The 56,517-nt window shown below is 66.8% G+C and carries 54 protein-coding genes and 1 tRNA gene (2 of these 55 only partly in view); 28 read left to right on the top strand and 27 right to left on the bottom strand.

The genetic code is table 11. From position 1 onward, the window contains the following. The 6 genes from MF609_RS13610 to MF609_RS13585 all read right to left on the bottom strand — a co-directional run. Positions 1–747: the beginning of a methyl-accepting chemotaxis protein gene (locus MF609_RS13610; protein WP_242416828.1), read on the bottom strand. 1,095 nt of this gene lie to the left of the window's left edge; the window shows 747 of its 1,842 coding nt (coding positions 1–747); it begins with the start codon at positions 745–747; its stop codon lies off the left edge, out of view. A gap of 481 nt (positions 748–1,228) precedes the next feature. Continuing rightward, positions 1,229–2,605, bottom strand: coding sequence for a porin (locus tag MF609_RS13605; protein ID WP_242416827.1), 1,377 nt, complete (start codon positions 2,603–2,605; stop codon positions 1,229–1,231). A gap of 66 nt (positions 2,606–2,671) precedes the next feature. After that, positions 2,672–4,084 (bottom strand): dihydrolipoyl dehydrogenase, encoded by a 1,413-nt coding sequence (gene lpdA, locus MF609_RS13600; RefSeq protein WP_242416826.1) that lies wholly within the window; start codon positions 4,082–4,084, stop codon positions 2,672–2,674. Between the two features lie 68 nt (positions 4,085–4,152). Then, on the bottom strand, positions 4,153–4,545 hold the full coding sequence (locus MF609_RS13595) for an acyl-CoA thioesterase (protein WP_242416825.1): 393 nt from the start codon (positions 4,543–4,545) through the stop codon (positions 4,153–4,155). Further along, positions 4,535–4,753, bottom strand: a complete 219-nt coding sequence (locus tag MF609_RS13590) for a hypothetical protein (RefSeq protein ID WP_242416824.1) — start codon at positions 4,751–4,753, stop codon at positions 4,535–4,537. Before MF609_RS13590 ends, MF609_RS13595 begins: the two co-directional genes overlap by 11 nt. Further along, positions 4,754–6,109, bottom strand: coding sequence for a pyruvate dehydrogenase complex dihydrolipoamide acetyltransferase (locus MF609_RS13585; RefSeq protein ID WP_242416823.1), 1,356 nt, complete (start codon positions 6,107–6,109; stop codon positions 4,754–4,756). A 129-nt stretch (positions 6,110–6,238) separates the two neighbouring features. Here MF609_RS13585 and MF609_RS13580 point away from each other — a divergent pair, with 129 nt between their 5' ends. Further along, complete coding sequence (locus tag MF609_RS13580; RefSeq protein WP_242416822.1) at positions 6,239–6,694, top strand: universal stress protein; 456 nt, start codon at positions 6,239–6,241, stop codon at positions 6,692–6,694. 405 nt (positions 6,695–7,099) lie between these two features. Then, entirely contained in the window at positions 7,100–8,389 is a 1,290-nt protein-coding gene (locus MF609_RS13575; protein WP_242416821.1) for a M20/M25/M40 family metallo-hydrolase, read from the top strand. 3 nt (positions 8,390–8,392) lie between these two features. Here the strand turns inward: MF609_RS13575 and MF609_RS13570 are convergent, their stop codons facing one another. From MF609_RS13570 to MF609_RS13555, 4 genes are all read right to left on the bottom strand, one after another. Continuing rightward, positions 8,393–9,472, bottom strand: a complete 1,080-nt coding sequence (locus tag MF609_RS13570) for an RcnB family protein (protein ID WP_242416820.1) — start codon at positions 9,470–9,472, stop codon at positions 8,393–8,395. A gap of 124 nt (positions 9,473–9,596) precedes the next feature. Then, positions 9,597–10,079, bottom strand: coding sequence for a GAF domain-containing protein (locus MF609_RS13565; RefSeq protein WP_242416819.1), 483 nt, complete (start codon positions 10,077–10,079; stop codon positions 9,597–9,599). 56 nt (positions 10,080–10,135) lie between these two features. Then, a complete protein-coding gene (gene arfB, locus MF609_RS13560) occupies positions 10,136–10,561 on the bottom strand; it encodes an alternative ribosome rescue aminoacyl-tRNA hydrolase ArfB (protein WP_242416818.1) in 426 nt (141 codons plus the stop codon). Next, positions 10,562–11,215 (bottom strand): RluA family pseudouridine synthase, encoded by a 654-nt coding sequence (locus tag MF609_RS13555; RefSeq protein ID WP_242416817.1) that lies wholly within the window; start codon positions 11,213–11,215, stop codon positions 10,562–10,564. A gap of 75 nt (positions 11,216–11,290) precedes the next feature. Here MF609_RS13555 and MF609_RS13550 point away from each other — a divergent pair, with 75 nt between their 5' ends. Next, entirely contained in the window at positions 11,291–12,073 is a 783-nt protein-coding gene (locus MF609_RS13550; RefSeq protein WP_242416816.1) for a M15 family metallopeptidase, read from the top strand. A 348-nt stretch (positions 12,074–12,421) separates the two neighbouring features. Here MF609_RS13550 and MF609_RS13545 read toward each other — a convergent pair whose 3' ends face one another. Beyond that, the gene (locus tag MF609_RS13545; RefSeq protein WP_242416815.1) at positions 12,422–13,408 is read right to left on the bottom strand and encodes a glycoside hydrolase family 43 protein; all 987 of its coding nucleotides are present in this window, start codon (positions 13,406–13,408) and stop codon (positions 12,422–12,424) included. 217 nt (positions 13,409–13,625) lie between these two features. Between MF609_RS13545 and MF609_RS13540 the strand changes: the two genes are divergently transcribed. Further along, positions 13,626–14,345 (top strand): Crp/Fnr family transcriptional regulator, encoded by a 720-nt coding sequence (locus MF609_RS13540; RefSeq protein WP_242416814.1) that lies wholly within the window; start codon positions 13,626–13,628, stop codon positions 14,343–14,345. Between the two features lie 31 nt (positions 14,346–14,376). On the opposite strand, the gene wrbA is transcribed toward MF609_RS13540, so the two are convergent. Together wrbA and MF609_RS13530 are read right to left on the bottom strand one after the other, a co-directional pair. Continuing rightward, on the bottom strand, positions 14,377–14,979 hold the full coding sequence (wrbA, locus tag MF609_RS13535; protein WP_242416813.1) for an NAD(P)H:quinone oxidoreductase: 603 nt from the start codon (positions 14,977–14,979) through the stop codon (positions 14,377–14,379). 20 nt (positions 14,980–14,999) lie between these two features. After that, on the bottom strand, positions 15,000–15,698 hold the full coding sequence (locus tag MF609_RS13530) for a pirin family protein (protein WP_242416812.1): 699 nt from the start codon (positions 15,696–15,698) through the stop codon (positions 15,000–15,002). Between the two features lie 93 nt (positions 15,699–15,791). Here MF609_RS13530 and MF609_RS13525 point away from each other — a divergent pair, with 93 nt between their 5' ends. Together MF609_RS13525 and ctrA are read left to right on the top strand one after the other, a co-directional pair. Further along, positions 15,792–16,694, top strand: coding sequence for a LysR family transcriptional regulator (locus tag MF609_RS13525; RefSeq protein ID WP_242416811.1), 903 nt, complete (start codon positions 15,792–15,794; stop codon positions 16,692–16,694). Between the two features lie 192 nt (positions 16,695–16,886). Next, positions 16,887–17,588 (top strand): response regulator transcription factor CtrA, encoded by a 702-nt coding sequence (gene ctrA, locus MF609_RS13520; protein WP_055792254.1) that lies wholly within the window; start codon positions 16,887–16,889, stop codon positions 17,586–17,588. Between the two features lie 206 nt (positions 17,589–17,794). On the opposite strand, the gene MF609_RS13515 is transcribed toward ctrA, so the two are convergent. The 4 genes from MF609_RS13515 to MF609_RS13500 form a co-directional block, all read right to left on the bottom strand. Next, positions 17,795–18,463, bottom strand: a complete 669-nt coding sequence (locus tag MF609_RS13515; RefSeq protein WP_242416810.1) for a L,D-transpeptidase family protein — start codon at positions 18,461–18,463, stop codon at positions 17,795–17,797. A gap of 106 nt (positions 18,464–18,569) precedes the next feature. Then, positions 18,570–20,240 (bottom strand): amidohydrolase, encoded by a 1,671-nt coding sequence (locus tag MF609_RS13510; protein WP_242416858.1) that lies wholly within the window; start codon positions 20,238–20,240, stop codon positions 18,570–18,572. Further along, entirely contained in the window at positions 20,240–21,106 is an 867-nt protein-coding gene (locus MF609_RS13505; protein WP_242416809.1) for an NAD(P)-dependent oxidoreductase, read from the bottom strand. The genes MF609_RS13510 and MF609_RS13505 overlap by 1 nt, the downstream gene beginning before the upstream one ends. A gap of 180 nt (positions 21,107–21,286) precedes the next feature. After that, positions 21,287–22,270, bottom strand: coding sequence for an SDR family oxidoreductase (locus MF609_RS13500; protein ID WP_242416808.1), 984 nt, complete (start codon positions 22,268–22,270; stop codon positions 21,287–21,289). Between the two features lie 92 nt (positions 22,271–22,362). On the opposite strand from MF609_RS13500, the gene MF609_RS13495 reads away from it, so the two are divergent. The 4 genes from MF609_RS13495 to MF609_RS13480 all read left to right on the top strand — a co-directional run bounded on the left by MF609_RS13495 (position 22,363) and on the right by MF609_RS13480 (position 25,266). Continuing rightward, on the top strand, positions 22,363–23,604 hold the full coding sequence (locus MF609_RS13495; RefSeq protein WP_242416807.1) for a threonine ammonia-lyase: 1,242 nt from the start codon (positions 22,363–22,365) through the stop codon (positions 23,602–23,604). Beyond that, positions 23,601–24,002 (top strand): GFA family protein, encoded by a 402-nt coding sequence (locus tag MF609_RS13490; protein WP_242416806.1) that lies wholly within the window; start codon positions 23,601–23,603, stop codon positions 24,000–24,002. The genes MF609_RS13495 and MF609_RS13490 overlap by 4 nt, the downstream gene beginning before the upstream one ends. A 104-nt stretch (positions 24,003–24,106) precedes the next feature. Then, positions 24,107–24,865, top strand: coding sequence for an arginyltransferase (locus tag MF609_RS13485; protein WP_242416805.1), 759 nt, complete (start codon positions 24,107–24,109; stop codon positions 24,863–24,865). Continuing rightward, positions 24,862–25,266 carry a hypothetical protein gene (locus MF609_RS13480; RefSeq protein WP_242416804.1) on the top strand — a complete coding sequence of 135 codons (405 nt, stop codon included), beginning with the start codon at positions 24,862–24,864 and terminating at the stop codon, positions 25,264–25,266. The genes MF609_RS13485 and MF609_RS13480 overlap by 4 nt, the downstream gene beginning before the upstream one ends. 232 nt (positions 25,267–25,498) lie before the next feature. On the opposite strand, the gene ykgO is transcribed toward MF609_RS13480, so the two are convergent. After that, positions 25,499–25,624: a type B 50S ribosomal protein L36 gene (ykgO, locus tag MF609_RS13475; protein WP_055755695.1), complete on the bottom strand. Its 126-nt coding sequence runs from the start codon at positions 25,622–25,624 to the stop codon at positions 25,499–25,501. Positions 25,625–25,813: 189 nt separating this feature from the next. Between ykgO and MF609_RS13470 the strand changes: the two genes are divergently transcribed. The 6 genes from MF609_RS13470 to MF609_RS13445 all read left to right on the top strand — a co-directional run bounded on the left by MF609_RS13470 (position 25,814) and on the right by MF609_RS13445 (position 30,694). Continuing rightward, a complete protein-coding gene (locus tag MF609_RS13470) occupies positions 25,814–26,428 on the top strand; it encodes a DUF4136 domain-containing protein (RefSeq protein ID WP_242416803.1) in 615 nt (204 codons plus the stop codon). After that, positions 26,425–27,537 (top strand): M14 family metallopeptidase, encoded by a 1,113-nt coding sequence (locus MF609_RS13465; RefSeq protein WP_242416802.1) that lies wholly within the window; start codon positions 26,425–26,427, stop codon positions 27,535–27,537. The genes MF609_RS13470 and MF609_RS13465 overlap by 4 nt, the downstream gene beginning before the upstream one ends. Next, positions 27,534–27,989, top strand: coding sequence for a GNAT family N-acetyltransferase (locus MF609_RS13460; RefSeq protein ID WP_242416801.1), 456 nt, complete (start codon positions 27,534–27,536; stop codon positions 27,987–27,989). The genes MF609_RS13465 and MF609_RS13460 overlap by 4 nt, the downstream gene beginning before the upstream one ends. Positions 27,990–28,024: 35 nt before the next feature. After that, a complete protein-coding gene (gene gpmA, locus MF609_RS13455; protein ID WP_242416800.1) occupies positions 28,025–28,711 on the top strand; it encodes a 2,3-diphosphoglycerate-dependent phosphoglycerate mutase in 687 nt (228 codons plus the stop codon). Between the two features lie 442 nt (positions 28,712–29,153). Then, positions 29,154–29,639, top strand: coding sequence for a 5-(carboxyamino)imidazole ribonucleotide mutase (gene purE, locus MF609_RS13450; RefSeq protein WP_242416799.1), 486 nt, complete (start codon positions 29,154–29,156; stop codon positions 29,637–29,639). Beyond that, the gene (locus MF609_RS13445; RefSeq protein WP_242416798.1) at positions 29,636–30,694 is read left to right on the top strand and encodes a 5-(carboxyamino)imidazole ribonucleotide synthase; all 1,059 of its coding nucleotides are present in this window, start codon (positions 29,636–29,638) and stop codon (positions 30,692–30,694) included. Before purE ends, MF609_RS13445 begins: the two co-directional genes overlap by 4 nt. Positions 30,695–30,826: 132 nt before the next feature. On the opposite strand, the gene MF609_RS13440 is transcribed toward MF609_RS13445, so the two are convergent. Then, entirely contained in the window at positions 30,827–32,884 is a 2,058-nt protein-coding gene (locus MF609_RS13440; protein WP_242416797.1) for a S9 family peptidase, read from the bottom strand. Positions 32,885–32,967: 83 nt separating this feature from the next. Between MF609_RS13440 and MF609_RS13435 the strand changes: the two genes are divergently transcribed. From MF609_RS13435 to MF609_RS13425, 3 genes are all read left to right on the top strand, one after another. Further along, complete coding sequence (locus MF609_RS13435) at positions 32,968–34,764, top strand: aminopeptidase P family protein (RefSeq protein ID WP_242416796.1); 1,797 nt, start codon at positions 32,968–32,970, stop codon at positions 34,762–34,764. Between the two features lie 132 nt (positions 34,765–34,896). After that, positions 34,897–36,231, top strand: a complete 1,335-nt coding sequence (locus tag MF609_RS13430) for an MFS transporter (protein WP_242416795.1) — start codon at positions 34,897–34,899, stop codon at positions 36,229–36,231. Then, complete coding sequence (locus MF609_RS13425) at positions 36,228–37,385, top strand: glycoside hydrolase family 68 protein (RefSeq protein ID WP_242416794.1); 1,158 nt, start codon at positions 36,228–36,230, stop codon at positions 37,383–37,385. The genes MF609_RS13430 and MF609_RS13425 overlap by 4 nt, the downstream gene beginning before the upstream one ends. Here the strand turns inward: MF609_RS13425 and putA are convergent. Beyond that, a complete protein-coding gene (gene putA, locus MF609_RS13420; protein WP_242416793.1) occupies positions 37,375–40,473 on the bottom strand; it encodes a bifunctional proline dehydrogenase/L-glutamate gamma-semialdehyde dehydrogenase PutA in 3,099 nt (1,032 codons plus the stop codon). The two genes, MF609_RS13425 and putA, sit on opposite strands and share 11 nt — an antisense overlap. 234 nt (positions 40,474–40,707) lie before the next feature. Between putA and MF609_RS13415 the strand changes: the two genes are divergently transcribed. Then, positions 40,708–41,160 (top strand): Lrp/AsnC ligand binding domain-containing protein, encoded by a 453-nt coding sequence (locus MF609_RS13415; RefSeq protein WP_242416792.1) that lies wholly within the window; start codon positions 40,708–40,710, stop codon positions 41,158–41,160. Positions 41,161–41,166: 6 nt separating this feature from the next. On the opposite strand, the gene MF609_RS13410 is transcribed toward MF609_RS13415, so the two are convergent. Both MF609_RS13410 and MF609_RS13405 read right to left on the bottom strand, forming a co-directional pair. Next, positions 41,167–42,186 (bottom strand): DUF6976 family protein, encoded by a 1,020-nt coding sequence (locus MF609_RS13410; protein WP_242416791.1) that lies wholly within the window; start codon positions 42,184–42,186, stop codon positions 41,167–41,169. Continuing rightward, positions 42,183–42,428 (bottom strand): hypothetical protein, encoded by a 246-nt coding sequence (locus MF609_RS13405; RefSeq protein ID WP_242416790.1) that lies wholly within the window; start codon positions 42,426–42,428, stop codon positions 42,183–42,185. The genes MF609_RS13410 and MF609_RS13405 overlap by 4 nt, the downstream gene beginning before the upstream one ends. A gap of 360 nt (positions 42,429–42,788) precedes the next feature. On the opposite strand from MF609_RS13405, the gene MF609_RS13400 reads away from it, so the two are divergent. Continuing rightward, a complete protein-coding gene (locus MF609_RS13400; protein WP_242416789.1) occupies positions 42,789–43,322 on the top strand; it encodes an alpha/beta hydrolase in 534 nt (177 codons plus the stop codon). A gap of 168 nt (positions 43,323–43,490) precedes the next feature. Here the strand turns inward: MF609_RS13400 and MF609_RS13395 are convergent, their stop codons facing one another. Further along, complete coding sequence (locus MF609_RS13395; protein ID WP_066694480.1) at positions 43,491–43,946, bottom strand: Lrp/AsnC family transcriptional regulator; 456 nt, start codon at positions 43,944–43,946, stop codon at positions 43,491–43,493. Between the two features lie 122 nt (positions 43,947–44,068). Here MF609_RS13395 and alr point away from each other — a divergent pair, with 122 nt between their 5' ends. After that, complete coding sequence (gene alr / locus MF609_RS13390; protein WP_242416788.1) at positions 44,069–45,181, top strand: alanine racemase; 1,113 nt, start codon at positions 44,069–44,071, stop codon at positions 45,179–45,181. Then, on the top strand, positions 45,169–46,422 hold the full coding sequence (locus MF609_RS13385) for a D-amino acid dehydrogenase (RefSeq protein ID WP_242416787.1): 1,254 nt from the start codon (positions 45,169–45,171) through the stop codon (positions 46,420–46,422). Before alr ends, MF609_RS13385 begins: the two co-directional genes overlap by 13 nt. Before the next feature lie 107 nt (positions 46,423–46,529). Here the strand turns inward: MF609_RS13385 and MF609_RS13380 are convergent, their stop codons facing one another. Further along, positions 46,530–48,500, bottom strand: a complete 1,971-nt coding sequence (locus MF609_RS13380) for an EAL domain-containing protein (protein WP_242416786.1) — start codon at positions 48,498–48,500, stop codon at positions 46,530–46,532. A 93-nt stretch (positions 48,501–48,593) separates the two neighbouring features. Here MF609_RS13380 and moaA point away from each other — a divergent pair, with 93 nt between their 5' ends. From moaA to MF609_RS13360, 4 genes are all read left to right on the top strand, one after another. After that, positions 48,594–49,592: a GTP 3',8-cyclase MoaA gene (gene moaA, locus MF609_RS13375; protein WP_242416785.1), complete on the top strand. Its 999-nt coding sequence runs from the start codon at positions 48,594–48,596 to the stop codon at positions 49,590–49,592. After that, complete coding sequence (locus tag MF609_RS13370) at positions 49,589–50,359, top strand: NAD kinase (protein ID WP_242416784.1); 771 nt, start codon at positions 49,589–49,591, stop codon at positions 50,357–50,359. Before moaA ends, MF609_RS13370 begins: the two co-directional genes overlap by 4 nt. 68 nt (positions 50,360–50,427) lie before the next feature. Continuing rightward, positions 50,428–50,502: transfer RNA gene (locus MF609_RS13365), tRNA-Asn, on the top strand. A gap of 210 nt (positions 50,503–50,712) precedes the next feature. Continuing rightward, complete coding sequence (locus MF609_RS13360) at positions 50,713–51,345, top strand: CC0125/CC1285 family lipoprotein (protein ID WP_242416783.1); 633 nt, start codon at positions 50,713–50,715, stop codon at positions 51,343–51,345. A gap of 318 nt (positions 51,346–51,663) precedes the next feature. On the opposite strand, the gene secA is transcribed toward MF609_RS13360, so the two are convergent. From secA to MF609_RS13345, 3 genes are all read right to left on the bottom strand, one after another. Continuing rightward, a complete protein-coding gene (gene secA, locus MF609_RS13355) occupies positions 51,664–54,411 on the bottom strand; it encodes a preprotein translocase subunit SecA (RefSeq protein WP_242416782.1) in 2,748 nt (915 codons plus the stop codon). Between the two features lie 89 nt (positions 54,412–54,500). Further along, complete coding sequence (locus tag MF609_RS13350) at positions 54,501–54,755, bottom strand: hypothetical protein (RefSeq protein WP_242416781.1); 255 nt, start codon at positions 54,753–54,755, stop codon at positions 54,501–54,503. Positions 54,756–54,850: 95 nt separating this feature from the next. Beyond that, positions 54,851–55,627 (bottom strand): energy transducer TonB, encoded by a 777-nt coding sequence (locus MF609_RS13345; RefSeq protein WP_242416780.1) that lies wholly within the window; start codon positions 55,625–55,627, stop codon positions 54,851–54,853. A 68-nt stretch (positions 55,628–55,695) separates the two neighbouring features. Here MF609_RS13345 and argJ point away from each other — a divergent pair, with 68 nt between their 5' ends. Further along, positions 55,696–56,517 carry the 5' portion of a bifunctional glutamate N-acetyltransferase/amino-acid acetyltransferase ArgJ gene (gene argJ, locus MF609_RS13340; RefSeq protein ID WP_242416779.1) on the top strand. 405 nt of this gene lie beyond the right edge of the window, so the window shows 822 of its 1,227 coding nt (coding positions 1–822); it begins with the start codon at positions 55,696–55,698; its stop codon lies beyond the right edge, outside the window.

The raw sequence follows: 56,517 nt of genomic DNA, 5'->3' as shown, positions 1-56,517 counted from the left end.
CGTCTCGACCGCGCGTGCGATATCGCCGATCTCGTCGCGCTGGTTCAGGTGCGGGACTTCGACGACGCCCTGCTCCGACGCCAGCCCCCGGATCGTACCGGCCAGCCGCCGGATCGGTGCCACCACCTTTTGCGAGATGATGAAGATCGAGGAGAACAGCACGATCAGCGCCACGACCATCAGTCCGACCATCATGTTGCGGTTGGTCGCGGCGGTGTCGGCGGCGGCGCTGCCCGTCTCGTCGGCAATCTTCAGCTGCAGGTCGACCAGCTTGCCGATGGTTTCCGACACCGGGTCGATGCCCTGATACAGCTCGTTCACGACAAAGGCGTCAAGCGCGGGCCGGTCGCCGCGCTCCAGGATCGCCTGAAGCCGCGCGACATGCCCGTCTGCGACCTGCATCCGCCTTTCGGCCTCGGCAACCAGCGCTGCTTCGTCGCCGGTGATGTGGGTGGCGCGATACACCTTCCAATGCCGTTGCAGCGTCTGCCAGCCGTTACGGACCTTGTCCGCCGATTGTGCGAAGCTGGCATTGCCGTTGCGGGCCTTGTGCGACGCATCGACGATATCGACCGCATATTTGTCGGCCACGACCTTCAAATCCCGCATCGGCGTGACCCGGTCGGTCAGGATCGTGTCGAGTGCCGCCTTGCTGCTTTGCATACTCGCGAACGACAAGGTCGCGAGCAGGACGATGGCAAGGGCCAGCGCCGCCAGGCAGGCGTATAGTTTTGCGCGAATGCTCATGGTTGGACTCCCTGCGCATCGTATACGGCGGAGTCGGTTAATATTGTTTTATTCAGAATAGCCGGCTCAAGTCTTCGCGAGACCTTACTCCTGATTATTGTCGTACCGTTTACATAGTAAACTCTACCCATCGGCTGGATATCGATTACATTACTGTATATTCAGTCGTTTGCACGGAAGATGTATCAATTGATACATGGATATTCTGTCGTCCAACCACCGCCAGCTTAACAGTAATATCGTTCAGAATCATATCGATGGCCGCAATACTGCGAACCCGGCCGGGCCATGGCACTGCGACGGGCCGTGTAACCGCCGCGCAGGGCGGTGCGACGCCGCCCCTTTCCTACATCCACGTCCGCTGCCAGGATGCCGGGCGAGTGGAATCCGCTTCCGTTACGAAGCCGACAGGACATGTCGACGCAAACGGCGCGCAAGTGTGAACTTAGTGAACTTTGGCCGCCCGCTGCTGGGCAAGCCCCTAATAATTAAGCTGTAATTGAGTGCGGATCACATCGCCCTCGGCACGGCCCAGCCGGCGCTCATCCGCCTCGGCCCGCTCCATCCGGGCATAGGCCAGCGTCAGTTCCAGCGCCGGCACCGGCTGGAACTCGATGCCCAGCTCGATCTCGTCGGTTTCCAGCCGGGGGGCATTGACCGCCGCCTTCCACCCGCCGCGATAGGTCTGCCACCGGGCATAGGGCATGAACGGCCCCACAGGCGACTGCCGCACCCGCGCCATCGCCTGTACGTAACCGCCGTGGAGCGGCTTCGTCGTGATCGCCCGCAACGTCCGGTCATATTCCGGCCCCCGCCCCCAGTTCCATTCCGCCTGGAACCCCAGCGGCGCGGGATACAGGATCGCATGCAGCCCGACGCGTTCGTCGGCGAAGGCGGTCGCGCTGACACCCCCGGTGCGGACCTCGGGCTGGACGCGGTTGGTATAGGCGCTGCCTCCGACCTCCAGCACCCGCCCGCCGCCGATCTCGAACGGCCACGTCGCCAGCGCGACCGCCATCACCGCATCGTTCGCCTCCTCGCGATTGATCCCCTGCCCGTTGTAGATCCCGACCCCGAACGCGCCGTAATTGCCGAACAGCTTCTGCCCGTCCTCGGTCAACCGGTCCCAGATGTCCTCGACATGGGTCGGCGTATAATAGGCGACGACGCCGATATCGCGCTCGCTCGGCACCCCGCTGTTGATCGCGTCGCTGCGGTCGAGTGGCACGCGGTTCGACGACGACTGCATATTCTCCCAGCCGAACGGCACCTTCGACTGGCCGAAGCGCAGGCGGAACCGCTTGTCGGCGTCGAGGAACGCATCGAAATAGGCGTCACGCAGTTGCAGGAACCCTTCGCGCCGCTCGCCGACCGACTGGCTGCTCACCGAAGTCGCGAAATCGGGCTGGAGGTAGAAGGACACCCGGTCGCCCAGATCGCCCTGCAGCACCAGCCGGATGCGGCGAAAGGTGAAGCCGGTATCGTCGCCGATCCCGCTGTCATGCACCGACCGCAGCCGCGCCGCCTCAGCGGGCGCGGTCCGGTCGCCGGAGATGATCTCGCTCACCCGCAACTGGGTATAGCCACGCAGGCGGATGCGATCGTACCATTTCTCGCGTTTCGCCGGCGGCGCGGCGGCCGCGACCGGTATCGGCGCTACGGGTGCGGACGTTGCGGCAACCTGCGGCGGCTGCGTTGTGCGGGAAGTCGCGCGGGTCATCGCCTGCGCCGCCTTCATCTCGGCGATGACTGCTTTCAGCTCGTCGATCTGCCGTTGCAGCTCCTGCACAGTCTGCCCGGCGGCAGGCGGTGCGACCAGAAACGACGTGGCGAGGATCGCCGGAAAGAGCTGCTTCATGGACCCGCGCCATGCCGTTCGGGCACGGCGCGGGTCAAGCGATGTTTGTGACGGTTCGGTTACCGCTCAGATATGAATCGCACGGCCATAGGCGGCCAGCACCGATTCATGCATCGATTCCGAAATGGTCGGGTGCGCGAACACCGTCTGGGTCAGTTCGGTTTCGGTCGTCTCCAGCTGGCGGGCGACGACATAGCCCTGGATCATCTCGGTCACTTCCGCGCCGACCATGTGCGCGCCCAGCAGTTCGCCGGTCTTGGCATCGAACACGGTCTTCACGAAGCCCTCGGCCTCGCCCAGCGCGATCGCCTTGCCGTTGCCGATGAACGGGAACTTGCCGACCTTGACGCTGTAGCCCGCTTCCTTGGCCTTCGCCTCGGTAAAGCCGACGCTGGCGACCTGCGGCCGGGCATAGGTGCAGCCCGGAATATTGTTCTTGTCCATCGCGTGCGGATGGACGTCCTTGTTGCCCAGCGCCTTGGCGATGGCTTCGGCGGCGATCACGCCCTCATGGCTCGCCTTGTGCGCCAGCCACGGCGCGCCGGTCACGTCGCCGATCGCCCAGATACCCTCGACATTGGTCTTGCCGTAACCGTCGGTCTTGATGTGCCCGCGCTCGGCCTCGATCTTCAGCGCTTCCATGCCGATATTCTCGGTATTGGGCACGATGCCGATCGCGACGATCGCATGGCTGAACTCGACCTGCTCGACCTTGCCGTCCGGCCCCTTGATCGCGGCCTTCACGCCGCCGGCGGTCGCTTCCAGCTTCTCGAGACCCGACTTGGTCTTGATCGTCATGCCCTGCTTGGTCAGCGCCTTGTGCATGAACTCGCTGACTTCGGCGTCCTCGACCGGCATGATCCGGTCGAGCATCTCGACGATGGTCACGTCGGCGCCCATGTCGTTGTAGAAGCTGGCGAACTCGACACCGATCGCACCCGATCCGATGACCAGCAGCTTGGTCGGCATTTCGGGCGGCACCATCGCATGGCGATAGGTCCAGATCTTGGCGCCATCGGCCTTGGCGAACGGCAGGTCGCGCGCGCGGGCACCCGTCGCGATAATGATGTGCTTCGCTTCCAGCTCGGTCGTCTTATCGCCCTGCTTGACCGACAGCTTGCCCTTGGCCGTGATCGTGCCGACGCCCTCGTGCACCGTCACCTTGTTCTTCTTCATCAGGCCCTTGACGCCGGCGTTCAGCTGGCCCGCGACCTTGCGGCTGCGATCGACGACCTTCGCCAGGTCGAATGCCGGCTTCTCCGCCGACAGGCCATACTGCGCGGCGTGCATCATGTAGTGATAGATTTCGGCAGACCGCAGCAGCGCCTTGGTCGGGATGCAGCCCCAGTTGAGGCAGATGCCGCCCAGCCGCTCGCGCTCGACGATCGCGACCTTCAGGCCGAGTTGGCTGGCCCGGATCGCCGCGACATAGCCGCCGGGGCCGGAACCGAGCACGATGAGGTCATAAGATTCAGCCATCACTTTACCTTTTCGCTCGTTGCTGCCCGGTCGAGCAGCCGAAATAATTGCGGCACGATCGCCGTGCGTCAGCCCGCGATCACCCGCGGCTTGCGGTGTTCGTCGATCGCCACGAAGACGAACTGCGCCTCGGTCACGCGGCAGGTGGCCTCGCCGAAGCGGTCGCGACGCCAGGTTTCGACCTTGATCGTCATCGACGTCCGCCCGACCTTGATGAGATCGGCATAGACCGACAGCTCGTCACCGACCGCGACCGGCGCGTGGAACTGCATCGCATCGACCGCGATGGTTACCGCCCGCCCCTTGGCATGGCGCGCGGCGAGCAGTCCGGCGGCCATGTCCATCTGCGACATGATCCAGCCGCCGAAGATGTCGCCATAGGGATTGGTGTCGGCGGGCATCGCCGTCACGCGCAGTGCGGGCTGGTCGCTTGGCGGCAGCGTGGAATTCTCAACGATCATGCGACACCCTCTTCGCCCGCTCCTCGGCCATGGCGCGCTGCACCTGCCGGACGCCCAGCACCAGCACGACGACCATCGACACCCATGTCACGGTCCAGATGTCGTGCCGCCCGAGCGGATACGACCATGCCGACAACGACCCGATCGCCCATGCCGCCGCGATCCCCGCGACGACATGCACGATCTCGGTCAGCAGCCGGGCGCGCATTTACGCGATCAGGCCGAGCGGCGACTCCACCAGCGCCTTGAACAGCTTCAGCATTTCCGCGCCATCGGCACCGTCGATCGCGCGGTGGTCGAAGCTGCCGGTCGCCGTCATCACCGTCGCCACGCCCAGCGCGTCGTCGACGATATACGGGCGCTTCTCGCCGGCACCGACCGCCAGGATCATGCCCTGCGGCGGATTGATGACCGCCTCGAACTGCTTGATGCCGAACATGCCCATGTTGCTAAGCGACGCCGTACCGCCCTGATATTCCTCGGGCTTCAGCTTGTTCTCCTTGGCGCGACCGGCCAGGTCCTTCATCTCGCTGCTGATCTTCGCCACGCCCTTGTTGGCGGCATCGCGGATGATCGGGGTGATGAGGCCGGTCGGCGTCGACACCGCCACCGATACGTCGGCGCGACTATACTGCACCATTTCGTTGCCGAGGAAGGTGACGTTGCACTTCGGGCTGTTTTCGAGGGCAACGCCCAGCGCCTTGATGAGCAGGTCGTTGACCGACAGCTTCACGCCACGCGCGTCGAGCGACTTGTTGAGGTCGCCGCGCAGCTTCAGCAGCGCATCCAGGCGGATATCGACCGTCAGGTAGATGTGCGGAACCTGCTGCTTCGATTCGGTCAGGCGACGCGCGATCGTCTTGCGGATGTTCGACAGCTTTTCGACCGTGTGCGGGATCGAATCGTCGAACCACACGGCAGCAGCCTTGGGGGCTTCGGCGGCCGGGGCGGATGCTGCAGCGTGCGGAGCGGGTGCGGCGGCTTCCGACTTCGGTGCGCTGGCCTGACCCGGCTTGGCATTCTCGACGTCCGCCTTGACGATGCGGCCGTTCGGCCCGCTGCCGGTGACGCCCGACAGGTCGAGGCCCTTGTCGGCGGCGATGCGGCGCGCCAGCGGGCTGGCCTTCACACGGCCCCCGTCGCTATGGGCAGCGCCGGCGCCGGCCGGGCGACCGTGATCCGACGTTCCGGCGGGCGCAGGCGCGGCTTCGCTGCCGGTCTTGTTCGGATCGGTCGCGTCGGGCTTGCCCTTGAACTGGTCGTCGGCAGGCTCGGGCGTCTCGGACTTCTTGGGTGCGGCATCGACAGCCGATGCATCCTCACCCTCTTCGAGCAGGATGGCGATGACCGCACCGACCTTCACATTGTCGGTGCCTTCCGCGACCAGCACCTTGCCGATCACGCCTTCGTCGACGGCTTCGAATTCCATCGTCGCCTTGTCGGTTTCGATTTCCGCCATGATATCGCCGGACTTGACGGTATCACCTTCTTTCACCAGCCATTTGGCCAGCGTCCCCTCTTCCATCGTGGGGGACAGGGCGGGCATCTTGATCTCGATCGGCATGGGGCAGAATGGTCCTCTCAGGCTCGTCGCGCCTCTTCGCTGTCGGACGGCTCCCGGTCAAGCCCCGGCACGACCTTGCGCAACCAACAACAACCGGCGCATGAACCGTAGCGTCAGGGGAAGGATGCAATGCGGACATATCTGGTCGTGGTCGACGAAAGCCCGGAAAGCGCCGTCGCGCTCCGCTTTGCCGCGCGTCGTGCGGTAAAGACCAATGGCGGCGTCGAGGTGCTGGCACTGGTCGAGCCGCAGGAATTCGCCCCCTGGGGTGGCGTGCAGGCGACCATCGAGGAAGAGGCGAAGGAACGCGCCGAGGCACTGGTGCAGGCCGCTGCCGGCACGCTGATCGCCGAATCGGGCCTGCAACCGCATCTGACCGTGCGGATCGGCGACGGGCCGCGAATCGTGCGCGAGATGATCGCCGCCAATCCCGCGATCGCCGCACTGGTGCTGGGCGCCGCCGCGACCGGATCGCCGGGACCGCTGGTCACGCACTTCGCCGGGACCGATGCCGGCGCCCTCCCCGTGCCGCTGATGGTAATCCCCGGCAGCCTCGATCAGGCGGGAATCGATCGCCTCAGCTGATTCGCGCGGTCAGCTATCGTTCAGCCGGCCGCTTGCATGAGAAAATCGTAGAAGTACCGGGCGGGGGAGAGCAGCGATTCGCGCTCGATCCCCCGCGGGCTGCTGCTGTTCGCCGGGTGTCCGGCACATCCTCTCTTATAATTCAGCGCAGCGCTGGTGGAGGTGCGTTAGCGCGGTCCGGACACAAAAAAAAGGGCCGGCGAACCGACCCTGTAAAGTTTTAGGAGAGGATGCCTGAAAGGCACAGTCGTTGTGCATCGCAACCGATCCGTTAGCAATTGCAAAAAACGAAACCAAACATTCGATTGCTGCATCTTCACCCATAGGGACGATAGGTTTTAGCGTGCGATGGGTATCCGCGGAAACCGGTTGAGCGCGGGGGCCGAACGCGGCATCCTCCCTGAAATGCGCTCGATCTTGCTTCTGCCCGCCCTGTTGCTCGCCACCACCGCCGGCGCGCGCGACACCCCCCGCCCCGACCGGCTGCGCGCCGATGTTGCGACCTTGGTCGGGTTCGGCACGCGCCATACCGCTTCCGATCCCGACCATCCGACGCGCGGGATCGGTGCGGCACGGCGCTGGTTCGCGAATGAACTGACCCGAATCGGTACGGGCTGCGGCAATTGCATCACCGTCGCCAATATCGCGCGGTCCTTTACCGGCCCGCGTGCGCCGACCGGCGTCAACGTCGTCGACGTGCTGGGTTTCCAGCAGGGCCGCGATCCCAAGCGGGTGGTGATCGTGATGGGCCATATCGACAGCCGCGTCAGCGACGTGATGGACGCACGGAGCGATGCGCCCGGCGCCAATGACGACGCCTCAGGCGTCGCGCTGGTCCTCGAAACCGCGCGCATCCTGTCGAAGGAGAAGTTCGACGCGACGATCGTCTATGCGGCGCTGTCGGGCGAAGAACAGGGGCTGTGGGGCGCGCAATTGCTCGCCGACACCGCGAAGGACCGCGGCTGGATCGTCACCGCCGTCCTCAACAACGACATCGTCGGCAACACCATCGGCCAGGACGGTCGCAAGGTCGCCGACCGGGTCCGCGTCTTTTCGGAAGGTATCCGGGCCTCCGAATCGCTGGAGCAGCAGATTGCCCGCCGCGCCGCCGGCGGCGAGGACGACGGACCGTCGCGCGCGCTGGCCAAGACGGTCGACGCGGTCGCGACCGGCATCCCCGGCGGGCTCGACGTCTTTCTCGACCGGCGGCCCGACCGATTCGGGCGTGGCGGCGACCACGAACCGTTCCTCAAGCTCGGCTATCCCGCGATCCGCTTTTCGGTCGGCGTCGAGAATTACGATGCGCAGCATCAGGACCTGCGTAGCGAGGGCAAGCGGGTCTATGGCGACACGATCGACCGGATGGACTTCCCCTATCTGGCGAAGGTGACCGCGATCAACGCGGCGACCATCGCCCGCCTCGCCGCCGCCCCCGCCGCGCCGGCTAGCGCATCGATCGAAGGGGCGCTGGCGACCGACACGACCGTCCGCTGGCAACCCGTGACCAATGCGGCCGGCTATCGCATCCGCTGGCGGCGCAACGATGCGCAGGACTGGACGAACAGCCGCGACGTAACGGGGGCCGAGGCGGTGTTGAACGGTGTCATCGTCGACGATTATTTCGTCGCCGTGTCCGCCCTGTCGACCTCGGGCGCGGAAAGCGTGCCGACCTTCGCCGGACGCGCCCCGCGCTAAGCCCTAGCGTCGCAGCAGTTTCGAGGGATGCACCCGCCGCAGCACGGGGCGGTTGGTTCGATAGGTCACGACTTCCTCGGTCGTCGTGGTCGTCGTGACAGGTGCATTCTGGATCGTGACCGTCGTCACCGTGCGCGGCGGGTAATAATAGCCATTGGCGATATAGCCGCCCGGCCCTTCGGTCGTGGTCGTCGTCGTATAGCTGCGCGCGACCGGCTGTGCGCCGACATGCCGCTCGACATAGCCGCCGGGCGGATAGGGGCGGATCGGCTGCACCTCCTCGCGCATCGGGCCGAATACGACGCCGGGTGCATCGTCATAATAGCCATCGTCCGGCGCGACCGGCACGTCCTCGCCCGGCAACGGATAGTCGGCGCCATAGCCCTGCCGGATAGGTGGCGGCGGCGGCGGGGCACGGCGATCCTCGGCGCGATCGATAGCCGTCCCGGCCAGGGCACCGACCCCCGCACCCAATATCGTGCCGCCCAGCCGGTTGCCGCGACCGGCGATCACATTGCCCGCTACGGCACCCGCGGCACCACCGATCACAGCGCCACCGACCCCGTCGTCGCGCCGCGCGACCGGCGGCGGAGGAGGCGGCGGCAGGCGATCGTCTTCGGCCAGATAGCGGTCATAAGCGCGGTCGTCGCGGACATAGCGGCCGTCGTCGCGCGCATCCCAATCGATACCCTGCCGATAATCGAACACCCGGCCATCACGATCGGCGAGCACCGCATCGTCGTAATAGCGATACCAGCCATAGCCCGGCTGCGGCCGCGTCAGCCCATAGGCTGGCCAGTCCTGCACGAAGAAGCTGGGCGCGACCCAATAACGAGGCAGCATCCAGCCACGCACCGGCGCCCGGTACGCCGCCCAGCCACCCGGCGCATAATGACCGCCATACCAGCGCCCGCGCACCTTTCCGCCCCAGCGCGGTCCCGGCAGGTTGACGCGCGGCTGCCCGGGATAGATTGCCGGGCCACGGGGACGCGCCTCGGGCGACTGGCCGATGCGCGGCTGCGCATGGGCGACGCCGGTGGAGGCAAGGATCGCCGCTACAGCGGCAAGGGTCGGCGTTCGCATGATCGGGTCGGCTCCCTGACGCGCGGTTCACTCCGCGCCCTTATGGTTGCCAAAACCTTATCACGTACCGCGGTTCCCGACGAATCACGCGATTCCCGGTCCCGCCGTCCCGCACCGGGGCAGGTCAGGCGATCCGGGGAGCCAGTCGCGCGACCAGCGCCTCGCAACCGGTCTGGTCCTCGGCATCGAACCGGCCGGGCAGCGGGCTGTCGAGATCTAGCACGCCGATCAGCCGGTCGCCGACGACGATCGGCACCACCAGTTCGCTGCGGCTGTCCGCGTCGCAGGCGATATGGCCAGGGAACGCATGGACATCGGCGACGAGCTGCGTCGTCCGCGTTTCCGCCGCCGTCCCGCACACCCCGCGCCCCATCGCGATGCGGATGCACGCCGCCTTGCCCTGAAACGGCCCCAGCACCAACTCGTCCTCGACCAGCCGATAGAAGCCTGCCCAGTTCAAGTCGGGCAGATACTGCATCAGCAGCGCCGAGGCATTGGCCATGTTCGCGACGGCATCACGCTCGTCGGCGGTCAGTGCGTCGAGCGCGGACAGGAGATCGCGATAAAGGTCGCCCTTGGCGCCGGCAGCAATGTCGAACTGGTACATGGGGCGCTATGTAGCGCCCGAGCCGCGTCGCACAATCCTTCCCCGCACAGAGCGCGCTAGTCCATCCGGACCTTGCCCCGCCCCGCCTTCACCTGCGATCGGCCCTTCTTCGCATCGACCCGACGCACCTGCGACGCCTTGGTCGGCTTGGTCGCGCGGCGTTTCTTCGGCACGATCGTCGCCTCGCGGATCAGCTCGAACAGCCGCTCGCGCACCTCGCGCCGGTTCATCTCCTGCGACCGCGACGCATCGGCGCGCAGCGTCAGCACCCCCTCCTTGGTCAGCCGCGACCCCGCCAGCACTGCCAGCCGTTGCTTCACCGCCTCCGGCAGTCCCGGCGACGCCACCACGTCGAACCGCAGCAGCACCGCGCTGTCGGTCGTGTTGACATGCTGCCCGCCCGGCCCCGACGCGCGGGTGAAGCTTTCGACCAGTTCGCCGCTGTCGATTGAAATCGACCGGGTGATCGGGATGCGTGGCACCTACGCTTCTTCGAACCCCGCCGCGACGAAGCTGCGCGGCCATGGCGCGGTAACGTCGATCGCCGGCTTGTTGTCGCGCGGCACCATCAGCCCGATGGCGTGCAGCAACATGCCGTGCCGCCCGCCCCGGCCATAGACCGGATCGCCCGCCACCGGACAGCCCAGTCCCTCGGCCATATGCACGCGGATCTGATGGGTGCGCCCGGTTTCCGGGAACAACGCGACCAGCGCCCGGTCGCCGACGGTGCGCAGCACGCGCCAGTTGGTCCGCGCCGGCTTGCCCTTCGCATCGCCGACCATCCGCCAACCGGTTTCGGCGGTACTGACCTTCGCCAGCGCCAGATCGATCTCGCCCGATTCCCCGGCGGGAATGCCGTCGAGGATCGCCAGATAACGTTTCGTCACCCGCCCCTGTTCGAACGCCTGCTGGAACCGGGCATGTGCCTTGGGATTGCGCGCGAGCAGCAGGCACCCGCTGGTATCGCGGTCCAGCCGATGGACCGGGGTCGGTTCGCGTTGGAAGGTGAAGCGCAGTTCGTCCGCGCGGCCGACGATGCTCGGCGATCCGTCCCGGGGCGGATCGACCGGCAGGCCGGCAGGTTTGTCGAGGACGATCGCCTCACCGTCGATGAACAGGACCAGGTCGTCAAGCATTGCGCTTCCTTGCCATCGTTGGTGACGCCATGCCAGTGCGCTTGGCGGCCCCTGCCCGTCCAGCCGGAGACTTTCGTGCGCCGAACCACCCTCGCCCGCCTGTTGCCGCCGCTGTGCATCCTGTCCGCCTGTGCGCCGACCACCGCCCCCGCACCGCCGGTCGCGGTCCCGACTCCCGCTCCCACGCCCGTCGTCGCACCGCCGCGCATCACCGCCCTGCCGCCCGCCGGACCGACCGGCCCGGTCGAACTATGCGGACGCGGCACGGTGCAGCGGACCGCCGATGGCCGGCTGTTCAATCATTTCCCCTATCCCGACATGCCGGCGACCGCGCTGGTCGATGCGCCCGCTGCGCTCGGGCAATCGTGCAAGGTTCACCCGGCGATGGCCGCCGATCTCACCCGCCTGCTCGCCGCCGCCGATGGCGATCCCGCGATCGCCGGCACGTTGCGCGCGGTATCGTGCCACCGGTCCGTCGCGTTGCAGCGGGCGACCTTTTGCGACGGGATCGGCGCGAACGGATCGGGCAGCTTCGCCGAACGCGCCTGGGCCTCCGCCCCGCCGGGGCATAGCGAGCATTCGACCGGCTATGTCATCGATTTCGGGACCAGCACCTCACCGCTCTGCAACGCCGAAGCCTGTTTCGCCGCCACCCCCGCCGGCCGCTGGCTACGCGCCAATGCTGCCCGCTTCGGCTTCGAAATGTCGTTCCCGCCGGGCAACCGGCAACAGGTGAAGTGGGAACCATGGCACTGGCGCTGGGTCGGCACGGCGGCGACCGAAGCCGGGGCCGCACCGGCACGGTCTATCTTCCTGCAGGCACGGACCCGGTTTCCGGCGGAGCCGAAAGTCGATTGACCGGGCAATCGCACCCTTCATCCCAACGCCGCAACCACCATCCCAGCGCCACAAACGTCATCCCAGCGAAGGCTGGGATCTCCCTGTTGCTATAGCTCGAACCTCGCCGCAGGAGGCCCAGACCTTCCCTAAAGCCAACAAAAAGAAGAAATTGGTTCGCGCGGAGGCGCGGAGACGCGAAGGGGTTGCGCTTGCGGCACGGATACCCGCGCAGGCGGCCTTATCTATCGCTATGGCGGACCAGACGTCTTCCGATCCCGCGCGTCCTATCCGAACGCAACCCCTCCGCGTCTCCGCGCGAACCACTGTCTTCCTCACCTCACCGCGCCTTCGCGTGAATAAAGCGCTCTATCTGGCAGCCGTCACCCCCGCCCCGGTCTGCACCACCGGCTGCATCGTGCCGTCCGCATTATAGTGCAGCCGCTCGACCGTCACCGCCCGCCGCCCGATCGCGCCGTTCAGGTCGCCGATCGCCAGCGTGGCATTGTGCAGGAACAGATACCAGTCGCCCTTATACTGCACGATCCCCGGATGGATGGTGAAGCTGTACTTGCCCGACCCCGTCAGTTCCCCGCGATAGGTCCACGGCCCCCGGATCGACGGCGCGGTGGCATAGGATACCCGCTCGTCGCGATGCTTCGACCGGTCGAGCGAGGCATAGGTCAGGTAATAGGTGCCGTTCCGTTCGTGCAGCCACGGCCCCTCCTCGAAATGCGGCGGGGTGATCTCGGTGATCGGGCCGTCGATCTCGATCATGTTGGGCTTCAGCTTCGCGATATAGCATTGGCGATTGCCCCAGGCGATCCATGTCGTCCCGTCGCGGTCGGTCCACACGGTCGGGTCGATATCCTCCCAGCTATGCGTCCCCTTGGGCGTCATCTGGTTGGTGATGAGCGCCGATCCCTTCGCATCGACGAACGGCCCCGTAGGTTTGTCGGCCACCGCAACCGCGATCGCCTTCCCCGGATGGGTGTCGTCATGCTCGACAGCGGCGTAGAACCAGTATCTGCCCTTCTTGAAGATCGCCTGGGACGCCCACGCATCGGCCTTCGCCCATTTGAAATCGGCGACTTTCATGATCGGGCCATGGTCGGTCCAATGGCGCATGTCGGTGGTCGAATAGACCAGCCATTCGCGCATGTTGAACATCTCGTCGCGCTGCGCCTGGTCGTGCCCGACATACAGGTACAGCCGGTCGCCGACGACCAGCGGCGCGGGGTCGGCGGTGAACTTGTCGCGGATGATCGGGTTGCTACCCGGCACCGGCGCGGTTCGATCCTGCGCGCCCGCCACGCCTGCGATCAACAACGCGCCCCACAACGCAATTCCGCGCATCCGCCCCCTCCATCATCGTTCGTTACGACGATGATAGCCGATAGCGCTAACAATCCAACCATCGGTAACGACAGGGGATGGCGTGCGCTCGACCCGTCCCGTCCCGTCCGACGACCGCTTCACGGACGCCCTGGAACGAAGTCGCATCACCAACCTTAGTTAGTATGGTACGCCATGGACAAAACCCACCGGCGGCCGATCTCGACAGGAGGAACTCATGTCGAACCCGCTTACGACCAAGTTAACCAGCTTCGCCGCCTTGTCGGACGAAGAGAGGGTCGCCCTGGATCAGGTTTGCCAGGACACCTTCACCGTGAAAAGTCGTGACCTGATCCGCATCGGCGACCGTCCCGAACAGGCGTTCCTGATCCTCGATGGCTGGGCCTGCCGATACAAGGATCTGCCGGACGGGAAGCGACAAATCCTTGCCTATCTCCTTCCCGGCGACCTGTGCGACCCCCATGTCTTCATCTTCGAACAGATGGACCATTCGATCCGCGCCGTTGGCGAAGCCCGGGTCGCGGCGATCCCTAAACAGGTTATCCTCGACCTGGCCGACCGCTATCCGGCGCTGGCGCGCGGCTTCTGGTGGTCGGCACTGGTCGACGAAGCCGTGTCGCGCGAATGGCTGGTCAATGTCGCCCAGCGCGATTCCTATACGCGCATGGCGCATCTGTTCTGCGAAATCTGGCTGCGCATGTGCCAGGTGGAGCGGACCAGCGGCGGAACGTTCGCGCTACCTCTGACCCAGGAACAATTGGGCGACACGCTGGGCATCACGCCGGTCCATGTCAACCGGGTGTTGCAACGGCTGCGTGCCGAAGGGCTGGTCACCACCTGTCACCGGCAGATGACGATCCACGACATCGACGCGCTGAAGGCTGCCGCTGAATTCGATTCACGCTACCTGCACCTCGAACGGCGGGCGCCGGCATAGCGGGGCGACCCTCCGGCCGCCCCGCATCAACTCAGCCGAATACCTTCGCGGCCAGTTCGGCGATCCGCTTGCCCTGATGCCGCGCGCCGCCCAGTTCGATCTCGGTCGGCTGACGGCTGCCGTCACCCCCGGCGATGGTCGATGCGCCATAAGGCGTGCTGCCATTCACCTCGTCCAGCCCCGTATGACCTTCATAGGCATAATCGAGGCCGACGATGGTCATGCCATGGTGCATCAGGTTGGTGATGATCGAGAACAGCGTCGTTTCCTGCCCGCCATGCTGCGTCGCGGTCGAGGTGAAGGCGCCGCCGATCTTGTTGACCAGCCCGCCCTTGGCCCACACGCCGCCGGTCGTGTCCCAGAACGCCGCCATCTGGCTCGACATCCGGCCATAGCGCGTGCCGGTGCCGACGATGATCGCGTCATAGTTCGTCAGTTCGTTGGGGTCGGTCAGTTCGGCATGATGGTCCGCGACGACGAAGCCCGCCGACTTGGCGACCTCTTCCGGCGCGGTTTCGCGCACGCGGCGGACGTCGACCTCGGCACCGGCGGAACGCGCACCCTCGGCGACCGCATCGGCCATTTTCGCGATATGGCCGTAGGACGAATAATAGAGGACCAGAACCTTCGACATGTTGCGCTACTCCGTTGCGGTTATTCGGAATCGACCAGGACGATCTCGGCGTCCTCGGTCGCGGTGATGGTGACGGTCTGCCCACCCGACAGCGCGGCCCCGTCGCGCGCCTGAAAGGCGACACCGTCGATGGTGATCGCGCCGGTCGCAGCGACCAGATAGGCGTGACGCCCGTCTCCCACGCTATGTTCCACGCTTTCGCCGGCCTTCAGCGTCGCCCCCAGCACGCGGGCTTCCGCCCGGATGCGCAGCGCGTCGCCGTCTTCGTCATACCCGCTGGCCAGCGTGACGAACCGGCCCGAACGTTCGCCCTTGGGAAACGGCTTGGCACCCCAGGACGGCGCGCCGCCCTTCTGCCGCGGCTCGATCCAGATCTGGAAGATACGGGTCGTCTCCGGCTCCAGATTATATTCGGCGTGGCGGACGCCGGTGCCGGCGCTCATCACCTGCACGTCGCCCGCCGCGGTGCGGCCCTTGTTGCCCATCGAATCCTGATGGGTGATCGCGCCGGAACGGACATAGGTGATGATTTCCATGTCCTTGTGCGGGTGCGGCGGAAAACCGCTGTTCGCGGCGATCTCGTCGTCGTTCCACACCCGGATCGCGCCCCATCCCATCCGCTTCGGATCATAATAGTTCGCGAAGCTGAAATGGTGGCGGGCGTTCAGCCATCCATGGTCGGCATGGCCCAGGCTGGTGAAGTCACGTTTGTCGATCATCGTCGATCTCCTTGCTTGACCCCCAAGATAGGCCACGCGATCATGACGTAAATGGAAACGTCGGAAACCGATCGTTTCGCGAACGGAGGGGTAATGCGACTTCCCGATTTCGAAGCCTGGGCGATGTTCGCCTGTGTCGTCGAACACCGATCGTTCAGTGCGGCCGCCCAGTCGATCGGCGTGTCCAAGGCGACCGTGTCGAAGGCGGTGGCCCGGCTGGAGGTGTCGCTCGGCACCACCTTGTTCCACCGCACCTCGCGGCGGCTGACGCTGACCGATGCCGGGCAGTCGCTGGCCGAACGCGCCGGGCGCATCCTCGCCGAGGCGCAGGCGGCGGAGGAACAGGCGCGCGATGCCGCCGCCGCGCCCACGGGCCTCGTCCGGGTCGCGGCACCGATGTCGTTCGGGCTGGCCCATGTCGCACCCGCCATCGCCGACTTTCTGGTGACGCATCCGGGCGTGGAAATCGACCTGACCCTGTCCGATGCCAAGGTCGATATCGTCGCGGAGGGAATCGACATCGCGTTGCGCATCGCCGAACTGCCCGACAGCTCCCTGCGCGCCCGCCGCCTTGCGCCCGTCGCGATCCGCATCGTCGGCGCCCCGGCCTATTGGGACCGACGCGGTCGCCCCGGCCATCCGGCCGATCTCGGCGACCATGACTGTTTCGGCTATGCCAACCTGCCCGGCGCGCTGTGGCATTTCCGGCGCGGCGAAGAGGAGGTGGCGGTCCGCCCCAGCGGCTCGCTGACGATCAACAATGGCGAAGCGATGCTGCCCGCGCTTTATGCCGGCCTGGGCGTCGCGCGCCTGCCCGATTTCCTGGTCGATGCGGCGATCGCCGACGGCCGATTGGAGCCGGTGCTGGCCGACTGGACCAGCGGCGGCGTCGCGCTGCACCTGCTGACCCCGCCGGGCACCTTGCGGCCGGCACGGGTCGAGGTGCTGATCGAATTCCTGTCCGATCGTTTCCGCCGAAGCTGCAACCAGCGTTAATTTTACTAAACCTTTCGCCTGCGCGGCCGTTTACCATTCCAGAACCCTTCATTCCGCTTAACCAACGGAATTTACGAAGAGTTTTCGATTAGGAAGAAATTAACCTTTTGCCTTCATAGGTCTTTACGTTAATGTTTCCGCTGCGCGCCGGTCAGGGACGATAGCGCGCCGCGAAACGGGGGAATTGAGCCGATGCGCGTGCTGCTGATCGAGGACGAGCCGACGACCGCCAAGGCGATCGAGCTCATGCTGACGACCGAAGGTTTCAACATCTACACGACCGATCTGGGCGAAGAGGGCCTCGATCTGGGCAAGCTGTACGATTACGACATCATCCTGCTCGACCTGAACCTGCCCGACATGCACGGGTACGACGTTCTCAAGAAGCTGCGCGTCGCGCGGGTGCAGACCCCGGTGCTGATCCTGTCGGGCATCGACGAGATGGATTCGAAGGTCCGCTCGTTCGGCTTCGGCGCCGACGATTACGTGACCAAGCCGTTCCACCGCGAGGAATTGATCGCGCGCATCCACGCCGTCGTCCGCCGGTCGAAGGGGCATTCGCAGTCGGTCATCCGCACCGGCAAGCTGTCGGTGAACCTCGATGCGAAGACGGTCGATGTCGATGGCGCGCGGGTCCACCTGACCGGCAAGGAATATGCGATGCTGGAGCTGCTCTCGCTCCGCAAGGGCACGACCCTGACCAAGGAAATGTTCCTCAACCATCTCTATGGCGGGATGGACGAGCCGGAACTCAAGATCATCGACGTCTTCATCTGCAAGCTGCGCAAGAAGCTCAGCATGGCGTGCGAAGGCGACAATTATATCGAAACCGTGTGGGGCCGTGGCTACGTCCTGCGCGAACCGGACGAAATGGTCGAGGCCGCGGTCGCGTAGGGCGGCGGGCGGCGTCCTGTCGTAAACTCCGTTCGGTTCGAGCAGCTTCGAGCGAAGTCGAGAAGCGTCCGTCGAGAACGCCCAGTTTAGGGCACGCCTTCTCGACTGTGGTTCTCCACAAGCTCGAAGCAAACGGGCCTGCACGAGACCGCAATCCAACCGCCAACAATACCTCCGCGCAGGCGGGAATAGTGCGGCCGGAAAAATCAGGCAGTAATCGCCCCGCCCATCCCCAGCCTTTTGCCATTGGTGATAATCACGCGGTCGCCGAGCTTCGCCACGCCGAACAGCTTCCTGGCGAAGGCGGTCGGCACGCCGATGCAGCCATGGGTCGCCGCCCCCTCCTGCACGTCGCTGCCATGGATCGAGATGCCGTCATTGGTCAGCCGCAACATATATGGCATCGGCGCGCCATAGAGGTTGCTGACATGATCGGCATCCTTCTCGGTGATCTTCAGCGCGCCCAGCGGTGTCGGCTTCCAGTCCGCGCCATAGAGCACCACCGCCGCGCCGATCTCGTAACCGTCGCGGAACACCGACAGCACCTGCGCATCCAGGTCGATGGTGACGACCAGCTTACCGTCGGCCGGCGCACCATCCTCGTCCCAGACCCAGCGGCCATGGGTGAACGGGCCGTCGATATCCAGCACGCGGCGAACGACCATCGCTTCCGGCGCAGGCGTGGAAACGGCGACGGGCGTCGCGATCGGGACAGGTACCGGCGTCGGCTGGATCGCCGCTACCCTCACCGCCGGCTTCGCCGCGACGGGTGCCGGCCGCTCGGCGCTGAGCAGCATGGCTGCTCCGCCCGCCGTGACACCCACCACGCCGACCAGCATCGCTACACCCAATCCGGTCCGCAACGAAACGCGCATCGCTCCTCCTGTCGGCCGGGAATGTAGGGCAAGCAACGCCGCAACGCACCCCGCCAATCCAGACCGTACCGCGATGGCACGTTAATCCTCCCCGTATCGGACCGATCTACCGCCCGCTCTCACCCTTCGGCACATCCTTCAGCGGCCACGCCTTATAGCCGCCGACCCACGTCTCGATCACCCGCGTCGCGCGCAGTTCGGCGGGGGTCGCCACCGCCGGATCGCGGTCGACCACGATGAAGTCCGCCTTCTGCCCCGGCAGCAGCGAGCCGAATTTCTGTTCGGCAAAGCCGGCAAAGGCCGCGTCCTGGGTGAATGCCTTCCACGCCTGTTCGCGAGTCACCTTCTCCTCGGGCCGCCAGCCGCCCGGCGGCTGCCCGTTCGGGTCCTCCCGCGTAAAGGCCGCGGCCCATCCGACGAACGGGTTCGGGCTTTCGACCGGATAGTCGGACCCGAACGCCAGTCGCCCTCCATCGCGCAATACGGTCGCCCAGGCATAGGCCCCGGTCAGGCGCGCCGGCCCCAGCCGCGCCTCGGCCATGGTCCGGTCGCCGGTGGCATGGACCGGCTGCATCGACGCGATGATGCCGTTCTTGCCCAGCCGCGGCAGGTCGGCCGGGTCGAGCACCTGCGCATGTTCGATCCGCCAGCGCCGGTCGTCCTTGTACGACGATGCCAGCTCATCGATCGCGTCGAGCACCTGCCGGTTCGCGCGGTCGCCGATCGCATGGATCGCGAACTGGAACCCGTCCATGGTGCCCCGGCTGAGCAGGTTCAGCAGCGTGGTATCGTTGATGAACGACAGCCCGGTCTGCTTCGGCGCATCGCTATACGGTGCCTTCAGCCACGCCCCGCGCGACCCCAGCGCACCATCGGCGTACAGCTTGATCCCGCCCATGCGCAGCCGGTCGCCGTACAGCCACGGCGTCGGCCCCGCCCCGGCGACGGTCAGTGCCGTGTCGAGGCCCGCGCCATAGCTCATGATCCGCACGCGCAGCTGGCCGATATCGCCCATCCGCCGGAACACCAGCCAGTCGTCGACCGACGTGCCCATGTCCGCCGTCGCGGTGATGCCGGTCGACAGCAGCAATTCCTGCGCCTTCAGGAACGCGGCGTTGCGTTCGCGCGGGGACGGCTTGGGCTTTGCCGCATCGAACAGGCTGGCGGCGCTGTCGACGAACACGCCCGAAGGCTGTCCGTTGGGTAACAATTCGATCCGCCCGCCCGCCGGGGCAACCGTCTTGGCGGTGATCCCTGCCGCCTTCATCGCCGCGCTGTTCGCCCACACCGCATGGCCGTCCGCGCGTTCCAGCAGCACCGGCTTGTCACCCGCCGCCGCGTCCAGTTCGGCTGCGGTCGGGAAACGCCCCAGCCCCCACGCCTCCTGGTTCCAGCCACCGCCCAGTATCCACTGGCGATTGCCGTTGCTGCGCGCATAGGACTGGATCGCCGCCTGCGCTTGCGACAGCGACGTCGTCTTCGACAGGTCGAGTTCGAGCGCACGATAGCCCAGCGACATGACATGGCCATGCGCGTCGATCATGCCCGGCATGACGATCCTGCCGCCCATGTCGCTGCGCCAGTCGAGCTTTTTCGGGACCTTCTCGCCCTTGGGCACCAGCCGAACGACCTTGCCGTCCTTGTCGATCAATATGCCGCCGAAGCGCACCACGCGGCCCTGCGAATCCAGCGACACGCCATTGACGTTATCGATCAGCCCATCGGCCTGCGCAGTCCCGGCCAGCAGCAGCGCTGCAAGGGTCAGTGCCGAGCGCATCACTTCGAGATCCTCCGCACCAGCGCGCTGGTATCCTGTCGTCCACCGCCCATCGCCTGCACCTCGGCATAGAATTGATCGACCAGCGCGGTCACCGGGAGCGTCGCCCCATTGCGCCGCGATTCGTCGAGCGCGAGGCCCAGGTCCTTGCGCATCCAGTCGATCGCAAAGCCGAAATCGAACTCGTCCTTGGCCATGGTCGGCCAGCGATTGACCATCTGCCAGCTCTGCGCCGCGCCGCCCGACACTGCTTCCAATACCTTGTCCAGATGGAGGTCGGACGCCTGCGCGAACCGCAGCGCCTCGGACAGCCCGCCCAACACGCCGGCGATACAGATCTGGTTGACCATCTTGGTCGTCTGTCCCGCGCCGGCATCGCCGACATGGACGATGCGCTGGGCATAGGCGGTCATCAACGGCTCAGCCGCCGCGAACGCCTCGCCCGTGCCGCCGCACATGATCGACAGCTTGCCATTCTCGGCACCCGCCTGCCCGCCCGATACCGGCGCGTCGAGGACCAGCAGCCCCTTCGCGGCCCCCGCCTCGGCCAGTTCGCGCGCGATCGCGGCCGATACGGTCGTGTGGTCGGCAAACAACGCCCCTTCGCGCAGCGTCGTGAACACGCCTTCGTCGCCCAGCGTCACCTGCCGCAGATCGTCGTCGTTACCGACACAGGCGAACACCGCGTCCGCCCCGTCCGCCGCGGCGGCCGGCGTATCGGCGACCGCCCCGCCATGCTTCGCCGCCCAGGCGTCCGCCTTCGCACGGGTGCGGTTATAGACGGTGACCTGATGGCCGGCGGAAACGAGATGACCGGCCATGGGAGCGCCCATGACGCCGGTACCGATGAATGCGAGTTTTGCCATGGGGCCGGGGTGTATGGCGTTACGAAGGCGTGGGGAAGGGCGATATTGCGAGGTACGCATTGCGCCCTCCGCAGTCGTCATTCCCGCGAAGGCGGGAATCCATACACGCGACGTCCCGGCATGATCGCCAACGCCAGCGTCTATGGACTCCCGCCTTCGCGGGAGTGACGAGGAGATGAATTACGCCGGCTGCCCGCCCCCACCGGTCGCCCCGAAAATCTGCCCCGTCGAAAAGCTGATCGCCGGATCGGCCGCCGCGACATACAGCCCCGCGATCTCCGCCGGCTGGCCCGGCCGCCCCATCGGCGAACTCCCGCCGAAGCTTTGCAACTTCTCCGGGGTCGCGCCACCGCTGACCTGCAACGGCGTCCAGAACGGTCCCGGCGCGACCGCATTGACGCGGATGCCCTTCGACGCCAGCTGTTTCGCCATCGCCTTGGTGAAGTTCAGCACCGCCGCACGCGTCAGCGCGTAATCGACGATATCGGGCGACGGATCGCCGGCCTGTTCCGACGACGTGTTCAGGATCACCGCGCCCGGCCCCATGATCGCCACCGCCGCCTTGGTCAGCCAGAACGGCGCATAGACGTTCGTCTTCATCGTGTCGTCGAAGTCCTGCGCGCTGATCGACGCGATGTCCGGCCGGGTCTGCTGCCGCGCGGCATTGTTGACGAGGATGTCCAGCCCGCCCAGTTGCGCCGCCGCCTGCTGCACCAGCTTGCGGCAGAACCCTTCGTCGCGCAGGTCGCCGGGGATCGCCACCGCCTTGCGCCCCGCCGCGCGGATCAGCGCGACGACCTCGCGCGCGTCCGGCTCCTCGGCGGGTAGATAGTTGATCGCCACATCCGCGCCTTCGCGGGCATAGGCGATGGCGGCGGCGCGGCCGATGCCGCTGTCGCCACCGGTAATCAGCGCGCGCTTGCCGGCAAGGCGTCCCGATCCCTTGTAGCTCTGCTCGCCATGGTCCGGGCGCGGCGTCATCTTGGACGCAAGGCCGGGCCAGGGCTGACGCTGCACCGGAAAGGGCGGCTTGGGATGCGCGGCGGCGGCGGCGCTCGTCGGGGCGGCGGCACCGCCCCCGGTCTGCGCGGCAGCGGGCACGGCGGCGGCGACGCCCGCCAGCGCGGCACCCGTCACGAAGGTGCGGCGATCGGTATCGGTCATGGGTTCGGCTTTCCGGCTAAGGGGGTCCGCCAAAGAGACGCCGCCCCGCCCGATGGGTTCCCCTCTTGGTACAAATCGGCTACCCGCCCGCGATGGCTACCAACCCGATCGCTCCGCCCGCCCTGCCCCTGACCGTCGACGATGTTCGTGCGGCGGCAATGCGTATCGGCGGATCGATCGTCCGCACGCCGACCCTCATCAGCCGCACCCTGTCGGAACTGACCGGCGCGACCGTCTATCTCAAGTTCGAAAACCTCCAGTTCACCGCCGCTTACAAGGAACGCGGCGCGCTCAACACCCTGCTGCAACTCGACGAAGCGACCCGTGCCAAGGGCGTGATCGCCGCCTCTGCCGGCAACCATGCGCAGGGCCTCGCCTATCACGGCAACCGTCTGGGCGTGCCGGTGACCATCGTCATGCCGCGCCCGACTCCGACCGTTAAGGTCATGCAGACGCAGAGCCACGGCGCGACCGTGGTGCTGGAGGGCGAGACGTTCGACGCGGCCTACGCCCATGCCCGCAAGCTGGAGGCCGAACAGGGGCTGACCTTCGTCCACCCCTTCGACGATCCGCGCATCATGGCGGGCCAGGGCACCGTCGCGCTCGAAATGCTGGCGGATGTGCCCGAACTCGACACGTTGGTCGTGCCGATCGGCGGCGGCGGCCTTATCAGCGGCATCGCGACCGTCGCCAAGGCGGCGGACCGTCCGATCGAGGTCGTCGGCGTGCAGGCCGAACTGTTCCCCTCGATGTACAACCGCGTGCACGGCACCGACATGGACTGCGCCGGCGACACGCTGGCCGAGGGGATCGCGGTCAAGCAGCCCGGCGGCCTGACCGCACAGGTCGTGGCCGCGCTGGTCGACGACATCGTACTGGTCAGCGAACGCCAGCTGGAGGAGGCCGTCAGCCTGCTGGTCCAGATCGAAAAGACCGTGGTCGAGGGCGCCGGTGCCGCCGGCCTCGCCGCGCTGCTCGGCCATGGACAGCGGTTCAAGGGCAAGACCGTCGGCATCGTGCTGTGCGGCGGCAATATCGACACGCGCCTGCTCGCCAACGTCCTGCTGCGCGACCTCGCCCGCTCAGGGAGGCTCGCCCGCCTGCGCATCCGGTTGCAGGATCGCCCCGGCGCGCTGTTCCACGTCGCGAAGATCTTCCACGAACACACCGTCAACATCATCGAGGTCTATCACCAGCGCGTCTTCACCACGCTGCCGGCCAAGGGTCTCATCACCGACATCGAATGCGAAACCCGCGACCGCGACCATCTCGACCGCCTGGTCGAAGGGTTGCGCGCTGGCGGCTATGAGGTGAGCACGGTCGAACTGGCATGACCGACACCATCACCGGCGCCTGCCTGTGCGGCGCCTGCCGCTACCGCAGCGATGCGCCGGTGATGAACGTCCGCGCCTGCCATTGCCATCGGTGCCAGCACAAGACGGGCAGCGCCTTCTACGCGCGGGTGATGGTGCCGCTCACCTCGGTCACGATCGAGGGGCCGGTCGCGTGGTATGACGGCGATACCGGCGTCCGGCGCGGCTTCTGCCCGACCTGCGGCTCGACGCTGTTTTCTGAGCGTGTCGCGGCGGGCACGATCGGCCTGGCGATGGGCACGCTCGACCATCCCGACCGCTTCGCGCCTGCGGACCATATCTGGGTATCCGCCAAGCAGCCATGGCTGGTGCTGACCGATGACCTGCCGCAATTTGCCGAGGGGCCGCCCGCCGGCTGATCCGCCCGCAAAATTCGCGGTTAACGCGCTTTTCGCCACGTCTTGTCATCGCCATATCCACCCCGTCATTCTATCGGGGACTGCCCGATCCGAAGGAGCAATGGGTGACCGCGCCGTTTCGTTTTCCCCGGTTCTTCGTCACCTCGCCCGCGCCCTGCCCCTATCTGCCGGGGCGGCAGGAGCGGAAGGTGTTCACCGAACTCAGCGGCGACAATGCCGACGAGCTGAACGAAGCGCTCGGCCGGATCGGCTTCCGCCGCAGCCAGTCGGTCGCCTATCGCCCCAGCTGCGTCGGGTGCAGCGCCTGCGTATCGGTCCGCGTCGTCGCCGGCGATTTTTCGATGAACGCGACCCAGCGCAAGCTGATGCGCCGCCATTCCGATCTCGACATCCGCGCCTGCAAGCCATGGGCGACCGACGAACAATTCCGCCTGCTGCGCCGCTACCTGACCGCGCGGCACCCCGGCGGCGGCATGACCGCGATGGACGAATCGGACTTTGCTGACATGGTCGAGCATTCGCCGGTCACGTCATGGGTCATCGAATATCGCGAACCAGCGGTGGACGGCGTTCCGGGCCGGCTGGTCGGCGCGTGCATCACCGACGAACAGGCCGACGGGCTGTCGATGGTCTACAGCTTCTTCGAAACCGACGACCATGCCCGGCCGGGCCTCGGCAACTTCATCATCCTCGACCATATCCGCCGCGCGCGCGCCGGCGGGTTGCCCCATGTCTATCTCGGCTATTGGGTGCAGGGATCGCCGCGCATGGCGTACAAGACGCGCTATCGCCCGCTGGAGGTGCTGGGGCCGACCGGCTGGACGCTGCTCGACGACAAGCCCGCCGCGACGGTACCGGCATGATCGCCGCGCTGCTCCCGCTGTTGCTGGCGATACAGCCGGCATCCGGGCTGGAGCAGCGTCGCGCGACGATCGTCCAGTTCGAGATCAAATTGGCAGCCGGCCTGTCGCCCGCCGAACAGACCGCCGCGACCGAAATCTTCGCCGCCGACACCCGCACCATCCGGCGCTGTGCCGATGCGGCTACGATCGGCGCGCGGTACAAGGCGGAGAAGCGCTTTTCCGGCTCGATCACCGAGCGCCGCAACACCGCCTTCGCCGCCCTCCCGATCGAATTGCGCCGCGAGCTGGACAAGGTGCCGACCGGCCATGCGACCCGCGTCTTCGGATCGGTCGGCGTCCGCCGCGTGCTGATCGCCTGCACCGTGCCGCGCGTACCGGCGGCACGACCGGATACGGTGTAGCGGCACGATCGAATTTCTTCGCAACCTTCGTCATTCCCGCGAAGGCGGGAATCCATAACCGCCGACGCCAGCGCAAGACCCGACACGTCAGCGTCTATGGCCTCCCGCCTCCGCGGGAGTGACGAACGTTGGAATGATCCGACGGCACCAACACGAACAGGCACCCGACCCGTCAGGATCGGATGCCTGTTCGAAACCATATCGGGCAGGCCCCGGCCTACCTGATGCCGAATCAGCCCTGGCGGGCCTTGAAGCGGCGGTTGGTCTTGTTGATGACGTAGATGCGCCCACGACGACGGATCACGCGGTTGTCCCGGTGACGATCCTTGAGCGACTTCAGCGAATTGACGATCTTCATGGGAACGGCTCTCAAACGGCAAAGAGGCCGCTCGCACGGCCGGAAAAGAGGCGCCCAGCTATCGCCGCGCGGCGCTTTCGTCAAGCTGGAACCGCCGCAACGCATCGAAACACTTGCGCAATGAACCCATGGCAGCATGTGGCGCGTTATACGTCATGGATGAACCGTGGCTGTTTCGGGGTAGATGATATGAAGAAGGCGTTGGGTTTCGGGCTGGCGGCGACCGCTGCATTGCTGGCGAGCGGCTGCACCACCGGCGGATCGCGGATCAGCCCGGTCGAAGTGACCCGTTTCCACCTGAGCCAGCCGATCGCGAAAGGCAGCTTCTCGGTCGAACCGGTCCAGACCAACATGTCGGCGACCCCGGAATTCCAGACCTATGGCAATGCCGTCGCGCGCGAGATGGAAAAGCTCGGCTTCGCCCGTGCCGGCACCACGCCGTCGGATTTGATCGTCGGCGTCGCGTTCACTCGCGGAACCAAGGGCTTCGTCGAAAAGCGCGCGCCGGTATCGATCGGCATTGGTGCGGGCGGCGGTGGCGGCGGCTGGCGCGGGGGTGGCGTGGGCCTTGGCGGTGGAGTCGGCTTCGGGCTTGGCGGCGGCCAGCGTGAGGTGATCGGCACCGAACTGGCCGTGCAGATTCGCCGCCGCAGCGATGGTACCACCATCTGGGAAGGGCGCGCCGTCACCGATTCGCTGGAAAGCACGCCGGGTGCGCAGCCCGTGTTTCAGGCCGACCGGCTGGCCAATGCGCTGTTCCGAAACTTCCCAGGCGAGTCGGGAATCACTACGACGGTGAAATGAGCATCACCATCAACGCCGCGTTCGACAGCGGCAACATCCGCGTCGTCGCCATCCAGGGCGATGTGATCGACCTCGACATCGTCGCCGATCACCAGTCCGACTTTTATCAGTGGTTCCACTTCCGCGTCGCCGGGGCGCGGGGGCGGACCCTGACGTTCCGCATCGTCAATGCCGGCGGCTCGGCCTATGCGTTCGGCTGGCCGGGCTATCGCACGCGGATGAGCACCGATCGTCATGCGTGGCGGCAGGTCGATACCGACTATGCCGATGGCGTGCTGACCTTTACCGCGACGATCGATACCGACCTCGCCTGGTTCGCCTATTTCGCGCCCTATACGATGGAGCGCCACGACGACCTGATCGCGCGTATCGCCGCCCGGCCCGGCATGTCGCACCGCGAACTGGGTCAGACGCTCGACGGTCGCGCGATCGACTATCTGACGCTCGGCGAAGGCCCGCTCAACGTCTGGGCCTATGCCCGCCAGCATTCCGGCGAATCGATGTGCGAGTGGTTCATGGAGGGGCTGCTGGAGAAGCTGACCGACCCGAACGACGCGCTCGCCGCCGATCTGCGCCAGCGGATGACCTTCCACTGCGTGCCGAACATGAACCCCGACGGCTCGTTCCGCGGCCATCTGCGCACCAACGCCGCCGGCGTGAACCTCAACCGCGAATGGCACGCGCCGACACCCGAGCGCAGCCCCGAAGTGCTGTGCGTGCTGGGCCGGATGGACGAAACCGGGGTCGACATCGCCATCGACGTGCATGGCGACGAAGCGATCCCCGCCAACTTCATCGCCGGCTATGAAGGCATCCCCAACTGGACCGACGACCATGGTGCCCGCTTCACCGCGTTCGGCGCGGCATGGGCGGCGGCGACGCCCGAATTCCAGACGAAGCTCGGCTATCCGGTATCGGCCCCCGGTCAGGCGAACCTGTCCATGTCGACCAACCAGCTCGCCAACCGCTTCGGCGCGCTCAGCATGACGCTGGAAATGCCGTTCAAGGATCACGATACCAATCCCGACCCCGAATATGGCTGGTCGCCCGAACGAGCGAAGGCGCTGGCGCATAGCTGGCTGGAGGTATTGGCGGACTTCACCCGGTGATCGTCCGGTCGGGCGGCCTGGATCATCCCGCTACCGCCCGACTGCTCGCGGCGCATCTGGCCGATATGCACGCCAGTTCGCCGCCGGGCAGCGTCTACGCGCTCGACCTGTCGGCGCTGGCGACGCCCGACATCGCCTTCTACACGGTGTGGGACGGCGACATCTTGCTCGGCTGCGGCGCGTTCCGCACGCTGGGCGACGGGACGGCCGAGGTGAAGTCGATGCGCACCCTTCCGGCGGCGCGCGGGCGTGGCGTCGCGCAGGCGGTCCTGGACCGCATCGTCGCCGACGCCCGCGCCGTCGGACTCACCGCCTTGCTGCTCGAAACCGGCACCGGGCCGATGTTCGACGCCGCCCACCGGCTGTACCGACGCAACGGCTTCGCCCCCTGCCCGGCGTTCGGCAGCTATAGTTCGACCGACTTCAACCGGTTCCTCTCGCTTCCGCTTTAGGCTAGGTGCGGCGCAACAACCGCAATGGAGGCCCCATGCCCACGCTCGTCCTGATCCGCCACGGCCAGTCGGCCTGGAACCTCGAAAACCGCTTCACCGGCTGGTGGGACGTGAACCTGACCGAAAAGGGCGAGGCGGAGGCCAAGGCGGCGGGCGAACTTCTGACCGAGAAGGGCCATGACTTCGACCTGTGCTTCACCAGCTTCCAGACCCGCGCGATCAAGACGCTGAACATCGCGCTGGAGTCGATGGGCCGGTTGTGGCTGCCGGTCGAAAAGGACTGGCGCCTGAACGAGCGGCATTATGGCGGGCTGACCGGCCTCGACAAGGCGGAGACGGCTGCCAAGCATGGCGACGAACAGGTCAAGATCTGGCGTCGCAGCTTCGACGTGCCGCCGCCCCTGCCGGAAGCGGACAGCCCGTGGGACCTGTCGGCCGACCGCCGCTATGCCGGGATCGACATTCCGCAGACCGAAAGCCTCAAGGACACGATCGACCGCGTCCTGCCCTATTGGGAAAGCCGCATCGCGCCCGAGCTGAAGGCGGGGAAGCGCGTGCTGATCTCCGCCCATGGCAATTCGCTGCGCGCGCTGGTCAAGCACCTGTCGGGCATCCCGGACGACGAGATCACCGGCCTCGAAATCCCGACCGGCCAGCCGATCGTCTATGAACTGGCGGACGACCTGACGCCGACCGATCGCTATTATCTGAACGAGCGGTAACGCCCCTTCTCCTTCTCACAAATCCGTTTGGTTCGAGCAGCTTCGAGCCTGTCGAGAAGCGTCCGTCGAGAACTCCCCGTTTGGGGCACCCCTTCTCGACTTCGGTTCTCGACATGCTCGAACCTGCGCTCGAAGCAAACGGGAAGGGATGGCGTAAAGCAGGAAACAAACCGCTTTCCTACACGCCCCGCCCCCGCCAAACTCCCCACCGGCCCCGCACCCCGGCCCCGCTCTTTAACACCACCGCCACGCCCACCGCGCCAACAGCGCACGAGTGTGAACTTAGTGAACTTTGGCCACCAAAGGCCCGACTGCACAAACACGCCACTAGTGTGAACTTTGTGAACTTTGGGCCTGAATATGCCGGTACGGAATCCTTCCGCTTGCCCTGTTCCCGCCCCTTCCCTAAGCAGCGGCTCCCCCAAAGCGTTACGGGCAGACAATGAACGACGTGACCCTGGTCGGCATTATCATGGGCAGCACTTCTGACTGGGACACGATGGCGCACGCCGCCGACGTGCTGACCAAACTCGGCGTCCCCCATGAAACCAAGGTGGTGTCCGCGCACCGCACCCCGCAGCGGCTGGTCGACTACGCGACCAGCGCCGTCGAGCGCGGCCTGAAGGTCGTGATCGCCGGGGCCGGCGGGGCCGCCCATCTGCCCGGCATGGTCGCCTCGATGACCCGCCTGCCGGTCCTCGGCGTGCCGGTCGAATCGAAGGCGCTAAAGGGCATGGATAGCCTGCTCTCGATCGTGCAGATGCCCGGCGGCGTGCCCGTGGGGACGCTGGCCATCGGCAAGGCAGGCGCGATCAATGCCGGCCTGCTCGCCGCATCGATCCTCGCGACGCAGGACGAGGCCTTGGCGCAGCGGCTCGACGCGTGGCGCGCGGCGCAGACCGACAGCGTGGCGATCGACCCGCAATGACCGCGCTGCCCCCCGGATCGACCATCGGCATCATCGGGTCGGGCCAGCTCGGCCGGATGATCGGCGTCGCCGCCGCCCAGCTCGGCTATCGCATCCATGTCTATGCCCCCGACAGCGGCCCGGCCAACGACATCGCCTTCGCGCACAGCCGCGGTGCCTATGACGATATCGCCGCGCTGCAGGCGTTCGCCACGCAGGTCGACGTCATCACCTACGAGTTCGAGAATATCGCCGCCGCCCCGATCGAGGCGCTGGGCGACAAGGTCCGCCCCTCCGCCCGCTCGCTGGCCGTCGCGCAGGACCGGGTCCGCGAAAAGAGCTTCGTCGAGCAACTGGGCGGCCGCCCGGCACGCTGGGCCGAGGTTGCCGACCGCGCCGCGCTCGATACGGCCATCGCCAGCGTCGGCTGTCCGGCGGTGCTCAAGACGACCCGCTTCGGCTATGACGGCAAGGGGCAGGCCCGCCTGCTGTCGCCGGCCGATGCCGATGCGGCGTGGGATGCCATCGGCGGCGGCCCCGCGATCCTCGAAGCCTTTGTCGATTTCGAGGACGAATTCTCGGTCGTCCTCGCCCGCGGCATCGACGGCGCCACGGCGGTCTATCCGGCGCCGAAGAACGTCCACAAGGACGGTATCCTCGACACTTCGACCGTGCCGGCCCCGGCCATCGAACCCTGGCGTGCCGAGGCGGAAGCGCTGGCGGCGAAGGTCGCCGAGGCGCTCGACCATGTCGGCGTCCTGACCCTCGAATTCTTCTGCGGGCGCGACGGTGCGGTGTTCAACGAAATGGCCCCGCGCGTCCATAATTCCGGGCACTGGACGATCGAGGGCAGCGAGACTTCGCAGTTCGAGAACCACGTCCGCGCGGTCCTCGGCCTCCCGCTCGGCAGCGTCGCGATGACGGCGGCGCGGGTCGAAATGACGAACCTGATCGGCGACGACGTGGCGGCATGGCCGGCGCTGCTGGCCGAACCGGGCGCGCACCTGCACCTCTATGGCAAGCACGAAGCACGCGCCGGCCGCAAGATGGGCCATGTGACTAGGGTGGAACGTTAGGCCACCTCTCACGTCACTCGCCAATTCGTCACCCCAGCGAAGGCTGGGGTCTCCCGGTAATACTGCGGAACAGGAGCCGGCAGAGACCCCAGCCTTCGCTGGGGTGACGCACGGAGCGGATGGGGAGGAGCTTTAAGCCTCCACCCCCAGCTGCCACAGCACGAACGCCATCTCCTCGGCGGCGTCCTTCAAACTCTCCCACCGGCCCGACTTGCCGCCATGGCCCGCGCTCATATTGGTCTTGAGCAGCAGCACATTGTCGTCGGTCTTGGTCGCGCGGAGTCGCGCCGCCCACTTGGCCGGCTCCCAATAGGTCACGCGCGGGTCGTTCAGCCCGCCCGAAATGAACACTGGCGGATAGGCCTGCGCCGTCACGTTATCATAGGGAGAATAGGACGCGATCAGCTCGAACGCCGCCTTGTCCTCGATCGGGTTACCCCATTCGGGCCATTCGCCGGGGGTGAGCGGCAGGCTGTCGTCGAGCATCGTGTTCAGCACGTCGACGAACGGCACGCTCGCCACCACCGCGCCCCATAGCTCGGGGTCGGAGTTCATCACCGCGCCCATCAACTCCCCGCCGGCCGATCCGCCGGCGATGGCGATCTTGCCCTTGTCGGTGAAGCCCCGCTCGATCAGCCCCTTCGCCACATCGACGAAATCGTTGAAGGTATTGGTCCGCTTCTCCAGCTTCCCGTCCAGATACCATTGCTGGCCCAGGTCGTCGCCGCCCCGGATATGGGCGATGGCGAACGCCATGCCCCGATCGAGGAACGACATCCGGCTGGTCGAGAAACCCGGCGGGATCGCATAGCCGTACGCGCCATAGCTGTAGAGATACAGCTTGCCCGTCCCGTCGCGTGGGAAATCCTTGGGATACACCACCGAACACGGGATCGCCGTCCCGTCACGCGCGGTGATCTCCAGCCGCTCGGTCGCGTACTTCTCCGGATCATAGCCCGACGGGATCGTCTGCACCTTGCGTACGGTCAGGTCGCCGCTCGCCACGTCATAGTCATAGACGGTCCCCGGCGTGACCATCGACTCGTAGCCAAGCCGCAGCGTGTCGACGTCATATTCCGGATTGTCGCCCAGCCCGACGACATAGCTCGCCTCGGGAAACTCGATCGGCCGCGCCGGCCCGCCAGCATAATCGTGCAGCCGGACCTGATCGAGCCCATCCAGCCGCCCCTCGACCACGAACAGCTTCGCGAAGGTCGTGACCCCGGTCATGTAGAAATGCGGGTCGGCGGCGATCAACTCCTGCCAGTCGCCGGGCGCTTCCAGCGATGCGGTCGCCAGCCGGAAGTTCGGATGGGTGTCGTTGGTGTGGACGAACAGCGTGCCGTCATGCTCCTCCACGTCATATTCCACGCCCTCCTCGCGCGCCTTCACGAGCAGCGGTTCGGCGGTGGGGTCGTCGGCCGGGATCAACCGCACCTCGCTGGTGACGTGATCGCCCGCCGAAATGACCAGGAAGCGTCGCGACTGGGTCTCGCCGACCGACACCCGCCAGCCTTCGTCCGCCTCGTGGTAGAGTTCGATATCCTGCTCGATCGGCGTGCCGATACGGTGGAGCCGGGCATTGTCCGTACGCCATTGTTCGTTGGCGAGGCCGTAAAGGAGGCCGCTCGAATCCGCGGTCCATACCAGTTCGGACAGCGTCCCCGGAATCACATCGTCCAGCAGTTCGCCGGTCGTCAGGTCCTTGACCCGCGCCTCGAACCGCTCGCCGCCGTCATCGTCGATCGCATAGGCAAGCAGCCGCCCGTCGGGGCTGACCGACAGCGCGCCCAGCCGGAAATATTCCTTACCCTTAGCCAGCGCAGGTTCGTCGAGGATCAGTTCGTCATCGCCGCCTGCGACGGGCCGGCGCCACCAGCGGCGATATTCTCCGCCGGTCTCGAAATCGGACCAGTACCACCAGTCACCGTCGCGCTGCGGCACGGTGGCATCGTCTTCCTTGATCCGCCCCCGCATCTCGGTGAACAGCGTATCGATTAGGGGGGCGTGCGGTGCCATCACCGCATCGAAATAGGCGTTCTCGGCCTTCAGATAGTCGAGGACCTCGGCATCCTCGACCTTCGGATAGTTCGGGTCGCGCAGCCACGCCCAGGGGTCCGACACGGTAATCCCGTGGCGTTCATAACTATGGGCGCGTTGTTCGGCGATCGGCGGAATGGGCTTCGTCATGCCGCCCATGTGGGACGGCGCGGCGCGGAAGTCGAGCAAGCTTGTGGCTTTTGCGCGACCGTTTCGGCTGATACGAGCAGCGCATGACCAGCCACACCGAACGCCTGTCCGCACTCCGCGCCCATCTCGCAACGCTCGACCTGACCGGTTTCGTCGTTCCGCTGACCGACGAATATATGAGCGAATATGTCGGCGACTATGCGCAGCGCCTCGCCTGGCTGACCGGATTCAAGGGGTCGGCCGGCAGCGCCGTCGTCCTCGCGGACACCGCCGCGATGTTTACCGATGGCCGCTACACGCTGCAGGTGCGCGAGCAGGTCGATGCCGCCGACTGGCAGTTCGTACAGGTGCCGGCGACCACGATGGCCGACTGGCTGCGGACCAACGCCCGCGAAGGCGACCGGATCGGCTTCGATCCGTGGCTGGCGACCATCGACTGGGTGGCAGCAACCGAACGCGCGCTGACTGATGTCGGGGCGGTGCTGGTCCCGGTCGGGGCAAACCCGATCGACGCCTTGTGGAACGACCGCCCCGCCCCCTCCCCCGCGCCGATGGCGGTGCAGGACGACACGCTGACCGGCCGTACCTCCGCCGACAAACGCGCTGCGGTCGGCGAATGGCTGGGCGAGCGTCGCGCCGATGCGGTCGTGCTGACCGCGCTCGATTCGATCGCGTGGACCTTCAACATTCGCGGCAGCGACGTAGCGCATACGCCGGTCGCGCTGAGCTATGCCATCGTCCATGCCGATGGCACCGCCGAGTTGTTCGCCGCGCCGGGCAAGGTGGGCGAGGATATCGCCCGCCATCTGGGCAATGCCGTCACCGTTCGCCCGATGACCGATTTCGCTCCGACCCTCGCCACCTTTGCGGACAAGCGCGTCGCCGCCGATCCCGACCGTGCCGTCGCCGCGATCCACGACGCGCTCCGCCGGGGTGGCGCGACGGTCGTCGCCGAGCGCGACCCGACCGTGCTGGCCAAGGCGATCAAGAACCCTGTCGAGATCGCCGGTCATCGCAGCGCACAGGCCCGCGACGGCGCGGCCATGGTCCGCTTCCTGAAATGGTTCGAGGAAACCGCCCCCTCCGGTACGCTGACCGAACTGTCCGCGTCCGACCGGCTGGAGGCGATCCGCAGCGAAACCGGTCTCTTGCGCGACCTGTCATTCGACACGATCAGCGCGACGGGAGGCCATGCCGCCAGCCCGCATTACAAGGCGACCGTGGAGAGCAACGCGGCGATCCTGCCCGGCCAGCTCTACCTGATCGACTCCGGCGGCCAATATGCCGACGGCACTACCGACATCACCCGCGTCATGCCGGTGGGCGACGTGTCGGAGGAGATGCGTGACCGCTTTACCCGCGTGCTGAAGGGCCATATCGCGATCGACACCGCCGTCTTTCCCGACGGAACGCTCGGCGGCCATATCGACGGTTTTGCGCGGCGGCCGTTGTGGGAAGCAGGCCTCGACTATGCCCATGGTACCGGCCACGGCATCGGTGCCTTCCTGTCGGTACATGAAGGGCCTCAACGGATCGGCCCACCCAATTATCCCGGCGGCGGCCCGCTGGAACCGCTGCGCGCCGGCATGATGCTGTCCAACGAACCCGGCTATTACAAGGCGGGCGACTACGGCATCCGTATCGAGAACCTGCTGCTGGTCGTCGAGCGCGACGTGCCCGCCGGCGACCTGCCGATGCTGGGGTTCGAGACGCTGACCTTCGTCCCGATCGAACGCTCGCTGATCGTACCGGCACTGCTGACCGATGCCGAGCGGGCGTGGGTCGACGCCTATCACGGGCGGGTCGAGGCATTGCTGACCCCGCTGCTCGACCGCGAAACCGCCGCATGGCTGGCGGCGAAATGCGCGCCGCTTAACTGAATTTTCTGCGGGGCGCTCGCCGCTGCCCCGCATTCGTATGCGTCTATGCAATCGATTGTTGCATTTCCGAGCGAGAGGCGCGACAAGCGTGCCGTCGGCGACAGACCGACGTGCAAGGAGCAGGACCCGACCATGGCGCCCCCGATGAAACCGCACCTGTCGCTGCCCCGCATCCTTGAAATGAACCTGGGGTTCCTCGGGTTGCAGTTCAGCTTCGGGCTGCAACAGGGCAATATGGCGCCGATCTACAGCTATCTCGGCGCCGATGAATCGCAGCTTCCGCTCCTGCAACTTGCCGGCCCGCTGACCGGGCTGCTGGTCCAGCCGTTGATCGGCGCACTCAGCGACCGGACCGACAGCCGCTGGGGACGGCGCACGCCCTATTTCGTGATGGGCGCGGTGCTGTGCTGTTTCGGCCTGTTCTTCATGCCGTTGTCGAGTTCGATCCTGATGGCCGTATCGCTGCTGTGGATCCTTGATGCCGGCAACAACATCACGATGGAGCCGTATCGCGCCTATGTCAGCGACCGACTGAACGAGGACCAGCACCAGATCGGCTTCCTGACGCAGAGCGCCTTTACCGGTCTGGCGCAGATGCTGGCGTTCCTCACGCCCTCGTTGCTGGTGTGGGCGGGAATGAACCAGGACTGGGTCGACACCCACAACATCCCCTATACCGCTCGCGTGGCGTTCATGGTCGGGGCGGTGCTGTCGATCTCGACGATCCTGTGGTCGATCCTGCGCGTGCCCGAACTGCCCCTGACCCAAGCGGAAAAGACCGCGATCGCTGCCAAGCCCAAGTCGTTCGGGTCGACCCTGGCCGAGATCGGCAGCGCGATCCGCGACATGCCGCCGGCGATGCGCAAGCTGGCGCTGATGAGCCTGTTCCAGTGGTATGCGATGATGGCGTACTGGAACTACGTCATCTACACGATCGGCCGCACCGTCTACGGCACCGCCGATCCGACCTCGTCCGGCTTCCATTCGGCGGTGCTGACCAATGGCGAGATGGCGGCCTTCTACAACGGCGTCGCCTTCCTCGCCGCCTTCGCCATGGTGCCGATCGCGCGGCGCATCGGTGCCGCCCCGCTCCACGCGCTCAGCCTGATCGCGGCGGGTATCGGCATGGTCTGCCTGCCGCATGTCACGTCGAAGGCGGTGCTGTTCCTGCCCGCCATCGGCATCGGCCTCGGCTGGGCCAGCATCATGGGCAATCCCTACATCATCCTCGCCGGATCGATCCCGCCGGAGCGGACCGGTGTCTATATGGGCATTTTCAACATGATGATCGTCATCCCGATGCTGATCTTCTCGGCAACGATGTGGCTGTTCTACCAACCGTTGCTGGGCGGCGATCCGCGCAACGTGCTGACGCTGTGCGGCGTGCTGATGTTCTGCGCCGCGGCTTCGGTATGGAGCGTGCGCGAGCGCAATGCCGATGGCGCGCCGGTCGGAGCGGTGCGTTGAACCCTTCGCCCCACGCCCTGACGCACTGGTCCGCCCAGCAGGTCGCCACCATCGCCGCCGATGGCACGGATCGCCTGCCCGTGCTGACCGCCAGCGATATCGTGCCGATCGATCCGGCCCACGACTTCTGGGACATGTGGCAGATCGCCCGCGCCGATGGGTCGACCGTCTTCGTCGACGGACGCAGCTACTGGTTCTTCCTCGGCACGCCGCGCTTCGACGATCCCGAGGCGCGGCACGACGCCGCGCGCATTTACCTGACCAGCCATGGCAGTGACGGGTGGCGGCTGCACGGCACGACCTTTCCCGATGGCTTCAGCCCCGGCAGCCGCGAATGGTCGGGGTCGGCCGTACTGGCGAAGGATGGCGAAACGCTGACCATGTACTTCACCGCCGCCGGTCGCAGAGACGGGCCGCACAGCTTCGAACAGCGACTGTTCGAGACGGTCGGGCGCTTCCTGGTCGAGGGCGAGGACGCGCGGACCGACAACTGGTCGCCACCCATCGAAAGCGTCGCTGCGGACGGCAAATGCTACCGCGTCGCCGATGAGGTCAAAGCGCCGGCAACGGGCATCAAGGGGTTTCGCGACCCCGGCTTCTTCCGCGATCCCGCGACCGGCCACGACCATCTGCTGTTCGTCGGGTCGGCGGCATGGACCGATGCGCAACTGGACGGACTGATCGGTATCGCCAGCCGCGACCGCCCGGATGCGCCATGGCAGCTCGGCACCCCGCTGGTCGATGCGATCGGCGTGAACAGCGAGTTGGAACGCCCGCACATCATCCTGCGCGACGGCCTCTATTACCTGTTCTGGTCGACCCAGGCGAAGCGCTTCGCCCCCGGCCTGCCCGCCCCGACCGGGCTGTATGCGATGGTCGCCGAGCGCATGACCGGCCCGTGGCGGCCTGTGAACGGCAGCGGCCTGGTCGCGGGCAATCCGACGGCCGAACCCACGCAAGCCTATTGCTGGTGGGTCACCGGCGAGGGGCAGGTCGCCGCGTTCGTCGACTATGCCGGGTTGAACGGGGCGGACGCCAGCGCCGACGTAACGCTGCGCCGCGCCCGCTTCGGCGGAACCGCCGCTCCGTTCTTCCAGCTCGATTTCGCCGGCGACCGGGTGACGATCGCCGGTTCTGGCGCCCCTACAGGTTGAGCAAGGCCGGATCGCCGCCCTTCGCCATGATGTTGATGGAGGTCGATCGTTCGGCGGCATAGCGCAGCAGCGCGTCGGGACCGCCCGCCTTGGGACCGGTGCCCGACAGCCCTTCGCCGCCGAACGGCTGCACACCGACGACCGCTCCGATGATCGAGCGGTTGACATAGACATTGCCCGCCGGGACCAGTGCCGCAACCTCCTCGGCAAAGCGGTCGATCCGGCTATGGATGCCGAGCGTCAGGCCATAGCCGCGCGCCGCCAGCTTGCCGGCGACACCGGCCAGGTCGGCGGGGTCGTAGCGATAGACGTGCAGTACCGGCCCGAACACTTCGCGTTCGAGGAAATCGGGGCTGGGCACTTCGGCGATGACCGGCGCGAAATAGGTGCCGCGCTGATCCCAGCCACGTGGGTCGGCGCGGAACAGGATTTTCGCCTCGCGCTCCAGTCGCGCGACATGCGTGTTCAGCGCGTCGCGGGCATCGGCGTCGATCACCGGACCGATATCGGTCGCGGGATCGGACGGGTCGCCGATCACCAGGCAGCCCGCCGCGCCGACCAGCGTCTCGATCGTCGCGTCGGCGGTATCCTTGGGCAGATAGAGCAGCCGCAACGCCGAGCAACGCTGCCCCGCCGATCCGAAGGCGGAGAGCAGCACGTCGTCGACCACCTGTTCGCGCAGCGCGCTGGTGTCGACGAACAGCCCGTTCAGGCCGCCGGTTTCGGCGATGAACGGCAGGATCGGGCCGTTGCGGTTGGCGAGGCTGCGGTTGATCGCCCAGGCGGTGTCGGTGCCGCCGGTGAAGGCGACGCCGGCGATGGCGGGATGCGCAACCAGCGCCGCGCCGACCTCCGCCCCGTCGCCCGGCAGCAGCGCCAGCAGGTCGGGATCGAGCCCGGCGGCATGGAACAGGCGGACCGCTTCGGCGGCGACCAGCGGGGTCTGTTCGGCGGGCTTGGCGAGGACGGCGTTGCCCGCCGCCAATGCCGCTGCGACCTGTCCGGTGAAGATCGCCAGCGGGAAATTCCATGGGCTGATGCAGACGAACACGCCGCGCCCATGGAGTTCGATCTGGTTCACCTCGCCGACCGGCCCGGGCAGCACGGTCGGACCGGCAAAGCGGGTTTCGGCCAACAACGCATAATAGCGGCAGAAATCGACTGCCTCGCGCACCTCCGCCACGGCGTCGTTCAGCGTCTTGCCCGCTTCGGCCGACAGGATCGCGATGAAACGGTCCATCTGTGCATCGAGCGCGTCGGCCATGGCGCGCAGGAGTTTCCCGCGGGAAACCCCGCCGGCCGCGTTCCAGCGTGGTTGGGCGGCCCGGGCGAGCGCTGCCGCATGGTCGATATCCGCCAGTGTTGCGGCGGTGACGGAGCCTATCGTGCGGCCATGGTCGACCGGGCTGACCATGGGTGCGGCACCCGCGCCGGCAAGGGTCTGGCCGCCGATGATCGGGCCGGCGTGGATGGTGGTGAAGTTGGCGCGATTCGTGGCTGCCGTGGCGCGGACGGTGGCGATCGAATAGTCGCGGCCAAGGGGGTTGGCGCGGCCGGGATAGATGTCGGACGGGGACGGCAGGCGCGGATGTTGGCGCGGGGTCGCGGCGACCGCCGCCACCGGGTCCGCCACCAGCGTCGTCGCCGGTACTTCCTCGTCCAGCAGCGCGTTGACGAAGCTGCTGTTCGCGCCGTTTTCGAGGAGGCGGCGCACCAGATAGGGCAGCAGTTCCTCATGCCCGCCGACCGGCGCATACGCCCGCAGGATCAGGCTGTTGTCGCCGACCGTTGCCGCCGCCTGACGGTACAGCCCCTCCCCCATGCCGTGCAGGCGCTGGTGTTCGATCCGCACGCCGGCGCGATCCGCCATGTGGCGCACCGCCATCAGGCTGTGGGCGTTATGCGTCGCGAATTGCGGATAGAGCGCCGGCGCGGCGGCGATCAACTTATGCGCGCAGACGAGGTAGGACAGGTCGGTCGCGGCCTTCGACGTGAACACCGGATAGCCCGGATGCCCGGCGATCTGGGCGCGCTTCACCTCGCTGTCCCAGTACGCGCCCTTGACCAGCCGGACCATGATGCGCCGCCCGGTGTCGCGCGACAGCCGTTCGAGCCGGTCGATCACGCCCCGCGCCCGCTTGCCATAGGCCTGCACGACGACGCCGAGCCCGGTCCAGTCGCCAAGCTCGCTCTCCCGCGCCAGCCGGTCGACCAGCTTGAGCGACAGGGCGAGCCGATCCGCCTCCTCCGCATCGATCGCGAGGTTCAGATTATGCCGCGCGCCGATCAGCGCCAGCCGCTTCATGCGCGGATAAAGGTCGGCGAACACGTCGTCCTCTCGCACCGCTTCGTAGCGCGGGCAGAGCGCCGACAGCTTGACCGACACGCCATGCCCCTGTTCGGGCGTGCTGCCCGGCGCGCGGGCGTTGCCGACCGCCTCGATCGCGGCGGCATAGATGCGTTCGTAGCGCTCGGCGTCCTGCGGGGTCCGCGCCCCCTCCCCCAGCATGTCGAACGAACAAAGATAGCCTTCCTTCGACGCCCGCTTCAGCGCGGCCTCGATCGTCGATCCCAGCACGAACTGGTCGCCCATGATGCCGACGGCGGCGGCCAGCGCGCGCCGGATGACCGGCTCGCCCAGCCGCCCGGCCAGCCGCCGGATCGTCTCGCCGATGCCCGCCGGGCCTTCGTCGCCGACCAGCTTGCCGGTCAGCGTCAGGCCGATGGTGGAGGCGTTGACGAACAGGCTGGACGACTGGCCCAGATGCGCCGCCCAGTCGGCGGTGCCGACCTTTTCGGCGATCAGCCGGTCGCGGGTCGCGGCGTCGGGGGTGCGCAGCAGCGCTTCGGCAAGGCACATCAGCGCCAGCCCTTCCTGCGTTCCCAGCGAGAATTGCTGAAGGAACCCCTCGACCACGCCGGGCTTGGCAGCGGCGGCGCGGGTACGCTCGACCAGCTTGGCGGCGTTGGCGACGATCTCCGCGCGATCGGCCTGGGTCAGCGGCACCTGCGCGAGCAGTTGCGGGAGCAGGACGCTTTCGTCGATGAACTTGTCGGCGTCCAGTGCGTCCCAATCGATCGCGGGCATTCGTCTCTCCATATGTCGGTTCGTCGGTATATCGCGAACCGAGGCGAAGGTGCTTCGGATGTTGACCACATCGACCGATATATGTTTGCCGTCAGTGGAAATATCTCGTTCTTTCTTCAGTATCGCGTCACCTCGGGCTTGACCCGGCGTCCCTCTTCTTGCTGGAGCGTGGGAAAGTAGCGGGCCCCCGGGTCAAGCCCGGGGTGACGTGGAGTGTGGGGCAAGGGGTGCGCGATGGACCAGACCGACCGCAAGTTGCTGCGCGTGCTGCAGGCCGATGGACGCATCACCAATCAGGCACTGGCCGCGCAGTGCGGCATATCGCCCGCCGCGTGCTTCGAACGTGTGCGGCGGTTGCGCGAGGGCGGCGTGATCCGGGGCTATGCCGCGCTGCTCGATCCCGGAAAGCTCGACCGGTCGCTGCTGGTGTTCATCGAGGTGCTGCTGGACCGCACCACCGACGACGTCTTCACCGCCTTTGCCAACCATGTCCGCGACCTGCCCGAGGTGCTGGAATGCCATATGGTCGCGGGCGGCTTCGATTATCTGCTGAAGGTGCGGATGGCGGACATGGACGCCTATCGCGCGTTCCTCGGCCGCACGCTGACGACGGTGCCGGGCGTGCGGGAAACGCGGACCTATGCCGTGCTGGAAGAGGTAAAGGCGACCACCGCACTGCCGCTGTGACCCGCGTCAGTCCTGTTCGATCATCAGATAGACCATCGTCTGGGTCAGCAGCATATAGGCGATCTCGCCAAAGGTGACCGGTCCGGCCAGCTCGCCCAGCTGCTTCCCCTCCAGCTCGGCATAATGATAGTTCAGGATGCAGTTGCAGCTGAACGCGATTTCGCCCTGCGGGCGGCCCAGCCGTTCGGCGAACCGGTGCGCATAATCGCCGACCGGTCGGGCGAAGCGATAGTCGATCCCCGCATGGACCGGCGCGAAGAAATCGACCCGGCCCGTTGCCGCATCGATCCCCGCCGTCGCGACATTGACCATCGCGCCATTATAGTCGGCGACCAGCGGCAGGCGGGTATCGATGCCATGCGCCGCGATATGATCGACGAGGCGGGTGCGCACCCCGTCGACCATCGCCCATTCGACGGCAAAGCCGGTATCCTCGGCGAAGGTCAGCACCGGCCCGTCGAGATCCGGTTCGAACAGGTTGACGATATCGGCCCGCGCAAAGGCGTGGTCGGGAAGGGCGACGTGCAGCACCACCGCCGCGTCGTCGGCGCTGCGCCCGGTGCGGCCGTCGAACACCCTCGGCCGCGCAGCCTCGCCCGCGTCGCCCGCGACTCCGGTGACCCAGCCGACGACCGGCCGGCGGAACATGTCGGGCCATTCCAGACCGTGCAGGGCGAAGTCGCTATGCACCCCGCTCTGTCCGGGGATCAGCAGGATGGTATAGCCATTGTCGGGGCCGAGCGTCGCCATGTCCGGGAGCGCCGCGCGGTCGAGCATCCCGAGCCACGCGACCGACGCGATCGCCGGCAACCGTTGTACGAAGATGCGATCGCGGTCGTGCGTCCCGCCCGCCTCGGCAGTGATGAAGAACGGGCTGGTGCCCCCGATCCACTCCCCCGGCGGCAGGGCTGCAAGCAGCCGTTCCTCGCCGGCGAGGATCAGCCTATCCCCGGCAGCCAGCATCGCGGCGACTTCCGCCACGCTGTACATCGACCGGCCGGCCCGGTGCGGATTGGGACCGGTCATCGTGGCTGCCCCTGAAAGATCGTAGCGAAATCGTCGCGTGCGAAGCGGAGATTGTCGCGAAAGAAGCGATGCAGTTCGTCGACCAACGCCGGGCGGTCGGCATCGGACCGGGCATAGGCATGGGTCAGGCGGATCATCAGGATGCGCAGGGCAAGGCATTTATAGGCCGGCCGCACCGCGCCGGACAGCAGCGCGTCCCAGCGTGAATCGTCCGTCGGCGGTATTTCGATACTGGCCGTCATGCCCTGCAACCCTTTCCTGCAAAGATTTAAGCCACCAAAGGGTTAAAAGCCGGTTTAGCGTTCGATGACGGTCAGTTCCGCGAATAACCGTTTTACCGCCATCGTCGCTCCCGCACAGGCGGGAGTCCGTAAGCGCCGGCGTTCCGAATGCGGCCGAAACGTCGGCGGCTATGGATTCCCGCCTTCGCGGGAAGGACGGGAAGATGCGCTGACTCCGAATAACGGTCGGCTCCGGATTCGGCGGCCGCTCATCTGGCGGTGTGCAAGCATCGCTTTACCGCCATGATGCGTTTCGGTGATTGCGCGGCGGCACGGGCATGATAGCCTCCCCGCTTCCCCACGCGCTGCACGGGAGACGACATGATGGTTGCCGTTGCCACGAACCGCTATTCGATCCTTGCCCTGTCCGATGGGAACCCGCCGCCTGCGCTCGGCGAGGCGATCGACCGATTGCGCGCGACGCTGTTGCCGCTGGGGGGTGGAACCGATGCCGCCCGCAACATGCTGGGCGCGCGGATCGATCGCTTCGTGGAGGAAGCCGACCGGCAGGTAATCCTGCTGGCGCATGGCGCGGGCTGTCGCGCGGCGGCATGGTGGGCGCGGCTGTCGCCGTCGCATTATGTGCAGCGGGTGGCAGGCGCGATCCTGGTCGATCCGCTGGCCGACGACGTCGGCACCCGGTTCGCATCGCCCGCGACCTTGCTGCCGTTCCGGTCGATGACGCTCGACAGCACCGGTCGGATCGAGGCGCTGGCCCGCGAATGGGGCAGCGAGGTGATGCCCGGCGGGACGGCAGTGCGCGGCGGTGCGCTGCTGCGGCTGATCGACCGGTTGAGCGGTGCGGTGGTCGCGCATGATGTCAGGACGGCGGAGAAGCTGGCGGGGTTGGGGTAAGCGCCCGGCCCCCAACCCCGACCCCGTTCGGTTCGAGCAGCTTCGAGCTTGTCGAGAAGCGTCCGTCGAGAACGGGGTGCCCGGGGCACGGCCTTCTCGACTTCGGTTCTCGACAAGCTCGAACCTGCGCTCGAAGCGAACGGAGTGTGCGGAAGATACTCCGCAGTCCTACCCCCGCCGGCGCGGCATGAGCGCGTTGCGCATCGCGAAACTGGAATTGATCCGGGTGACGCCGGGCAGGCGCGACAGGATGTCGGTGTGCAGCGCCTCATAGGCCGCCGCCGATTCGACGGCGACGCGCAGCCAGTAATCCGACTGGCCGGTCATCAGCCAGCATTCCTGGATTTCGGCATGGCGGCGCACGGCCGCTTCGAAGCGGGAGAGATATTCCTCGGTCTGTCGCTCCAGCGTCACCTGCACGATGACCGTCGCGCCATGGTCGGCCGGATCGGCGCGGGTGACGACGGTGTAACCGCGAATGACACCGGCATCCTCCAGCAGCCGCACGCGGCGCAGACAGGCCGATGGCGACAGCCCGACCTCCGCCGCCAGCGCGTTGTTTGGTCGACGCGCGTCGAGCCGCAACAGGTTCAGCAATTTGCGATCGATGGCGTCGAGATTCATGTTCGTTGCGTTTGTGCCGCATTTCGTTGCGTAACGACGCTAATATGGCAGGGGATGCGGCACAATCGCAAAACCTGCGGTGAATTCGGCGCTACCTTGTCGCAACGGAGAGTAAGGAACCGATGGCATTGCTGACGATCGACCTGAACGCACTGGTCGCCAATTACCGGACCATCGCGGCGACCGTCGCCCCGGCGCGGGCGGCGGGCGTGGTGAAGGCCGATGGCTATGGCCTGGGCGCGGCGATCGTTGCCGATGCGCTGTACCGTGCGGGCTGCCGCGACTTCTTCGTCGCGCTGACCGGCGAGGCGAGCGCGCTGCGCCCTACCCTGCCCGCCGATGCGCGGCTGTTCGTGCTGAACGGGATCGCGCCGGGGGAGGAATCGGCGCTGATCGCCGCCGATGCCGTGCCGGTGCTGAACTGCCCGGCGGACATGGCGCGCTGGGGCGCGGCGGCGCGGATCAACGGGCGGCGGCTGCCCGCCGCGCTGCAGGTCGACAGCGGCATGTCGCGGCTGGGCATGACTGCGGCGGAGGTGGCGGCGATCGCCGCCGATCCGCGACAGCTCGCCGATATCGACGTGGTGCTGGTCATGAGCCACCTGGCGTGCGGCGACGCGCCGGACGCGAACGCCAACGATGCGCAGCGGGCGCGGTTCGACGAACTGGCGGCGATGCTGCCGGGTGCCGAGCGATCGCTGGCCAATTCGGGCGGTGCCTTTCTGGGCGGGGGCTTTCACGGCGACCTCGTGCGGCCGGGCATCGCGCTCTATGGCGGCGCACCGCAGGAGGACCGGGCGAACCCGATGCGGCCGGTCGTCGCGCTCGACGCGCGGATCGTGCAGTGGCGCGACGTGCCGGCGGGCACGGGCGTCGGCTATGGGCTGACCTCGGTTACGGATCACGACCGGCGGATCGCGACCTTGTCCTATGGCTATGCCGATGGCTGGCCGCGGATGCTGAGCAACCGGGGGGCGGCCTATGTCGCCGGGGTGCGCGCGCCGATCGCCGGGCGGGTGTCGATGGACAGCATCTGCATCGACGTGACCGATGTGCCGCTCGACCTGCTCGTCGGGGCGAGCCATGCCGAGCTGATCGGTCCGCACCAGAGCATCGACCAGGTCGCGGCCGATGCCGGGACCATCGCCTATGAAATCCTGACCAGCCTGCGCCACCGCCATGCCCGGCGGATCGTGGCGGTGCGCGAACAAGAGGACGCAACATGCGGATCGTGATCCTGGGCGCGGGGGTGATCGGCGTCACCTCCGCATGGTATCTGGCACAGGCCGGGCATGAGGTGGTCGTGATCGACCGGCAGGCGGGGCCTGCGCTGGAGACCAGCTTCGCCAATGCGGGCGAGATTTCGCCGGGCTATGCCTCCCCCTGGGCCGCGCCGGGCATTCCGGCCAAGGCGATGAAGTGGCTGTTCATGGAACATGCCCCGCTGATCCTGCGCCCGCAGTTCGACATGGCGATGCTGCGCTGGCTGATCGCGATGCTCGGCAACTGCAATGCGCGCGACTATGCGGTGAACAAGGGGCGGATGGTTCGGCTGGCGGAGTATAGCCGCGACAAGCTGATCGAGCTGCGCGCCGCCACCGGCATCACCTATGACGAACGTATGCAGGGCACGTTGCAGCTGTTCCGCGAGGAAAAGCAGCTGGCCGGAATCGAGAAGGACATCGCCGTCCTGAAGGCCGATGGCGTCGCCTATGAGGTGCTGGACCGCGCGGGCTGCATCGCCGCCGAACCGGGGCTGGCAGGCAGCAACCAGCCGCTGGCGGGCGGGCTGCGGCTGCCGGGGGACGAGACGGGCGACTGTTTCAAGTTCACCAACCGGCTGGCCGAGATGGCGGCGGCGGCAGGCGTCGAGTTCCGCATGGGCACCACCATCCGCCGCATGGTGCGACAGGGCGACCGGATCGTCGGCGTCGACACGGACCACGGCACCGTCACCGGCGACGCCTATCTGGTGGCGATGGGCAGTTTCTCGCCGAAGCTGGTCGCGCCGCTGGGCCTGAAGCTGCCGGTCTATCCGGTGAAGGGCTATTCGATCACCGTGCCGATCGTCGACGAAACCCGCGCCCCGGTGTCGACGCTGCTCGACGAAAGCTACAAGGTCGCGATCACGCGGCTGGGCGACCGCATCCGGGTGGGCGGCATGGCGGAGATTTCGGGCTTCAACAACGAACTGCCCGAAGCGCGGCGTGCGACGCTGGAATATTCGCTCGGCAGCCTGTTTCCGGGCGCGGGCGATACGTCGCGGGCAAGCTATTGGAGCGGGTTACGCCCGATGACGCCGGACAGCACGCCGGTGGTGGGCGCGACGAAGTTCGGCAACCTGTTCCTGAATACCGGCCATGGAACGCTCGGCTGGACCATGGCGTGCGGATCGGCGGCGGTGATCGCCGACCTGATGTCGGGCAGGCGCGCGGCGATCGAGACGGGGGATTTGTCGATCGCGCGCTACTCCTGAACCAAACGTCATCCCAGCGAAGGCTGGGATCTCCCGGTGACAGCACGCCGCAGGAGCCGCTTGAGACCCCAGCCTGCGCTGGGGTGACGTTGAAACTTCAAGGGTTTCTACCGCAGCAACGCCGTCAGCGCCGGGACCGTCAGCGGTTCGGCGCACAGGAATCCCTGATAGAGCTGACACCCCTCGGTCGCGAGCGCGTCGCGCTGCTCGACCGTCTCCACCCCTTCGGCGATGATCGTCAGGTCGAGCGAGCGCGCCATGTCGATCACCCCGCGCACCACCACCCGGTCGCGATGCGACCCGACGATATCCTGCGTCAGCCGCCGGTCGAGCTTGAGGTAATCCAGCGGCAAGGCCTTGAGATAGGCGAGGCTGGAATAGCCGGTCCCGAAATCGTCGATCGCGACCCGACACCCGGCGGCGCGCAATGTCGCGAGCAGACCCGCCGCTTCGCCCAGTTCGGCGATCAGCCCGCTTTCGGTAATCTCCACGGTCAGCCGGTCGCGCGGGAAACCGCTGTCGTCGGCGGCGGCCAGCAGGGTGTCGGCGAAGTCGGCCTGCGCCACATCCTCCGCCGTCACGTTGATCGACAGCCGCAGCCGGGAGAGCGGCCCATCCCATTCCGCCGCGATCCGCATCGCCAGATGCTGGACATGCGCCGACAAGGCACCCGCCAGCCGGGCGTGCGCGGCGGCGGCGAACAGCAGCTCGGCACCCAGTTCGCCCCGGTCGGGATGCTCCCAGCGCGCCAGTGCCTCGACCCCGACGATCCGCCCGGCGAGCAGGTCGACCTGAGGCTGGAACCGGACCGCGATTTCGCCCCGGCCGATCGCGCGATGGACCTCGCCCGCCAGCGCCTCGGCGCTTCCTCCGGCCGGCGGTCCTTCCGCATCGTCGGCCCGCGCACCCGGCAGGGCGCGCTGCACCCGAAGGATGAGGGCATCGCCCGCCTCCCCCGGTTCGGCCAGCGCATAAGCCTGTTGCAGGCTTAGCGTGACCATCGCGCTGCCGGCGACGAACGGCCGCGCCAATGCCTGCGCCAGCGCCGCCGCCAGCCCGGCATCGGCCCCGTGCGGCAGCAGCACCGCGAATTCGGTCCCGCCCAGCCGGGCCAGCGCGGCACGTGCAACACCCGCATCGCGCACCGCCTGTTCGATCCGCCGTTCGACCGCGCGCAGCAGCGCGTCGCCGACCACCCGCCCCTGTTGCCGGTTGACCGGATCGATCCCGCCGATCGCCAGCACGCGCAGGCCGGGCCGTTCGCCCGCGTCGATCCGCCGATCCAGCCAGCGCTGCGCCCCGGCGAGGTCGCGCACCGATCCCAGCGCCTCGCGCACCGCCGCGCCGATATTGCCGACGCGCGCCAGCGGTTCGATCAATGCGTGCAACCGCCCGCTATGCGGATCGCGCGCGACATGCTGCACCACCCGCCCCAGTCCCGGAAGATCATGGGCAAAGGCAGTGGCAGGCAGGTGATCGGTCAGCCGCCGCAGCGCCGCCAGCGCGATCCGCCGCCCCTCCGGCCCGAGCGACCGCAACAGCGCCCGCGGATCGCCGGTTTCGGCAAAGCCCGTCGCCTCCGCCAAGGCAGGCGTCAGTTGCAGCGTGCCGCGTTCGGCATCGTGCCGCCAGCCCAGCGGCGCGCCCGCGCCCGCCGTCGGATCGTGCCAGCCGCCGCCCATCCGCACGACATGCCGTTCGGCGGATCGCACCGCCTGCAACAGCACCTCCCCGCCGATCGGGCTGACGAGGAAATGGGTCGCCCCGGCATCGTGCAGCGCGCGCAGCCGGTCGGTATCGCCGCGCGACACCAGCACGAGCAGTGCATCGCCATGGCCGGCGGTACGGGCGAGTTCGGCCGTGGCGGCGATCCCTTCGTCGATCGCGCCGCGGGTATCGACGATGGCGATCGCCGTGCCGCTGGCGGCGACACGCTGGCGCAGGCCATCGGCGCGGCGGGCGGCAACGACCCGCCACCCGGCCCGCGACAGGATCGCGGCGAGTTCGTCGCGCTGCCGAAACGACAGCACGAACAGCGCGCGCTGCTGCGCCGCGTCATGGCCCGACCATGCGGTCAAATTCCACCCATGGACGCGGACTCTATGGGCACAAGCGGGCGGCGGCAATGGACAGCTTGTATGGTCCGTCGCGGCACCCTAGCTTAGGCCGCAATGTCCTGCGCCCCTTCCCTCATCGATGCGCATGGCCGCACCATCCGCTATCTGCGCATATCGGTTACCGACCGGTGCGACCTGCGCTGCCGCTATTGCATGGCGGAGGCGATGACCTTCCTGCCGCGCTCGAAGGTGCTGAGCCTCGAGGAGATCGCGTTGATCGCCGAGCGGTTCGTGGCGCGCGGGATCGACAAGATCCGCCTGTCGGGGGGCGAACCGCTGGTCCGGCGCGGGGTCACCGAACTGTGCCAGCGGCTGGGGCGGATGGTCGGGAACGGCCTGTCCGAGCTGACCATGACCACCAACGCCACGCGGTTGCGCGACCATGCGCCGGCGCTGGCCGGTGCCGGTATCCGCCGGATAAATGTTAGCCTCGACAGTCTCGACGCAGACGTGTTCCGCTACGTCACGCGGCACGGCGACGTGGCGCAGGTGCTGGACGGTATCGCCGCGGCGCGGGATGCGGGCATCGCGATCAAGATCAACATGGTGGTCCTGAAAGGGCTGAACGAGGATCATGTCGGCGACATGCTCGACTGGTGCGGGCGCGAGGGGCATGACCTGTCGCTGATCGAAACCATGCCGCTGGGCGCGATCGACGAGGACCGCACCGACCGGTTCGTGCCGCTGACCCGCGTGTTCGATACGCTGTCGCAACGTTTCACCCTGACCCGCGACAGCCACCAGACCGGTGGCCCGGCGCGTTACTGGCGCGTGGGCGAACATGGCAATCGCCTCGGCCTCATCTCGCCGCTGACCGCCAATTTCTGTGCGGGCTGCAACCGCGTACGGCTGACGACCGAGGGCAAGCTGTATTTGTGCCTCGGCCATGACGACCATGTCGACCTGAAGGACGCATTGCGCGAGGGCGGGATCGCGGCGGTCGATGCCGCGCTCGACGCCGCGCTGCCGCGCAAGCCCGCCGCGCACGACTTCCGCATCGAAACCGGGGCGGCGCCCGCCGTCGCCCGCCATATGAGTGTGACCGGCGGATGACGACGCGCCTTGCCCTGCTGGCCTCCCCCACCGCACAGGCGCGCGCGGCGGAGGAGACGCTGCGCGCGCGCTATGACTGGGTCGGGGTCGAGGATGCCGACCTGATCGTCGCACTGGGTGGCGACGGCTTCCTGTTGCAGGTGCTGCACATGCTGCTGGAGCGGCGCAATACGGTACCGGTGTTCGGCATGAACCTCGGCACGGTCGGGTTCCTGATGAACGAATGGCGCATGGACGAGCTGGACCGGCGGCTGGGCCGGGCCAAGCCGTTCCGCGTATCGCCGCTGACCATGACCGCGACGACGATGGACGGCGAGGTGCGCGTCCTGCCCGCGATCAACGAAGTCTCGCTGCTGCGCGAGACGCGCCAGACCGCGAAGCTGGAGGTGTCGCTCAACGACCGCATCGTCATGCCCGAACTGGTGTGCGACGGCATCCTGGCGGCGACGCCGGCCGGATCGACCGCCTATAACCTGTCGGCCAACGGTCCGATCCTGCCGATGGGGTCGGGGATGCTGGCGCTGACGCCGATCAGCCCGTTCCGCCCGCGTCGCTGGCGCGGTGCCATCCTGCCCGACAAGGCGCGCATCACGCTGCGCGTACTGGAGCCGGACAAGCGCCCCGTATCGGCCGTCGCCGACCAGCGCGAGGTGCGCGACGTGGCGCAGGTCGATGTCGCGGTCGACCGGGTGCGCGACCTGACCTTGCTGTTCGACCCCGAGCACGCCCTCGACGACCGCATCACCATGGAGCAGTTCGCCAGCTGATTTCAGAAAAATGAAATTAGGCGTTGCAAAGCCCGAATCCGCTGCTAAAGACGCGGCCTCGCAGTTGTTCCCTGATAGCTCAGCGGTAGAGCTCTCGACTGTTAATCGAGCGGCCGTAGGTTCGAATCCTACTCAGGGAGCCAGCGACACCCCCCGGCAGGACCGGGCGGACAAGGCGGGGCGGTTGCTCCGCCTTTGGTCGTTTAAGACCAATGTACCAGTGCAGTTTCGTCAGAGGGCGTTCAGCAACGGCTAATCTGATGTACGGCACGTTCCATCGGCTCATGTCCACGGACCCGAACCCCCGACGGATCGTTCTTGACGCAATGGAACATCGCCATGGGTCGGTAGCCATGGCGGCATTGGAGAAACTGATGTTGCTGCACCCTACCCCGCGTGCCCGCCTGCGGGCGATCGGCACTACCCTTGTCGGAGCGCTGGCGCTCGCCGCCTGCGCCACGCCCACCCCGTACCAACCGGCGTCCGGTTCGGGCTTCTATCGCAACGGCTATAGCGACCAGCAGATCGAGCCGAACCGCTATCAGGTCAGCTTTTCGGGCAACAGCCTGACGTCGCGCGAGACGGTCGAGCGCTATCTGCTCTATCGCGCCGCGCAGCTGACGCTGGAGCGGGGCTATGACTATTTCATCATGGCCGACCGCGACACCAACCTGCGCAGCCGTACCTATTCGACGCCGGGCGTCGGCGGCTTCGGTGGCTGGGGCGCGGGCTTCGGCTGGGGTGGATGGGGTCCGGCTTGGCGCTATCGCAGCCCGGCGTTCGGCTGGCGCACCTGGGACCCGTTCTGGGGCGATCCGTTCTTCGACCGCTCGGTCGATATCCGCACCGTCGACAAATATGAGGCGATGGCGGAGATCGTGCTGGGCCGCGGGCCGAAGCCGAACAACAACGTCCGTGCCTTCGACGCGCGTGCGGTGCTGCAGAGCCTCGGCCCGAGCGTGATGGAGCCGGAACCGCGCCGATAAGGGGCGCTGTGGTTTGAACGCGGAAAGGCCGCAGTTCCTGTGGGGAGCGGCGGCCTTTTTGTTGTGCGGTACTGTCGTTCGCTTTCTGCCGTATGGCTTCGCCCCGGCGAAGATTGGGGCCTCGCGCCGCGCGCGCAGGCTATCCGACAGTCCGTCCCTGCGGAGCGAGATCCCAGCCTGCGCTGGGATGACGGCAGTTGGAAAGCGACTCTTCTTCCGCAGAGACACGTATCCCCGCGCAGGCGGGGATCCAGAGCCGCAATCGCCATCGCCTGTAACCCTGGATCCCCGCCTGCGCGGGGATACGCTCCTGCAGCCTTACGCTACCAGCGCGCCGTGGCAGTGCTTGTACTTGCGGCCCGACCCGCACGGACAGGGCGCGTTGCGGCTGACGCGGCCTTCCCAGCTGGCGGGGTCGTCGCCCAGATCCTCGTCGGGCTGCGGCGCGGCCATCTGCAGCATCGGCACGCGGGTGGTGATGAGGCCGGGCGTCCCCTCCCCGCCCCAGCTGTCGTCCTCGCCGGTCAGCGGGTCGATATGCATCGTCAGGAAATCGGGCAGTTCCGGCAGTTCCGGCGGCGCCTGAAAATTGAAGTTCGCGTGCGCCATCGTGCGCGTCACGTCCTCGCGAATGCTGCCGAGCATCCGTTCGAACAGCGCGAACGCCTCCTGCTTATATTCGTTGATCGGCGTCTTCTGCGCGTACGCACGCAGGTGGATGACGGCGCGCAGCGCGTCGAGCATCGCGAGATGCTCCTTCCAGTGATGATCGAGCGTCTGGAGCAGGATCGACTTCTCGATCTGGGTCCAGCTGTCGGCATCCAGCTCCGACGACTTCGCCTCGACCAGCGCATCGGCCTCGGTACGGATACGCTCTTCGAGGGTTTCGGCGTCCAGACCGTCCTCGTTCGCGATCCATTCGGCGACCGGCGCATCGACGCCCAGCAGCTCCTGCGCCTGTTCGCGCAAGCCTTCGACATTCCACTGTTCGGGATAGCTGTCGGGCGGCACGGCGTCGCCGACGACGGTGTTGACCACCGCGTGGCGCATGTCGACCACGACATCGCCGACCGCTTCGGCGTCCATGATGTCGGCGCGTTGTTCGTAGATGACCTTGCGCTGGTCGTTCATCACGTCGTCATATTCGACGACCTGCTTGCGCACGTCATAGTTGCGCGCCTCGACCTTCTTCTGCGCGGTCTCGATCGCGCGGGACAGCCACTTGCTGCCGATCGCCTCGCCATCCTCGATATTGTTGCGCATCATCTTGGCGAACAGCGTGTCCGGCCCGAAGATGCGCAGCAGGTCGTCATCGAGGCAGAGATAGAAGCGCGACAGGCCCGGATCGCCCTGACGGCCCGAACGGCCGCGCAGCTGGTTGTCGATGCGGCGGCTTTCGTGGCGTTCGGTGCCCAGCACGAACAGGCCGCCGGCATCCAGCACCTTTTGCTTTTCTTCGATAATCTCCGCCCGGATGCGCGCGGCGGCGGCGTCATATTCGCTCGTCCCCTCGACCAGATCGGGATGTTCGTCGAGCATACGGAATTCGAGATTGCCGCCCAGCTGAATGTCGGTGCCGCGCCCGGCCATGTTGGTGGCGATGGTCACCGCGCCCAGTCGACCCGCCTGCGCCACGATATGCGCTTCGGATTCGTGGTAGCGGGCGTTCAGGACCTTGTGATCGACGCCTTCCTGCGTGAGGAATTCGGAGAGCAGTTCCGACTTTTCGATCGAGACGGTGCCGACCAGCACCGGCTGCCCCTGCGACGCGTGTTCGCGAATCTTCTTGGCGATGGCGCGGAACTTGTCGTCCAGCGTCTTGTAGAATTCATCCTCTTCGTCGACGCGGCGCACCGGCACGTTGGTCGGGATCGACACGACGTTCATCTTGTAAATGTCGAAGAATTCGGGCGCTTCGGTCGCCGCCGTACCGGTCATGCCCGAGAGCTTCGGGTACATGCGGAAATAATTCTGGAAGGTGATCGAGGCGAGCGTCTGGTTCTCCGGCTCGATATTCACGCCTTCCTTCGCCTCGGTAGCCTGGTGCAGGCCGTCCGACCAGCGGCGACCGTCCATCATGCGGCCGGTGAATTCGTCGATGATGACGACCTTGCCGTCCTTCACGATGTAATCCGTGTCACGCTTGAACATGACGTTCGCGCGCAGCGCCTGGTTCACATGGTGCACGACCTGCGTGTTTTCGAAGTCGTAGAGGTTGGCGCCGACCAGCAGCCCGGCATCCTCCAGCATCCGTTCGACCTTTTCGGTGCCGTCCTCGGTCAGCACGATCGACTTCTGCTTTTCGTCCTTCTCGTAATCGTCCGGGCTCAGCCGCTTCACGATCTCGTCGACCGAGCGGTACAGGTCCGACTTGTCGTCGGTCGGCCCGGAGATGATGAGCGGGGTGCGGGCTTCGTCGATCAGGATCGAGTCGACCTCGTCTACGATCGCGAAGTTGAACGGCCGCTGCGTCATCGACGCGCGGTCGAACTTCATATTGTCGCGCAGATAATCGAAGCCGAATTCGTTGTTGGTGCCGTAGGTGATGTCGGCACCATAGGCCGCGCGGCGCTCATGATCGGGGATGTTCGGCACGATCACGCCGGTCGTCAGGCCGAGAAAGCCATAGACCTGCCCCATCTGCGCCGCGTCGCGCCGCGCCAGATAGTCGTTGACGGTGACGACATGCACGCCGTCGCCCGGCAGCGCGTTGAGATAGCAGGCGAGCGTCGCGACCAGCGTCTTGCCCTCACCCGTGCGCATCTCGGCGATCTCGCCCCGGTGCAGCACGATGCCACCGACCATCTGCACGTCGAAATGGCGCATCCCCAGCACGCGGCGCGCGGCTTCGCGGACGGTGGCGAAGGCTTCGGGGAGCAGCGAGTCGAGCTTGGCCCCATTTGCCAGCTGCTCGCGGAACTTGGGCGTCTGCGCAGCCAGTTCCGCGTCCGACATGGCGGTCAGCGTGGGTTCGAAGCCGTTGATCTTGTCGACGATCGACCCGAGCGATTTGACGTAACGGTCGTTGGACGACCCGAACAGCGATTTGGCGAGGCCACCGAACATGGGCGAATTTCCTTAGGTGTACGGGAAGCGCGCCGCGATGCGTTCGCCGGCTGCGCTGAGATAAGGGGTCGGAAGGGCGCGGGTGCGCGCTATTCGTGGGTGCGCAGCGTGCGCGCGCGGACCGCGACAGGGGGCGCGGGCGTCAGGAACAGCGGCTGCGGATCACGGACCAGCGGCTGGGCGGGACGCGCGATCGCAGTCGACCCCGCCTCGACCATCGCGACTGCGATCTGCCCAGCGACAGCCTGTGCCTGCGCCACCTGCCGCGCATTCGCGACTCCCACGCCCGGGAGCAGGCCGGTCAGGCCCGTCAGCAGCGCGGAGAGGAACAGCAGCAAACGCAAGCGATACGTCCAGACGGTTTGGTTTCGCGACAGGATGCCCGGCCGCAAGCGGCCGAGACATAGGGAATGGGCGGCCCGGCGTCCAGCGGCGCGCGTCACTTCGCGGGCTGAAACGCGGTGGAGGTCGTCTTCACGATCCGCACCGGCTTGCCGCTTTCGGGGGCCATGTAGCGATTACCGACCGGACAATCCGTCGTTCCGTCATTCGAGCTAATTTTTCGACAGGTCTGCACCACGCCGGAAGGATCGATCGTCAGCTGCTCCTCGACAGTCCAGTTCGGTGGAATTTCCGAGGTCGGCGAGGTCGGCGAAGCGCTGAACCCATCCACCGTCTGTGACAGTGTAAAGGTCAGGACCCCCGGCCCGTATCCCTTGGCGACATCGCGCGCGGGGTAGGAATCGCCATATCTGGTGCAAACATCGAACTGGACGCTGGGGTCGCCGGCAAGGCGGCTGGTGCAGTCGGTGACGTTTCCGTCCGGCCCGATGACGATCCTGCTGATCGATTGGAAGGGCAGCAACGGCTGGCGATAGTCGGATGGCGGTTGCCAATTGACTCGCTGCTCCCATTCGCCCGTCACCGGCCTGCCGTGCTTGTCGGTAGCGGGTTTGAAAACACCTCTCAGCACCATTACTCGGCAGGTCGTCTGGTCCAGCAAGGCGCTACCGCTGGTTTCAACGATACGGCAACCTGTTGGGCGACCCGCCGGATTCACCGACAGCGCGAACTTCACGATCCCCTTTTCATCCTTGCGCAGCGCTTCTGCCGGAAAGTCGTCGTTCGTCACCCAACTGGCCGGATCGATCGGCTTGGGATCGGTCTGCCCCCAGGCTCCGCCGCCACAACAAAGCGTTGCAACCGCCGCGCCCATGCGTAGGAACCGTCGCATATCCCCCCCCTGCCCCGTATCCGGTGCAGGCTAGACCGGACACAGCGCCTATGTCGACTGCCGTATCCCCGCTCGCCACGCCCTTCCCCGCGCTGCCGCCGATCGGGGGCGTTACGCTGCGCGTCGCGCGGGCGCGGTACAAGAATTGGGACCGGTGCGACCTGACCTTCGTCACGCTGACGGAGGGAACGGCGGTGGCGGGCGTGCTGACCAACAGCAAATGCCCGTCGCCCGAGGTGGAATGGTGCCGCCGCGCGCTGGTGCTGGGCCGGGCGCGGGCGCTGGTGGTCAATGCGGGCAACTCCAACGCCTTTACGGGCGACCGGGGCCGCGCCGCCGTCGAGGCGATCGCCGCCCGCACCGCACAGGCGATGGACTGCCAGCCATCCGACGTCTTCGTCGCCTCGACCGGCGTGATCGGTGTGCCGCTGCCGATCGACAAGGCGGAAGCGGGCCTCGACGCCGCGTTCGTCGCCGAACCCTGTGGCTGGGAAGCGGTGGCGGAAACGATCGGCACGACCGACACCTTTACCAAGGGCGCGTTCACCACCGCGAAGGTCGGCGACCGGACGGTCAAGCTGTCCGGCGTCATCAAGGGGTCGGGCATGATCGCGCCCGACATGGCGACGATGCTGGGCTTCATCTTCACCGATGCGGCGGTCGATCCGGCGTTCCTGCAAAGCACGCTGGAGGCAGCCAACCGGCGGACCTTCTCCTGCATCACCGTCGATGGCGATACCTCGACCAGCGACACCGTGCTGGCGTTCGCGACCGGCGCGGCGGGGAACGATCCGATCGCGTCGTTCGACGATGACGGCGCGGATGCGTTGGCGGCAGCGCTCCACGACCTGTGCCGGCAGCTGGCGCATCTG

Source organism: Sphingomonas panni, from assembly GCF_022664435.1.
In the GTDB taxonomy this organism is placed as follows: domain Bacteria; phylum Pseudomonadota; class Alphaproteobacteria; order Sphingomonadales; family Sphingomonadaceae; genus Sphingomonas; species Sphingomonas panni.
The sequence above is the reverse complement of the archived record's forward strand: the minus strand, read 5'-3'. Positions and strand labels throughout refer to the sequence as shown.

Bases quoted from the DNA above. Each gene is read 5' to 3' on its own strand.
- MF609_RS13605 (WP_242416827.1), bottom strand. From the start codon at position 2,605: ATGAAGCAGCTCTTTCCGGCGATCCTCGCCACGTCGTTTCTGGTCGCA.
- lpdA (WP_242416826.1), bottom strand. From the start codon at position 4,084: ATGGCTGAATCTTATGACCTCATCGTGCTCGGTTCCGGCCCCGGCGGC.
- MF609_RS13595 (WP_242416825.1), bottom strand. From the start codon at position 4,545: ATGATCGTTGAGAATTCCACGCTGCCGCCAAGCGACCAGCCCGCACTG.
- MF609_RS13590 (WP_242416824.1), bottom strand. From the start codon at position 4,753: ATGCGCGCCCGGCTGCTGACCGAGATCGTGCATGTCGTCGCGGGGATC.
- MF609_RS13585 (WP_242416823.1), bottom strand. From the start codon at position 6,109: ATGCCGATCGAGATCAAGATGCCCGCCCTGTCCCCCACGATGGAAGAG.
- MF609_RS13580 (WP_242416822.1), top strand. From the start codon at position 6,239: ATGCGGACATATCTGGTCGTGGTCGACGAAAGCCCGGAAAGCGCCGTC.
- MF609_RS13575 (WP_242416821.1), top strand. From the start codon at position 7,100: ATGCGCTCGATCTTGCTTCTGCCCGCCCTGTTGCTCGCCACCACCGCC.
- MF609_RS13570 (WP_242416820.1), bottom strand. From the start codon at position 9,472: ATGCGAACGCCGACCCTTGCCGCTGTAGCGGCGATCCTTGCCTCCACC.
- MF609_RS13565 (WP_242416819.1), bottom strand. From the start codon at position 10,079: ATGTACCAGTTCGACATTGCTGCCGGCGCCAAGGGCGACCTTTATCGC.
- MF609_RS13555 (WP_242416817.1), bottom strand. From the start codon at position 11,215: ATGCTTGACGACCTGGTCCTGTTCATCGACGGTGAGGCGATCGTCCTC.
- MF609_RS13545 (WP_242416815.1), bottom strand. From the start codon at position 13,408: ATGCGCGGAATTGCGTTGTGGGGCGCGTTGTTGATCGCAGGCGTGGCG.
- MF609_RS13540 (WP_242416814.1), top strand. From the start codon at position 13,626: ATGTCGAACCCGCTTACGACCAAGTTAACCAGCTTCGCCGCCTTGTCG.
- wrbA (WP_242416813.1), bottom strand. From the start codon at position 14,979: ATGTCGAAGGTTCTGGTCCTCTATTATTCGTCCTACGGCCATATCGCG.
- MF609_RS13530 (WP_242416812.1), bottom strand. From the start codon at position 15,698: ATGATCGACAAACGTGACTTCACCAGCCTGGGCCATGCCGACCATGGA.
- MF609_RS13525 (WP_242416811.1), top strand. From the start codon at position 15,792: ATGCGACTTCCCGATTTCGAAGCCTGGGCGATGTTCGCCTGTGTCGTC.
- ctrA (WP_055792254.1), top strand. From the start codon at position 16,887: ATGCGCGTGCTGCTGATCGAGGACGAGCCGACGACCGCCAAGGCGATC.
- MF609_RS13515 (WP_242416810.1), bottom strand. From the start codon at position 18,463: ATGCGCGTTTCGTTGCGGACCGGATTGGGTGTAGCGATGCTGGTCGGC.
- MF609_RS13510 (WP_242416858.1), bottom strand. From the start codon at position 20,240: ATGCGCTCGGCACTGACCCTTGCAGCGCTGCTGCTGGCCGGGACTGCG.
- MF609_RS13505 (WP_242416809.1), bottom strand. From the start codon at position 21,106: ATGGCAAAACTCGCATTCATCGGTACCGGCGTCATGGGCGCTCCCATG.
- MF609_RS13500 (WP_242416808.1), bottom strand. From the start codon at position 22,270: ATGACCGATACCGATCGCCGCACCTTCGTGACGGGTGCCGCGCTGGCG.
- MF609_RS13495 (WP_242416807.1), top strand. From the start codon at position 22,363: ATGGCTACCAACCCGATCGCTCCGCCCGCCCTGCCCCTGACCGTCGAC.
- MF609_RS13490 (WP_242416806.1), top strand. From the start codon at position 23,601: ATGACCGACACCATCACCGGCGCCTGCCTGTGCGGCGCCTGCCGCTAC.
- MF609_RS13480 (WP_242416804.1), top strand. From the start codon at position 24,862: ATGATCGCCGCGCTGCTCCCGCTGTTGCTGGCGATACAGCCGGCATCC.
- ykgO (WP_055755695.1), bottom strand. From the start codon at position 25,624: ATGAAGATCGTCAATTCGCTGAAGTCGCTCAAGGATCGTCACCGGGAC.
- MF609_RS13470 (WP_242416803.1), top strand. From the start codon at position 25,814: ATGAAGAAGGCGTTGGGTTTCGGGCTGGCGGCGACCGCTGCATTGCTG.
- MF609_RS13465 (WP_242416802.1), top strand. From the start codon at position 26,425: ATGAGCATCACCATCAACGCCGCGTTCGACAGCGGCAACATCCGCGTC.
- gpmA (WP_242416800.1), top strand. From the start codon at position 28,025: ATGCCCACGCTCGTCCTGATCCGCCACGGCCAGTCGGCCTGGAACCTC.
- purE (WP_242416799.1), top strand. From the start codon at position 29,154: ATGAACGACGTGACCCTGGTCGGCATTATCATGGGCAGCACTTCTGAC.
- MF609_RS13445 (WP_242416798.1), top strand. From the start codon at position 29,636: ATGACCGCGCTGCCCCCCGGATCGACCATCGGCATCATCGGGTCGGGC.
- MF609_RS13440 (WP_242416797.1), bottom strand. From the start codon at position 32,884: ATGACGAAGCCCATTCCGCCGATCGCCGAACAACGCGCCCATAGTTAT.
- MF609_RS13435 (WP_242416796.1), top strand. From the start codon at position 32,968: ATGACCAGCCACACCGAACGCCTGTCCGCACTCCGCGCCCATCTCGCA.
- MF609_RS13430 (WP_242416795.1), top strand. From the start codon at position 34,897: ATGGCGCCCCCGATGAAACCGCACCTGTCGCTGCCCCGCATCCTTGAA.
- putA (WP_242416793.1), bottom strand. From the start codon at position 40,473: ATGCCCGCGATCGATTGGGACGCACTGGACGCCGACAAGTTCATCGAC.
- MF609_RS13415 (WP_242416792.1), top strand. From the start codon at position 40,708: ATGGACCAGACCGACCGCAAGTTGCTGCGCGTGCTGCAGGCCGATGGA.
- MF609_RS13410 (WP_242416791.1), bottom strand. From the start codon at position 42,186: ATGACCGGTCCCAATCCGCACCGGGCCGGCCGGTCGATGTACAGCGTG.
- MF609_RS13405 (WP_242416790.1), bottom strand. From the start codon at position 42,428: ATGACGGCCAGTATCGAAATACCGCCGACGGACGATTCACGCTGGGAC.
- MF609_RS13400 (WP_242416789.1), top strand. From the start codon at position 42,789: ATGATGGTTGCCGTTGCCACGAACCGCTATTCGATCCTTGCCCTGTCC.
- MF609_RS13395 (WP_066694480.1), bottom strand. From the start codon at position 43,946: ATGAATCTCGACGCCATCGATCGCAAATTGCTGAACCTGTTGCGGCTC.
- alr (WP_242416788.1), top strand. From the start codon at position 44,069: ATGGCATTGCTGACGATCGACCTGAACGCACTGGTCGCCAATTACCGG.
- MF609_RS13385 (WP_242416787.1), top strand. From the start codon at position 45,169: ATGCGGATCGTGATCCTGGGCGCGGGGGTGATCGGCGTCACCTCCGCA.
- moaA (WP_242416785.1), top strand. From the start codon at position 48,594: ATGTCCTGCGCCCCTTCCCTCATCGATGCGCATGGCCGCACCATCCGC.
- MF609_RS13370 (WP_242416784.1), top strand. From the start codon at position 49,589: ATGACGACGCGCCTTGCCCTGCTGGCCTCCCCCACCGCACAGGCGCGC.
- MF609_RS13360 (WP_242416783.1), top strand. From the start codon at position 50,713: ATGGCGGCATTGGAGAAACTGATGTTGCTGCACCCTACCCCGCGTGCC.
- secA (WP_242416782.1), bottom strand. From the start codon at position 54,411: ATGTTCGGTGGCCTCGCCAAATCGCTGTTCGGGTCGTCCAACGACCGT.
- MF609_RS13345 (WP_242416780.1), bottom strand. From the start codon at position 55,627: ATGGGCGCGGCGGTTGCAACGCTTTGTTGTGGCGGCGGAGCCTGGGGG.